Origin of the sequence: Archangium lipolyticum (assembly GCF_024623785.1) — a bacterium.
Lineage (GTDB): Bacteria > Myxococcota > Myxococcia > Myxococcales > Myxococcaceae > Archangium > Archangium lipolyticum.
Map to the genome: position 1 here is coordinate 1 of NZ_JANKBZ010000040.1, position 56,444 is coordinate 56,444.

Genomic DNA, 56,444 nt, shown 5'->3' on the forward strand with positions numbered 1-56,444 from the left:
TGGCAACCTGGTCCAGCAGGCTCTTCTTGGCACCCTCGAAGCCGGACTTGAAGAAGTCGCCGACGACGCTCTTGAGGGCGTCCTTGATGCCGCTGAGGGCGTTGCCGCCGAGGAGCTTACCGATGCCACCGAGGTTGATGTTGGGAAGCTTGAAACCACCGATGTTCAGGCCCATGACGTTCTCCTTCGTGCCGGCGGCGTGAGTGCCGCCCGGCCTACAAACAGATTATCGCAACTGCCCCGCCGGAGTTTCCTGGGGGATTTTTTTTCCGGCTTTTTTCCTCCGGTCCCCCCATGGCCCCCTCGAGCGCCGGGCGCACGAAAAACGAAGGACCGCGGCCGAGGGGGGGTTGGCCGCGGTCCTCGTGCCCCCTCGCCCGGAGAAGAAAGGGGGACTTGGAACCAGGAAATGGAGCCGTGAATCAGGTCAGCACGTCGAGCGCGCGGTTGTAGTACGCCTCGCGGCTGGCGAGCCCGTTGTAGCCGCCGTTGATGCGGCGGGTGACCTCACGGAAGTTGCCCGCGTCCGCGTAGGTGTTGAGGTTGCGCGTGTTCCAGAACCAGGCGGCGGTGCGGAAGCCCACGTCGGGGTCGGCGGCGCGGGTCGGGTTGTTCACCAGGTCGATGCCCAGGGCCTTGCCGGCGGCCGCGTAGTTGGCGCGGCCGGTGAGCTGGATGGGGCCGCGGCCCTTGAAGCGCTTGCCGTCGCCCGGCTGGGTGTTGCCCAGGTCCTTGCGGCCCTCGTAGGCGGCACCGGAGGCGATCTCCTCCATGTAGCGGAACTCGCCGCTCTCGTGGGCCAGCTGCGCGAGGAAGGCGGCCTGGCGCTTGGGGGTGTTGATGCCGGCCTCGGCCATGGCCTTGTTGAGGTGGGGCAGGTACTGCTCGGCCTTGGCCTGCGAGAGGTTGGGCATGATCTTCCGCAGCTGCGCGAGCGACACGCCGCCCTTGGTGCCGGGCTCGGAGGGGCCGGTGACGGGGCCGGGGCCGGTGGAGCCGCCCACCTTGGCGCCGAGCTTCTCGAAGGCGGCGCGCGTCTTGGGCCCGTAGTAGCCGGTGTTGGGCACGCCGTGGGCGGCCTGGAACTCCTTGAGGGCCGCCTCGGTCTTGGGGCCGAAGATGCCGGGGCCGGTGTTCATCTCGGCCTGGGTGAGATTGCCGGCCTTCACCAGGGCCTTCTGGAGCAGTTCCACGTCCTTGCCGCGAGCGCCCTTCTCCAGGTCCCCGGCGGGCAGGGACATGCCCTTCACGGAGCCGCCCGAGGAGTTCTGGCCGGCCACGGGGCCGCTGCTGCTGCCGGCCGGAGCGGTGCCCGGGCGCGGGTTGCCACCGGTGAAGGTGACGAGCTCGCCGGTGCTCTTGTAGTTCTTGGGGCCGCCCACGAGCTTGCCGTTCTGGAGCTTGAGGGCGATCTCCTTCCCGGTGGCGGGATCGTTGGCGTAGTAGGTGTCGCCCTTGCGGTGGGTGACGGTGACCCAGTGGTCGGTGCCGTTGGAGCCGCCGCCGGAGCCGGCCTTGTAGTCCACGCCGATGACGACGGGGCGGCCGGCGTCGATCTGCTTGTTGATGTTGGACATGCTCCAGCCGGGCTTGGTGGCTCCGAGGCCGGCCATCTTGGCGGCCTGGCCCCAGATGAGGCCGTTGCCGGAGTAGCCGCCGTTCTTGTCGAGGTAGGCGTCGAGCTCGCCGGGGTTGATGACCTTGCCGGTGATCTTGCTCATGGCCATGGCGGTGGAGGTCATGGCGCAGCCGGCGGCGGAGATGGAGGAGCTGGTGCCGAGGGTGCGGCCTCCCCACTGGGAATCGCCCTGGCGGTACATGGGGGTACCGTCGGCGGAGGTGGGGAAGGTACGGCCGTTGTCATCGCGCACGGGGCCGGCGGCACGGCCACCCGAGGCGGCCGGCTGCTCGAAGTTGTCGCCGCTCTGGGAGGGGTTGGCGCGAGGCGTCTTGGTGCCAGGAGCGTCGAAGCCGTCGGGGATGGTCAGCTTCTGCCCGACCTTGATGAGATCGGGATCCTTGATGTTGTTGGCCTTGGCCAGCTTGTCGACGGTGGTGTTGAACTTCTGGGCGAGCGTCGTCAGGTTGTCGCCGCGACGAACGGAGTAGGTGGTGCTCACGGTGGGTGCTCCGTGGAGATTGGGTTTGGTGAACAGCGTTGAACCCATTCTCGCAGCTCAATAGGAAAGGTTTCCTGGGAGCCCCAAAAAAGTGGCGATTCCCCCTGCGGAGCACGCGAATGTGACTGGGAACAGGGGTGGGAACGCACTCCGCGTGCGCGAGCACGTCTCGGAGGCAGACAGCGGCCTCACCCCGCCTTCGCGCCCACGTCATCCCGCCCGGCGAGCCGTGCCACCGCTTCGATGAGCACTCCCCGCTCCAGCGGCTTGGACAGGTGCACCTGGAAGCCCGCGCGGTAGGCCTTCCGCGCGTCCTCGGCGCTCGCGTACGCCGTGAGCGCGATCGCCGGCACCCACTGGTCCCTCGCTTCCGCCCAGGCTCGCACCCGCCTCAACAGCGCGTGTCCGTCCTCCCCCGGCAGGCCGATGTCCGACACCAACACGTCCGGCAACGCGGCCGTCAGCCTCTCCATCGCCTCGGCCGCGTTGCTCGCCGTGCTCACCTCCGCGCCCCGCTCGCGCAGCATGAGGGCAATCAGCTCGCGTGCGTCCGCCGCGTCCTCCACCAACAGCACCTTCACCTCGTCCAGCTTCACCGCCGGCGCCGTCTCCGCGCCCGGCAGCACCTCCGTCTGCACCTCGGGCAGCACCGCCGGCACCGGCAGCGTCACCATGAAGGTGGACCCCCTCCCCTCCCCCTCGCTCTCGGCCCGCACCACGCCCCCGTGCAACCCCACCAGGTGGTGGACGATCGCCAACCCCAAGCCCAGTCCACCGTGCTCGCGCGTCGCCGAGCCGTCCGCCTGCCAGAAGCGCTCGAAGAGGTGCGGCAGCGAGTCCGCTCGAATCCCCTTCCCCGTGTCCGTCACCCGAACCCGCAGCTCCCGCTCGCTCCGGTCCACCCGCACCCGCACCTGCCCTCCCGCCGGGGTGAACTTCACCGCGTTCACCAGCAGGTTCCAGCACACCTGCTGCAACCGCCCCGGGTCCCCCACCAGCATCGCCGTGCCGTTGCCGCCCACGTCCACCTCGAGCGACAACGACACTCCCTTCTGCTCCGCGTGCGGCCTCACCACCTCCACCGCCGCCTGCACCACCCCCACCAGCTCCACGCCCCGCCGGTGCAGCATCAGCTTGCCGGTGATGATGCGCGACACGTCCAGCACGTCTTCGATCAGCTGCGCCAGCGTGCGCGCGTTGCGCTCGATGACGGCCAGCCCCTTCTCCACCGCCTTCGCGTCGCTCTGCCGGTTGCGCAGCATCTGCGTCCAACCCAGCACCGCCGTCAGCGGCGTGCGCAGCTCGTGGCTCATCACCGCGAGGAACTCGTCCTTCGCGCGGTTGGCCGCCTGCGTCTCCGCCATCAGCCGCGTGTTCTCGATCGCCACCGAGGCCATGCGCGCCAGTTGCACCAGGATGGCCTCGTCCTCGGCGCTGAAGTCCCCCTCGTGCCGGTCCGACAGCTGGATGAGGCCCAGGTTGCGCCCGTCCCTTCCCACCAGGGGCGCCGCCAGCCAGCCGCGCAGCGGCGGGTGCTTCGCCTTGTACCGGCCGAAGTCCTTCCAGGCCGGGTGCGACTCCAGCTCCACCTGCGTCAGCCTCATGGGCAGGTTCAGCCGGCACACCCACGAGTAGATGCCCGTCCCCTCCGGCGACTCCTTCCAGTCGCGCCACGCCCCATACCGCTCCGACATCGACGTGGCGTGGATGGCCTGCGACCAGCTGCCGTCCACCGTCAGGCTGGTGACGGCCTGATGCGCGCCAATCACCTCGCGCGCCTGCTCCGTCACCGCCCGCAGCACGTGCTCGACCGAGTCCGCCTCGCTGATGACGAGCGCGGCGCTCGCCAGCCCCTGCAACTGCATGGCGTGGCGCTGCTCGCGCGCGAGCAGCCGCTCCAGCTCCGCCTCGCCCTGGCGCTGGCGGGTGATGTCCCGGTGGGCCCCCACCCACTCGCGCACCGTGCCGTCCCTCTCCAGCACCGGCACCGCGCGCGCCAGCACGGAGCGGTACGTCCCGTCGCGGTGCCGCAACCGGTGCTCCATCAGGTAGGGCGTGCGCGTGGAGAGCGCGGACTCCCACGTCCTCGCGGTGCGCTCCCGGTCCTCCGGATGCACCGCATCCAACCAGCCCCAGCCCAGCAGCTCCTCGCGCGTCTGCCCCGTGAAGGCCCGCCAGCCGGGCTGGTCCTCCATGAACTCGCCCGACGTCGGCGTCACCCAGATGATGTCGGAGGTGGCCGTCACCAGCGAGCGGAAGCGCTCCTCGCTGTACCCCAGGTCGCGAGCCAGCGTCTCCGCCGTGCGGCGCGAGCGCACCAGGTCCGTCACGTCGTAGGCGAAGATGGCCACGCCCTCCACCCGTCCGGCGGCGTCGCGCTGCGGGTGGTAGGCGATGTCGAAGAACATCTCCTCCGGCGGTGCGCCCTGGCGAGGCACCCTCACCGGCCGGGCCCGCCCCACGTAGGAGCTGCCGGAGAGGTACACCCGGTCCATCACCTCGAAGACGCCCTGGCCCTCCAGCTCGGGCAGGGCCTCGCGCGCCGGCTGGCCCACCAGGTCCCTGCCCCCGTAGAAGCGGCGGTGCAGCAGGTTGGAGAAGACGAAGCGGTGCTCGGCCCCCCGGGTGATGCTGACGGCGGCGGGCGCCAGCATCAGCATCTCCTGGAAGCGCGTGCGCTCGCTCTCCACCGCCGCGCGCGACGTCTGCTCCGCCGACAGCAGCCGCACCCGCTCGTTCTCCGCCAGGCGCCGCTCCGACACGTCCCGGGTGAAGATGACGAGGCCCTCGCCCGAGGGGAAGGCGCGCGACTCCAGCCACACGCCCGCGGGATGGAAGAAGTCCTCCAGGGACACGAGCGTCCCCGCGTCCATGGCCCGGCGCCAGGCGGGGGCGAAGGCGGTGTCCTCCGCCTCGGGCAGCGCGGTCCACAGCTCCTGTCCCAGCAGTTGCTCGCGCGAGCGGCCCAGCAGCCTCTCCCCCACGGCGTTGAGCCAGAGGAAGCGCCACGCCTTGTCCACCACGAGGATGCCGTCGGTCACGCCGTCGAGCAGCGGATCAAAGCCCGACGGGGCCCGCCTCTCCGGCCCCCCGGTCGGAGTTCTTGACGGCTCGCGCGTTTCCATCATGGTCGCGAGAACTGGCTTACCAGAGCACGGTGACGCGTGCTCGCGAGCGGGGCCCGGATTGTTGGACGGCGACCGGAGGAGCCGGCCCCTCTCGTCCTCGAGTGCAGCCCCAGGTAGGAGTAGCGGACACCCGGGGCAGCGTGAAGCCCGCCCGGGGAGGAAGAGGGCGGCCCCGGGGCCTCCGGCCTTGTGTGTGAGGGAGCCTTCCGTTAGCAGTCGGACCACACGCCATGTCCACCGACGTCACGACTCCCTCCACGCCCGCGGCGCCCGCCGCGAACCGTTTCCTCTGGGTGGCGCTGGCCGCCGCCGTGTGCCTGCTGCTGCTCGGGATGGCGCTGCTGCGCCAGCGCACCGCGACCCTGGAGCGCTACGGCCAGCTCCCGGCCTTCACCTTCACCCGCCAGGACGGCAAGCCCTTCGGCCTGGAACAGCTGAAGGGCCGCCCCTTCGTGGCCAACTTCATCTTCACCCGCTGCCCCACCATCTGCCCCGTCTTCACCCAGAAGATGGCGCGCTTCCAGAAGCAGACGGCGGACATCGGCGGACAGCTGGCGCTCGTCTCCTTCTCGGTGGACCCGCAGTACGACACGCCCGAGCGCCTCACCGCGTACGGCGCGAAGCACGGCGCGGACCCGGCGCGTTGGAGCTTCCTCACGGGCGACTACAACGCGCTCAAGGAGACCGTCGTCGGCGGCTTCAAAATGGCCATGGGCCGCAACGAGCAGGACCCGGATGACATCCCCAACATCTTCCACGGCTCGCACTTCGTGCTGGTGGACCGCACGGGGGAGATTCGCGGCTTCTACAACAGCGAGCACGACGACGCGGTGGAGAAGCTGCTGAGCGACGCGCGCCAGCTGGTGCGCGACGGCGGCCAGTAACCGCTAGGAGGACGCGGGAGCACCGGCGGCGGCGAGCGCCCGCTGGTACACCTCGAGGTCCGAGGCGCTGAAGAGCACCACCGTCACCCGCTCCAACTGGGGCTGGCGCGCGAGGGCGGCCCGAATCTCCCGGAGGGCGATGGGCGCGGCCTCGTCGATGGGGAAGCCATAGGCGCCGGTGGAGATGGACGGGAAGGCCACGGAGCGCAGACCGTGGCGCGCGACGAGGTCCAGGACGCGGCGGTAGCAGCGCGCGAGCGTCTCGCGCTCGCCCTGGGAGCCCCCACGCCAGACGGGGCCCACGGTGTGGATGACATGGCGGGCGGGCAGGCGCCAGGCGCCGGTGATGCGGGCCTCGCCGGTGGGACACCCGTTGAGGGTCCGACACTCGGCGAGCAGTTCGGGACCGGCGGCGCGGTGGATGGCGCCGTCCACGCCCCCGCCGCCGAGCAGGGAGGAGTTGGCCGCGTTCACCAGGGCATCGGCGGACACCTTCGTGAGATCGCCTTGCATCAGCACCAGCCGGTCATCCGAGGGGGAGTGAGTCACCTTGCGCTCCTTCGAGAGGGGGCCGGGCGGACGGGCGGGCGGCGAGGAGTCTGACACCCTTCCCGGGAGGCCGGGTCATGACGCGGTGCTTCCAACCGGAGCCCGCGTGCATACCTTGGCCGGAAAGACGACGCAGAGGGAAGGGACACACATGCTGACGACTGCGACGGACCTGGTGGGGCGGCTGAAGGATGCCGTGACGAGGGTGGGCACCGAGGGTGTGCGGGTGGTGATCGACACGCTGGTCTCGGCTGCGGACGAGGTGGACAAGCTGCAGGAGCTGTGGCCGAAGCAGGGGCGTGGGGCGAAGGTGAAGCGCGAGCCGGCCCGAGGGGCGCGGAGCGCCGAGCAGCAGGCGGCGATGGAGCCCGACCTGTACCGGCCCATCGCGGACCGGCCGGTGAGGAAACGCCCGGAGCGGCAGCAGGTGGCGCCGGAGCAGGTGCAGGCCACGGCGGAGCTGGTGCTGGAGGAGGCGAGGGCGGTGGAGGAGCGCATCAAGAAGGCGCGGCCCGCCCGTAAACCCCTGAAGGTGGCGGGGCTGGAAGAGGAGAAGCCGAAGCGGAGGACGTCGGGACGCAAGGCGACGCCCACGGCGACGGCCGCCGCCCCCAAGCGAGCCAAGGCACCGGAAGGGGGCTTCAAGGCGAAGCGAGGACAAAAACACCGTCACTGAGCCCCACCACCCCTCTCCCTCCGGGAGAGGGACGGGGAGAGGGTATCAAACCACCCAGGTTGAACCCGTGAATGCCCCCTCTCCCTCTGGGAGAGGGCTGGGGTGAGGGTCAATTCCGAGTCCCGAGTCCCGAGTCCCGAGTCCACCCAAGGGGAGAACCCGGCCCGCGTCACCTGCGCGTGACCTTGGGGGCGGTGGCGCGAGGGAGCACCTTGCTGCGCATGCGCGAGGAACTCTTCACGGTGATGCCGGAGGCCTTCAACTGGGCGGCCTTCTCGGCGGCGAGACGTTCGGCCTCGGCCTTGCGAGCGGCCTCCTCGGCGGCGAGCTGGGCGCGGCGCTGGGCGAGCACCTCGCGCATGCCCTCGGCGGTGAGGTCCACCTGGGCGAGGTGGAGCCGATAGAGGAGGTCCTCGCGGAGGGAGCCCTTGGCGCGAGCGGGCTCGATGGAACCGGAGAGCCCGACGACGATCTTGGGACGCTCCTCCTGGGTCTGGAGGCAGCGGACGATGAGGCCCTGGGAGGGGAAATCGAGGCGGGCGACATCGGGGATGAAGACGACGCCGCGACGCTGGCGGAGGGCGTCGACAACCTGGGAGGACTGACGGACCTCCACGAGGGGGCCCTCATGGGCAAAGTGGCGAGCCGAGGCAGCGGCCCACGTGCGCCGCTCGTCCTCGGTGCCCCCGCTCAACAGCACCGAGGCGCGGTTCGTCACGAGCTCTTCTTCGCGGTACCCTCGCGGTGTCAAAGGCAGACCTCCCCCGTCATTGACTGCTTTTGACAAAGCCTAACGCAAATCGGGTTTCCCGTCGAACCCTGCAAGCGCGCGGGGGCCGACAATTCGGCCTCGGATGCGCTCTTTCCCCAATATTTCCACCCAGTTGCAGAAAACCGTTGGAGCCCACACAACCCGTGAGGGGGGATACACGGGGAGGACCCGGGATGACTTGGTGCGTCGGAACGTTCCCAGGAGCCCTGGGAGCGGTCAGACCCGCCACACGACGAAGCCCCCATCACGCGTGGAGGACCATGACGGGCCTGCGGCAGCGCGCCACCAGTGCCCGGGCCACCGCGTCGCTGAGGTAGCTGGCGGGACCTGGGGCATGGGACGTGCCCAGGCACACCAGGTCCACACCCTCGCGCTCGGTGGCCTGGCAGATGGCCCGGGCCACGTCATCACCGGTGACGCCCTCCACGGTCCAGTGCACATCCTGGGCGCCTTCCTCGTGAGGCACCATCGCCCGCAGCCGCGCCAGGACGTCCGAACGCTCCTGGGGAGGCTCGGGCAGCACGCCGTAGTGGTCCATCACCCACGTGCGCTCCGAGGCCTTGAGCCGGTGCACGTGCAGCAGGTGCACGCGGCCGCCGGGGCGCACCAGCGAGCGGGCCTGGGAGATGGCGCGGGTACTGGCCTCGGAGAAGTCCACCGGGACGAGCACGGCGCGCGGCGGCACGGACCTGCGGGCCACCGGATGGGAAGGAGGCACGCACGCCACGGACTGCTCGGCGTGGCGCAGCACGCCCGCGGACACCGAGCCATGCCACAGCCGGGCGAGACCTCCGCGCTGGTGGGTGCCCACCACGACGAGGTCCACGCCGCGCGCATGCGCCACGTGCAGCAGGTGGTCCGAGGGGCGGCCGAAGCCCGGCTCCAGGTGCAGCTCCAACCGCCCTTCTCCGGGCAGCGACCCCACGCGCTCGGCCAGCTCGCGCATCAGCACGCGCTCCACCTCCGGGTCGAGCACCTCGATGCGGCGTACCACCGGGTCGAGCATCTCCAGGTGCACGGGGGTGTGGATGCCCAGACGCTCGCGCTCCTCCACGGGGGAGCACACGGAGGCGGCCACCACGTCACAGGGGCCGACGCGGCGCAGCTCGTGCAGCCACGCCAAGGCGCACTCCGAGGTGGGCGAACCATCCACGCCGACGAGCACCTGCAACCGGCGCCCACCGCGCGCCCAATCCGCGAGGGAGGCACCCTCGCGGCGCACGACGAGCACGGGCACGTGGGCACACTGGACGATGCGCTCGTGGACGGGGGCGCGGCGCCACGAGACAGGCCCCCAGCCCTCGGCGGCGAGGACGAACAACCGGGCATCCCGGGTGAGCTCGTCCTCCAGGAGCACCTTGCCAGGAGGCCCCTCGAGCAGGCGCGGTTCGACCGGGAAACCGGGAGTCCGAAGACGAGCGGCCTCGGCGTCGAGACGCCTCCGGGCGTCATTCAGGGAAGCAGGTCCCTCGGGAATGGGGTGCTCGCCGTCGAAGACGCCGAGGAGCCACAGCGGTTCACCCAGCTTGGCGGCGAGGGCGGCGGCGGCATTGGCGGCACGGACGGAGGACTCCGACAGGTTGGTTGCGCAGAGCACCGGCATGACGGCCTCCCAGAGAGGGCGCGGAATGTCCTCTACGAAGGAAAACCCACGAGGAGAGGATGGCCATCGAGAAGGTGTACGGAAGACCTGCGCGCGGACGCACGCTCCTCCCCTCTCCCTCCGGGAGAGGGACGGGGTGAGGGTACCGAGCCCTCCAGGTTGACTCCGTGTAAGCCCCCTCTCCCCCTGGGAGAGGGCTGGGGTGAGGGTCTACGGGCAGCGCCCCGGACTACCGAGGGGCCAGCACCGAGTGCCCGTCATGATTCGTATGGTCCTGATTGGGCCCATTGCCGCCGCGCAGCCCATCCTGACCCAGGGACTGCAGGAAGGGCCGCTGCCCGTCGCTGGAGTAGACGTAGGGGAGACCCCAGGGGTCCACGGGCTCGGCGGGGAGGTACTTGGGAACGAGGAACGAGAGGCTGCCCTCCTCGGGAAGGGAGCCGTTCGCGGCGCGCCAGGACTCGAGGGCGGCGAGGATGCGGTTGAAGTCGGAGTGCACCTGGACGGCGGCGGGGTCGTGCTTGCCGCGGATGCCGAGCACCACGATGACGCCGATGACCACGAAGGAGATCGGCAGGAAGATGAGCAGGAAGTGGGGGCGGCGGCGCTGACTCACGGAGTCCTCCGGGCTCCGGACTACCACAGGGCGCGGAAGAGGGGCACCGGATGTGGCTTGCCCTTGAGACGTACGGGTGGCAGCTCCTCGAAGCCGGCCTCATGGCCGGTGAGCAGCTCGACGGTGCGCTCGCCGACCAGGATTTCCCCCGGCCCGGCGATGGCGCACAGACGGGCGGCGACATTCACGGAGTCACCGATGCAGGTGTACTCGGTGCGCATGGCGCCGCCGATGTTACCGGCCACGGCCATGCCCGAGTTGATGCCGATGCCCAGCTCGAGGGTGAGGGGGCGGCCCTCGCGGGTGGTGGCCCACTCGGCCTCGGCGCGCTGACGCAGTTCGACCATGAAGGCCATCATCATCTTGGCGGACTGGAGGGCGCGCAGCGCATCATCCGGGCGGAACACGGGGGCGCCGAAGACGGCCATGAGCCCATCGCCGAGGAACTTGTCCAGGGTGCCGCCGCAGGTGAGCACCGCGTCGGACAGCCCACCGAGCACCTGGTTCAACACGCCGACGGTCTGCTCGGGGGGAAGACTGTCGGCGAGCCCGGTGAAGTTGCGGATGTCGGCGAAGAGGATGGTGACCTCGCGCTTCTCGCCGGTGAGCACGACGGAGTCGGGGCTCTTGAGGATCTCCTCCACGACGGCGTCGGAGGTGTAGCGGGCGAAGAGCTTGCGCATCCGCTCCGTCTCGCCGGTGCGGCGCATGACGCTCTCGATGCGCGCGGCGAGCTCGTCCATGGAGGCGGACTTGTTGACGTAGTCATCGGCGCCGGCGCGCAGACCCCTGACACGCTCGGTGTCGTTGTCGTTGGCGGTGAGGATGATGACGGGCATGGCCCGGGTGGGGCCTTCCTTGAGGCGGCGGCACAGCTCCATGCCGTCGATGCCGGGCATGTCGAGGTCGCTCAGGACGATGGCGGGCTGCACCTTGCCCACCTGCTCCAGGGCCTCGTAGGGATCCTGGAAGCAGATGACCTCGTAGCCGAGCGACACGAGCCCGTCCTGGACGAAGGCGCAGGCCAGGGGGCTGTCATCCACCACCACGACGCGGTGATGACCCTCCTGCTGCTGGGTGCGAGGGGCCTCCTGGCGGCCGGAGACGCGGCCCTGGAGGGCGAGGCCCTCATAGAGCTGCTTGTAGGAGCAGTACCCGTTCTCGACGAGGATTTCGCCCAGCTTGCGGCCGGTGCGGCGCTGGAGGGCGAGCGCCTCGTCGAGCTGGGAGACGGAGAGATACTTGAGCCCCACGAGCACTTCGCCGAGGGGGGGCTGGATGGGGGTGATGCCCTGGAGGGGGGTGTGCAGACCGAGCGCCTCGCCGAGGGCGTCCTGAATCTGCTCGCGGGTGACGTAGCCGAGGGAGATGAGGGCCTCGCCGAGCCGTTGCCCGTTGAGGGACTGGAGGGCGAGGGCCTCTTCGATCTGATTGGGCGTGACGATGCCGAGCTTGAGCAGGAGCTCGCCGAAGAGCGGGCTGTCCGCGCGAACCGCGGGGCGGTTGCTGCCATCGGCGCGCTCCTGGGGCGCCATGGGGTCCAGGACCGGACGGGTCAACGGGCTCTCCACCAGTGAGAAGGGTAAGGTCGGGGTCCAACAGTACCCCACCGCACGGGATGGAAACACTCGGGAGGGACGCTCCCCCGGCCGTTCGCCAGGCAGCCGGAAGAAATCCTGATCCCACCCATGTCCCCACCCAGCCTCCCCCCTCCCTTCCCCTCCCTCTCCCTCTGGGAGAGGGTCGGGGTGAGGGTATCTGGACCTGGGGGTGCGACCTGAAATCACCACTCGGAGTCACTACTCGCGAGGAAGCTCCACGGTGAAAGTAGACCCCTCCCCTGGAGCACTGCGTACGGAGATATAGCCGCCGTGGGATTCAATGATCTCCCGTGAAATCCACAGTCCCAGACCGAGCCCGTGGAACTGCCTGCCGGTGGCGGCGCGCTCGAAGCGTTCGAAGATCCGGGCCTGGTCCTCGGGAGCGATGCCAATCCCGGAATCCTTCACCACGAGCCGGGCGCGGCCCGTGTCGCCGGACTCCACGCGAACCTCCACGGGCAGACCCCGCCCATACTTGGCCGCATTGGACAACAAGTTCCCCACCACCTGCTCCAACCGGACGCGGTCCCACCGTCCCAGGACCTGTGCGTCAGCCACGAGCCGCACCTCGCTGCCCACACGGGCGAGCGCCTCGGACATGCGCCCCACGGCGTCGCGAGCCAGCACCGACAGGTCCAGCTCCTCGCGCTCCAGCTTCATCTTCCCCGAGGTGATGCGGCCCGCGTCCATCAGCTCGTCGATGAGCGCCCCCAGCCGCTCGCTGGTGCGCTCGGCCTTCTCCACGCGCTCGGACAGGCCCGGGGTGGTGGCCACGTCGCGCGCCATGCGCGCCAGCAATTGAATCTGGAGCCGCAGCGCGCTCAGGGGCGTCTTCAGCTCATGACCCGCCACCGAGAGGAAATCATCGCGAAGGCGTACGGCCTCGGTGGCCGCGCCGTACAGCCGGGCGTCCTCGATGGCCAGCGCGGCCCGCTCCGCGAGGCTCCGCAGCAGCAGCTGATCCTCCTCGCCATAGGGGCGCCCGCCGGCCACGTCGCGCACCACGCCGAGCGTGCCGAACACCCGCCCCTTCACCGCCAGCGGCACCACCAGCAGGCTCTGCGATCCATACCTTTCCAGGTAGGGCAGGTACTCGGGCAAACCGCCGGACGCACGCGCCTCCTCCACGTCCACGTCCGGCAACAGCATCACACGCCCATGGGCGACGACCCCACCGTGGAGCCCCTCGCCCAGCCGCTGCCGCCGGGCGTGCACCGTGCCGGCCAGCAACCAGCGCGCCTCGGGGTCCGGGTGGTGGATGGTGACGGGCTCCAGGAAGGCGCCGTCCTCGGCCATGAGCTGGAGCACGCACCCGTCGCCCACCACTTCGGACACCTTCCGGGCAATCACATCCAGCACCGCGGGCAGGTCCAACCCCGCCTCGGCCAGCAGCCGGTCCACGTCCACGAGGATGCGCAGGCGGGCGGCGTTGCGGCGGGACTCGGCCTCGGCGGCGCGGGCCTTGCGCAGCAGACGCGCGTTGTCGATGGCGAGCCCCGCGCGGGCGGCCAGGTCCTCCGCGAGTGACAGATCCGCCCCGGTGAAGGGCGTGCGCGCCGGCCCGCGCACGAAGGACATGGAGCCCAGGGTGCGCTGGCGCGCCACCAGGGGGACGATGATGAACGAGCCACCCGCGTCCTGCCGCGAGGGGGAGGAGCCCTCCGCCGGAACCTGCGAGGCGGGCACCACGCCGGTGACGAGCTGCGCGCGTCCGGTGCGCACCACGTCGGCGATGGCCGAGGGCCGGGCGCGATCCGGGGTGAATTCCAGGAGCTTGTCATGCAACAGCGAGCGCTCGGGCTCGGAGTGCTGCACGGTGAGCCGCCGCAAGGCGCCGTGCTCGTCGAGGAAGTCCACGGCGCACCAGTCCGAGAAGACGCCCACCGCGAGCTGCGCCACGCTGGCCACCGTCGACTCCCACTCCAGCGAGCCGGACAGCAGCACGCCCGCGTCCGCCAGCAATTGCAGCCGCTGCCCGGCGGCCTCCGCGAGCAGGCGCGCGGTGCGCTCGTTCTCATAGAGGCGCGCCCGTTCGAGGGCCTGCGCGCACTGGCGGGCCAGGCCCAGCATGAGGGTGCGCTGCAACTCGGTGAAGTGCCGCGCCTGGGCGAAGCCGAAGGCCAGCAACCCCAGACAGCGCTGCTCCACCATGAGCGGAAGGAAGGCGAAGGCCTGACAGGACTGGGTGACCAGGTACACGGAGAAGGCGGGATAGCGGACCCGGGCCTCCTCCAGGGACTCCAGCCACACGGGCATCCCCCGGGCGGCCGCGTCGTAGCCGGGCATCTCGGGCATTGTCCTGGGCAGGGTGCGCAAGGTGGCGAAGGACTCCGGACTGGCGCCCACCGCGGCCACCAGCTCCACCGAGCGCCCATCCGCCGAGACCTGATGCACGGTGCCGCCCACGGCGCCCACGGCGGGCACGCCCAGCTCCAGCACGGCCCGGCCCACGTCCTCACGGGTGAGGGCGCGGCCGAAGGCCTCCGTCACCGCCTGGAAGCTGGTGAGGCGCAGCAGCTCGGCCTGCTCGGCCTCGGCGCGGGCCTGGAGCGCGGCGGTGCGTCCGGAGGCCACCAGCCGGCCCCGCTCGATGGCGAGCCCGGCCAGCTGCGCGTAGAGGGTGAAGCGCCGCGTCTCCTCCGGGGTATAGGCCCGCAACTCGCACGAGGGCCCCAGCAACACGCCCACGCACCCGCCGCTCGAGGTGAGCACGGACAGCGCCAGCAGCGACACGGCTCCCATCCGGGCCATCGCCTCGGCCAGCACCGGCTCCAGCCCCGGCTCTCCCCGGTGGAAGAGCCACGGCGTCCGCTCCAGACGAGGACCATCCAGCAGGCAGCGCCCGCATGCGGCCACCGCATCCGGCGCCAGGCCGGGCGAGGCCTGTGTCAGCAGCAACCCGTCCGTGTCCAACCATGCCACCGCCGCGCGCTCCAGGCCCAGTGAGGCCCCCGCGCAATACACCACCTCCTGCAACACCGCCGAGGCCGACGGCGAGGACGCGAGCTGCTCCAGAGCGCGAGACATGCGCTCCACCGCGACGACGAAGTTGTTTCCGGGCACTTGCATGCCCCTACCCCCCAGCCCGGCCCCCTGTCGCACCGAGCATGGAAAGGCACTCTTCCACGACCGGGAATCACCGCCCACCACCCCCCGTGACGGAGCGTCCGGTTCAAGATGAACGAACTTATCCAGCCTGTCCGGTTTGTCCGGCTGCTCACGCTTTCAATGCTCGTAGACGCGGAGCACGGCGAAGAGGATCTCCATCACGATGAGGAGGACGACGGTGAGCTCCAGGGTGTGGCTGCGGTCGGTATCCACCTCGCCCTTGAGCAGGCCATACGTCTGGGCCAGCAGCTGCTGCTTGCGCGTCACCGAGCCCTGCCACGAGGGGATGCGCATGCGCTTGACGGCGGCCTCGTAGACCTTGGCCAGGTAGAAGTCGCCAATGATCTTGAGACTGTTCTCCACGCGCTCGATGAACTCGTTGAGGTCCACCAGGGTGGCGAGCGTCTCGCGGGCCAGGGCGCGGTAGGGACTGCGGAAGAGGGCCCACCAGCCGTGACGCCGGGCCTGCACCTCGTCATGGATGCGGGCGATGTGGGCATCCAGCAGGTAGTCGTAGTAGCGGAACTCCAGCAGCTGGGCGTTGGCGACCTCCAGCAGGTCCGGAATGTCGCCGGAGCCCGAGGGCTCGTAGACGAAGGCGCTGTTCCAGTCGACGACGACCAGGTCATCCACGGTGTAGCTGAAGCGGGACTGGGTGACGGCCTCGCGCTCGCGGGAGGACAGGGGCTTGGAATCCACCTCGCCCAGCAGCACCCGGGCCAGGTCCGCGTGGGCCAGCAGCTCTTCGGCCGAGGGGTTGCCCTCGATCCGCTCCACGAAGAGGACGGTGTAGCTCTCGTTCTGGTCCCACAGGTGCGCCCCCTGTACGGCGGGGGCAATCATCCTGCGCACCGACTCGATGAGCTCCAGGGCGAGCTCCTCCAGGGCGACGCTGTCATACAGCTCGTCGGCGAGCGCGGTGAGCGATTCGAAGATCGTCCCCGACGCCACCGGCACGCGGAGGATGATGGAGGCGGCGCCGTGGTCGAAGAGGCGCGCCGTCACATCCACGGTGACGGGCCCGTGGCGCAGCGCGAGCGCGCGCCGTCCCAGTTCGAAAGCCAGGGGTGGGTTGGGCAGCTGAAGGTACTGGCTGTTCTCGCGGCCGAGCTTGAGGCGGCGGGCATCCGCGGAGACAACACGGCGGGCGTGCTCAAGGTTGATCTCCTCCGCGATGTCGAAGGTGCGATAGCAGAGTACCTGGGCCTTCTCGAGGATGAACGGAGCCGCGGCCATGAGGGGCCGCAGCTTACCCACTCATTCCGCCCACAGAAGGCGCAATGGAAGCTCCAGCGCACCGAAAGGTTCGGCACGAACGGTGCTTGCGCCCGAGTGCAGAGCCGTCAGGGAGTAGCGGCGGCCGTCGAGCTCGAGCACCTCCAGGGTGCGCACCTCGGGGTCCACGAGCCACACGTGCTGGATGCCCTCGCGGGCGTAGAGGGGCAACAACCGGGCGCGCTCCTCGGGGTGCGAGAGCACCTCACAGACCCAATCCGGGGGGAGGGCGATGCCGGAGGAGCCGCGAGGCAGGCGGGGGATGCGCTCACGGCGCCAGCCGAGCAGATCCGGGGCGATGGGGCTCTGCCCGAGGTGGATTTCGAGACCGGAGAGCAGGAGCCAGGAGCCGGGGGCGCCGCGGCCGGCGCCATAGGTGGCGATGAGCTCGGCGCCGAGCTGGGAGGCGGCGTACGCATGGAGCGTGGCGGCGCGAGGGCTGACGGCGGGGCGCGTGGCCCGGGGGATGGCTCCCGGGCGGCGGGAGGGATAGGGCTCGAGGTGGGCGAGAGGGCTGGAGCTTTCGAGCGTCATGGCGGTCATGGCGCGCCATGATGGGGGAGGGGTCTGACATGCCCTCGGCGGGTCGCTAACCCCCACTCTCGGTACTTGAGAGGGCGTCGGTGAAGTCCATCTGGGCGGAGAGGCTGTCGGAGAAGCGCTGGGCGCAGTCCGGGGTGGGGCTGGGGACGAGGGCGCACTGGCGTTTGGCGAGGGCCTCGGGGCCGGCGGCGGCGCGGTCCAGGCGCTCGTTGTAGGACTTCCAATCCTCCTTGGCGAGCTGGCGCATGGGCAGCTCCGACTCCTCGACGTGGGCGGGGGCGCGGGCGGCGGCCTCCTTCGTCCTGGCGCGGTAGGACTGGAGGGACTCACGCCCCTTGCGGGCCGGCTCGGCGAAGCCCTGGAGGGCCTGCTGGATGGCATTCCAATCCTTGCGAGCCCAAGCATCGGCGTAGAAGCCGCGCCAGGCGAACTGCTGCTGGAGACAACCACTCTCGGTGAAACCATAGCCGGTGCCCATGGAGCGCTCACCGGTGGAGAGGTCCACCCAGTTGGACTCCTCGACAGCGGCGCAGGCGTCGGCCATCCAACGGTTGTAGTCGGCCTGCAAGGACATCCAGTCCTTGAAGGCGGAGGGGTTGGACTTCTTGAGGGGGAGGAGGACCTTGTCGAGCGCCTTGTTCATGGCCTTGCGCAGGCATTCGGCGCGCTTCTGCTCCAGGAACTTCATCTCGACGTTGGAGTCGGGAGTCTGCTTTGGAGGAGGACAGGCCTTCTTGGACCAGGACTCGACGGGAGCGGGGCTGGCGGCGAGCACTGCGGCGAGGGAGAGCGCGAGCATGCCCCCGCTGTAGCACGGGAGGGGAGGGAGCCCCAATGCGCCCTCCCCCCACCCGAAGCGGACTCAGTCCTCCGGCGAATGCGGAGGGAAGACAACGGGCTTGCCGGGGCCGGGAGCGTCATCGGGTAGGTTGCCGATGTGGCCGGGCGTGGGCACCGGCCGGTCTCCCGCCTGGCGTTTGAGATGACCCTCTTCGTCCTCTGGAAGCGGTGGCTCGTGCTTGGGCCTGTCGTGCTCGGCCATGGTGTCTCCTCCTTTTCCTGCTCAAGCTAGGAATGAGACACGCAGTGGACAGCCCAGACAGGCGTCCTACCTGCCGACCGGGGGGGCGAGCGCGGTTCGCACGTCCCAGAGCTCGGGGAAGAAGCGCAAATCCAACGCCTTGCGCAGGAAGCCCACGCCCGAGGACCCTCCCGTGCCCGGCTTGAAGCCGATGACTCGCATCACCGTCATCATGTGGCGGTAGCGCCAGAGCTGGAAACGCTCCTCCACATCCACCAACTTCTCGCACATCTCGTAGGCGTCCCAGTACCGCTCGGTGTTCTCATAGATGTGACGGAACACCTCCATGACCGCATCGCTCTTCTCATACGGCTGGCGCCAGTCGCGTTCGAGGCGGTCCGCCGGCACCCCGAGCCCCTTGCGTCCCAGGTGGCGCAGGAACTCGTCATACACGCTGGGAGACTCCAGGATGCGCTCCAGCTCCGCATGCACCCCGGGCAGGTGCCGGAAGGGCCCGAGCGCATGGGCGTCCTTGTGGCCCAGCAGGAACTCCAACGCGCGGTATTGATGGCTCTGGAAGCCCGAAGCCTGTCCGAGCGCACCGCGGAACTCGAGGTACTCGTTGGGGGTGAGTGTCTCCAACACGCTCCACTGCTCGAAGAGCATGCGTTGGATGTGGCCCACGCGGGAGAAGATCTTGAACGAGGGCTCCAGATTGTCCGACTGGATGTAACGGATGACGGCCGTCAGCTCATGCACGAGCAGCTTCATCCACAGCTCGCTCGTCTGATGCTGGATGATGAAGAGCAGCTCGTCGTGGTGGGGCGGCTGCGAGCGGGGCACCTGCGCGGACAACAGTCTGTCCAACTGCAGATACTCTCCGTACGTCGTCCGTCCGGCCAGGTCGGTGAAGATTCCGGGCTCCAGCTCGCGCTTGTTCATGAAACCAAGAATGACGGGCTCGCCACGAGCCCGCAAGAACCGGACCTTCCTCGCTGGGGGAGAGGGAAGGTCCGGCTCATGTCCGGTTCAACCGGAATGGGACTCAGCCCGCGTTCTTCTGGGACTCGGCCAGCGCCTTGGCGGCGGCGCGACCGCGCGGCAGCTTGAGGTCCTCCACGCTGTTCGGCTCGGCGTAGTCCACCCAGGCCGACGGGCGGCGGTTGGTCTTCTCGAGCATGCGCAGCTTCTGGTAGTGCGCGGCGCAGTACCCCTTGGTGCGGCTGGGCTTGCCGCAGCCGATGATGGCGCAATCACGCGCACCACCCTCGGCGGCCGGCTTGCGGCCGCGCTTCTTGCCACCGGACGAGGCCGCCACGGGAGCCGGCGCCGCGCTCCGGGCGGGACGGCCCGGGCCACGACGGCCCGCGCCGCGGGCAGCAGCAGCACCGCCGCCGCCACCACCGCCAGCCACGCCGAACAGGGGGCCCACGGCGCTGGCCAGGGGCGCCAGCTGCTCCGCCACGCTCCGGAGCTTGTCGAGATCCGCCGTGCCCTCCTCCAGCCGCGACACCAGCTCGCGCAGCGGCTTGAGCTGCGACTCGATCTCGTTACGAACCATCTCCCGGAATGCCTTGTCGACCGACATGCTCGCGTATCCTCTCTGCGATGGGCCCATCTCAATCCCGAGACGGCTCATCTGGGGGTCATCGTAGGAAGCTCATTCACACAACCGCTTCCCAGTCATAACTCCACAGATACACGATTTGTCGATGAAAAAGAAATAAGGTTGTTTCTAAATTTCACGGTCGAGCCTTTCGCACGGCCGTGATCCAAACCCTCGACTGAATGCCTGTTCAGTCTATTGAACAGGCATCTCCAGCTCTGGCACCGCGCGGAACGCACGACGGGTGCGTCGCATTTCCATCCACAATGTCTCGCGTGTGGCCGCCAGCGCCCGGACGAGGTCAGCCTGTTCATGGGCTGCGAGTGCCGAGGCCAGACGAGGAAAGAGCTGTAATTCCAACGAACGCACATGCGCGAGCGCCGCGTCCTCCATGGCCCCGAGCCTGGCGAACCACTCCGGGCTGCCCCGGGGGAAACACTCCAACTCGGCCATCAACTCGTGCAACGTCAGGAGGACCTCCGCCTCCTGGAGGGCCCGCGCGTGGCCCTCGACCCTGACCACCAGGGGCTGCACATGACGCTCCGTGAGCCGGACGTGCAGCCAGAGCGCCTCCAGCATCCTCTCCACCCGCTCCGCTGACGGCACCTCGCCCTCGCCCGACTCCAGCGCCGCGAAGCACTCCAGCAACTCCCACTGCTTCCCAGACAACATCTCGAAAGGCCCCATGGCCCTCCAACCATCGGCACCCCGGCAGGTGTGGACAACCCACCGCCACCGGAGGCCGCCTGGCAACCACCGCCCTCCCGCCTTCCTGACAGGCGTTGAGCCGCGAGCAACCCATTCAACGACATTCTCGGAACCTGGGAGGGGTTGGCAGGCGGACGAGCGGCGGTCTTCTGTCATCCGCGCGGGGCATCTCCATCTTCAGACCCCGTGGATGCCGCACCGAACCCCTTGCGCCGTGCCTTCTTCCGCTTCGCCGAGACGGGCGCGGCGCTCTCGGCGCGCTATCACCGCGCCCGCCTGTTGGGAGCCGAGCACCTGCCCTCCGAGGGCCCGGTGCTGCTCGTGGGCAACCATGGCCTGTGGGGCTACGAGACACCGGCCTTCTTCCACCTCATACACCGTGCAACAGGCCGCTACCCCCTGGGGCTGGCCGAGAAGGGTTTCTTCAAGATACCGCTGGTGCGTACGCTCCTGCCCTGGCTGGGGGGTGTGGAGGGGACACGGGAGAACGCGCTCGCCTCGTTGCAGGAGGGCCACCTCGTCGTCTGCTATCCGGGGGGCGCGTGGGAGACCTTCAAGAAGCCCCGGCACCACTACGTGCTGCGCTGGGAGGGAACGCTTGGCTTCGCGCGGCTCGCGGCCCAGGCCGGGGTGCCCATCGTTCCCTTCGCCGGCTTCGGGGTGGACGACACCTTCCTGTGTCCGGATGACGAGCGGCTGTGCGTGCCCCTCGCGCCCGGAGAGAAGTACCGGGTACCGCTGGGCATCGGCCTGGGTCCGCTGCCACTGCCCGTGAAGATGACCTTCATCGTCGGTGCGCCACTGCGGCCACCACCTCCAGATGCACCCGAGTCCCGGTTGAAACACTTCCGTGACCGCGTCGCCAGCACGGTGCTCCGCCTTCTCATCCGAGCGTGCCATGCGTGAAGCCACCCTTCCCGCCATCCCCCGGCTCGTCCCCGAGCCGGAGGAGATTCAACAGGGGTATGAGCTGTCCTTCGAGCAGCGGATGGTGCGTGGCGCTCCGGTGCGCCTCTTCACCTTCCCCGGCGGCAGCCTGGACGCGTCCCGGACCGTGCTGTGTCTGCCTGGATTGGGAGCCTCTGGACGCTCGTTCGCTCCCATGCGTCCGCTGGCACCCGAGCACCGGTTCCTCCTGTGGACCCCGACGCCGCAGACGCCCCTGACCCATACACCCCTCCAATGGAACATGGCCTCGCTGGAGCACCCGGACGCGGGGCTGCCCGAGCGCTTCGCCCTGGTGGGCTCGTCCTTCGGAAGCCTCATCTCCATCGCCTTCGCGCTGGCCCACCCCGAGCGGTTGAAGGCGCTGGTGCTGGTCTCTCCGGTGGCCAGCGTGCACCGGGTGCGCAGGTGGGCCCTGGCCCTGTCGACGCTCGTGCGCATGCCCAAACCCTTCGCCTATGTCTTCGCCCCCACCGTGGCGCGCATCCTGGGTGGACGCCACCTGCCCCCCGAGGGCCGGGCGGAGATCGTCCGCGAGGCGCGCCGGCTGTCGCCCCTGGAGCTGCTGCGGCGGTTGGAAGACATCCTCGCCGCGGACTACCTGGATGACCTGGAGCGCCTGCGCGTGCCCACGCTCATCCTCCACGGCGCCAGGGATTTGCTGGTGCCCCTCTCGTATGCGCGGGACGTGGCCTCGCGCATCCCCGGCTCGCGGCTGGAGGTCATCCGCGAGGCCAGCCACCTGCCGTACATGAGCCACACGGATTCCTTCAACGCCTTCGTCGGCGACTTCCTCGCCCAGCACGACTCGTGACACATCCATGGACCAGGCCACCCAACTGTCCCGCTCCGCCCTGCTGTTCCTCTCACGCCGTGAGGGATTGAAGGACGTCGCCACCGGCGTACCGGCGCTGCGCCGCATCTCCCGCCGCTTCATCGCGGGCGAGACGCTGGAGGAAGCCGTCGCCGCGGTGAAGGAATTGAACGCGCGCGGGCTGACCGTCTCCTTCGACCACCTCAACGAGGCGGTGCGCAACGCGGACGAGACGCTCGACGAGGTGCGCGAGTACCTCCGTCTCCTGGCGCGCATCGACCAGGTGGGCGTGCGCGGCAACGTGTCCTTGAAGCTCACGCAGTGCGGCCTGCTCTTCGACCCGGAGCTGGCGCTGCGCAACGCGCGCGAGGTGGTGGCGGACGCGAAGCGGCGCGGCACCTTCGTGCGCGTGGACATGGAGCAGAGCGAGGTGACACAGGCCACGCTGGACGTGGTGCGCGCGCTGCACCGCGAGTTCGGCCAGCCGCACGTGGGCGCGGTGCTGCAGAGCTACCTCTACCGCACCGAGGCCGACGCGCGAGCCCTGTGCGCCGAGGGCATCCGCATCCGCCTGTGCAAGGGCGCCTACCTCGAGGGTCCCGAGGTGGCGTACCAGGACAAGAAGGACGTGGATGAGAATTACGTGCGTGCCATGCGCATCCTGCTCGACAGCGGGCTGTACCACGGCATCGCCACGCACGATGAGCGGATGATCGACGAGACGCTGGCCTACGCCCGGAAGAGGGGGCTGGCGCGCGGCGCCTTCGAGTTCCAGATGCTCTATGGCATCCGGAGGGACTTGCAGGAGCGGCTGGTGGGGGAGGGCTACCCGGTGCGCGTCTACGTGCCGTATGGCAGGCACTGGTACCCGTACTTCATGCGCCGGCTCGCGGAACGTCCGGCGAACGTCTGGTTCGTGATGAAGAACCTGCTGAAGGGGTAGGACCCCGGGAGAGGCCCTACCGCTTCTCGTCCTCACGGCTCTTGCGGGAGAACACCTTGCGCACCTTCCCGACGAACCGGAAGGTCAGCTCCTGCACCGAGTGGGTGGCGACCCAGAGGGCCGTCACGCTCACCATCAGGTAGAGCACCCACGTCGGCGCTCCGGCGGCGGCCACCCTGTCGAGCCGCTCCAGGGCATCGCCAATCTCCTCGTTGGAGACGCGCCGGGTGGTGCCCACGCTCACCAGGTCCAGGAAACGCCCCGCGCGCCGGACCGCCGGGAAGCGCGACTCCTGGCGCGCCTGCTCCTCCGCCGGCACCCCACGCGCCACCCACGCCATGCTGAACGGATCCGTCACGGGCTCCGGATCCAACAGCATGGGAGGCGGGAGCGGCTCGGGCCGCTGGGGCTCGCAGGGGACCGCGCGGAACACCGTCCGGCGCGAGTCCGTGAGGCCGTCCTCGATCTCCCCCTGCATATCGAACGCGCTCAGCAACGGCATCCGCGCCCTGCGCTCGCGCTCATATAGGTCTCGGACATCCATCAGAATGCCTCCGCGGGTTGCAACAGGTTGAGCAGGGCCATGCGTTGCTCCCTGGCCACTCGCCGCCCGTCCCCTGTCAGCTCGTAGTACCGCCTCGGACGTCCACCACGCTCGGGCATGGGCTCCCCATCGAAGCTGCGCAGCAACCCCTCCCGCTCGAGCGCCTTGAGCGCCGGATACACCGACCCCTCGTTCAGACTGATCTTCCCGTTCGTCTTCTCCCGAACCCGCTCGATTATCTCCAACCCGAACCCCTTCTCGCCGATCAGTGACATCAGGATGGCAGTCCTAGCGGAGATCGGGGTGTCCATAGTAGGGCAGAGTAACCGGAAATTCACGGAACGCAACCTAGATTCTTGAGGTTGCGCCTACTTCTTTCCAACACAACTGAAAATCTCGACTTCCGAGAACAAACATTCTCAGGCGCAGAGAGCCTCGGGGCCCGAGGGCCTGGACGTCTCGGACTGGGAGTTCGCGGGTGCCGGTGAGGTGCTCTCGAGAGCCACGGTGCTCCGCGGCTCCACGGCCAGCACGGGCTGGCGCGACGAACGGCTGATGCCGTCGTCCAGGCCACTCCACCATTCCACCCACTGCGCCCCCATCCGCCTCTCATTCAGGAGGGACACCGGTGCGTGCTCGAACATCGAAACACCTCCCTGGGCCGAAGGGTTGACGTTCGAAACCCTATCCTCAATCTTTGAGGATTGCAACTTTTCACTTGAGCTGTTCTTCACCACGGCATTCCCCGTTGCCACGAACGAACCGGAACGCCGCGCGGGTCTACGGTGCCACCGGGCCGATCGCTCCGATGGCACCACGGACCCGCTGTGGTGCCACCGGCGCCGGCCTGGACGGTAGATACCGTGACGCTCTGACACAGGGGGGGCGGCCCCCCCACCGGGGACTCCCGCCTGCCCCGGACTGAATTGACAACTATCGGACAGGGAGGCCCGTCCCCTCACGGACTAGCGGAGGCAGTAGCACCTGAACGAGGAGCAGTCGCCGCTGCCGGGACCATCACAGCGGGCGTCGCAATCGGAATCCTTCGCACACTCGATGATGATTTCGCGGGTCGGCTCCTGCGACTCCGGCCGGGCTCCGGCCGAGAAGCCCACGCCCAGACCCAGCACCAGCGCCGCCATCGTCCAGAGACCCTTGACCTGCTTGCTCATGTGTCGCTCTCCTTTGGGTAGAATCCGGCGAAGCCGGACAGCTCATTATTCAACAGGAACTCTCCCGAAGGAGAAAGAGAAGAGAACCGGGACGAGGAGGACTCAGTGTTGGCGGGCGTCGTGGCCGAGCTCCCGGGCGGCGTCCTCCTCGGGGTCCGGACGCTTGTCGCGCATGGTCACGAACTCCTCGGCGGCCGTGGGGTGGATGCCCACCGTCGAGTCGAGCTGCTTCTTGGTGACGCCACACTTGAGCGCCACCGCCAGGCCCTGGATGATTTCGGGAGCGTCGGCGCCCACCATGTGGAAGCCCAGGACGCGCCCGCTGTCACGCTCGACGACGAGCTTCATCATCGAGCGCTCGTCGCGCCCGCTCAGCGTGTGCTTCATGGGCCGGAAGTTGGACACGTAGACGTCCACCTTGCCGTGACGCTCACGGGCCTCGCGCTCGGTGCACCCCACGGTGCCCACGGGGGGCTGGCTGAACACGGCGGAGGCCACCCCCGTGTGGTCCATCTTCGTGGGGTTGTCGTGGAAGAGCGTCTCGGCCAGCGCGCGCCCCTCGGCGATGGCCACCGGCGTGAGGTTGATGCGGTCCGTCACGTCGCCCACGGCGTAGACATTGTCCACGCTGGTGCGAGACCACTCGTCCACCTCGACCGCGCCGCGCTCGTCCAGCCGCACGCCCACCTCCGCCAGGCCGATCCCCTGGGTGTTGGGCACGCGCCCCGTGGCGTACAGCACCGCGTCCGCCTCGAGCGTGTCCCCCATCCGCGTCAGCAGGCTCAGCGTGCCGTCCGCCCGCTTCTCGATGTCACGGACGAAGGTCTCCGGCCGCAGGTCGATGCCCTTCTTGCGCATCTCCTGGGTGAGCATCGCGCGGATGTCGTTGTCGAAACCGCGCAGCACGGTGTCGCCCCGGATGAGCATCGTCACCTTGGCGCCCAACGCGTTGAAGATGCCCGCGAACTCCACCCCGATGTAGCCCCCGCCCACGATGGCGATGCGGCGCGGCAGCTCCGGCAGGCCCAGCGCTCCGTCCGAGGAGATGACGTGCTCGATGCCCGGCACCTCGGGGAGGAACGGACGCGAGCCCGTGGCCACCAGGATGCGCTCCGCCGTGTAGCGCTGGCCGCTCACCTCGACCGTGTGCGCGTCCACCAGCCGGCCCCGACCCTCGATGAGCTTCACCCCCGAGTCCCGGAGCAACCGCCTGTACACACCATCGAGCCGCTCCAACTCCTTGTCCTTGGCCTCCTGGAGCTTCTTCCAATCGAAGCCGGGCTCGGAGAGGGACCAGCCGTAGCCCGCCGCGTCCTCGAAGTCATGACGGAAGTGGGCCCCGTAGACGAGCAGCTTCTTGGGCACACAACCGCGGTGCACACACGTGCCACCGATGCGGTTGTCCTCGCAGATGGCGACGCGAGCACCGTACGAGCCCGCGCGGCGGCTCGCCGCCACACCGCCCGAGCCCGCGCCGAGGGTGAACAGATCAAAGTCGTACTGGGGCATCGCGTCTCCGCTCTCTCTCCCCTCTCCCTCCGGGAGAGGGCCGGGGTGAGGGTATCCGTCACCGTCTCCCACACCGTGAACGAGAAGAATCGACCTGATCCGCTGCTCCGTGAAGCAAGTTCCACGCTGCCCACGAGCCCATTCGGTGAGAAGCAGACGATCTGTCGCCACTGGCCGGCGCTCGGTCGCACGGTCTCGGGGCGGGGAAAGACCCTCACCCCAGCCCTCTCCCAGAGGGAGAGGGGGCATACACGGGTCCACCGTCGGGAAACCCCTACCTTCACCTCGAAGTGGCTCCTGAATGCGGAGGTGGGTGTGGAACGTGGAGAAGTCAGACGTCCGCCGCGAGGACTCGGCGCGGGAGTCCTCGGAACCCTGGCCCTGACCGCCTGGGAACCCCTGCGCGACTCCCTGCTCGGGCACCCGCCTCCATATTCGGTGCCCTCCATCGCCAGGAGGGGCGCGCGACGGTGGCTCGGAATCCGGCTCGGCCGGCGCGAAGCTCGACGGTGGGGCCTCTTCATGCGCTGGGTTTATGGCCCGGCCCTGGGCGTGCTCTATGCGTGGCTCCGGCCCTCGCTGCTCTACCCCGCGCGCCTCCACGGGCTCACGCTCGGCGCGGGAATCTGGCTGTTCGAGCGGCTCGTCTTTCCGCGCCTGCGGGTCACTCCGCCGCCACGCGACTGGTCCTCCGCCGAGCGACGGTTGCTCGCGCTCCAGACCTCGGTCTTCGGACTCGTCACGGAGGCGGTGCTTTCACGGTGACGGATACCCTCACCCCGACCCTCTCCCGGAGGGAGAGGGAGGGAGGGGGCCAGCCCCTGGTTGCGGATGGGACTCCTCTCTCCCCAATTTGAGTCGGTGAACGCTGCAAGCGTCCGGAGGAGCGGCGAATGTGGGCTCGCTGGTTGAACGTCATCCTGGGCTTCTGGTTGATTTCGAGTCCCTTCGTGCTCGGCTATCGCATCCAGGAGGCACAGCTCAATGATCTGTGCGTGGGCCTGGGCGTCATCCTCCTGGAGCTCGCGGCCATCGCCATCCCCAAGCTGCGCTACGCCAACACCGTGCTCGCCCTGTGGCTCATCGTCTCGCCTTTCGTCCTGGGCTTCGGCGGCTATCGCACCGCGACCCTCAATGACGTCATCGTGGGCCTGCTCGTCGGCGCGCTGTCGCTCGTCTGGGACCACCGGGTGTGGACTCCCCATCGCAGGCCCCTGACCGAGGCCTGACGCTTCGTCCGTTGCACGACTGCGGCGCGAAGGACTCCGGCACCCGCGAGCCGCTCGGGTGTACTGCATGGCGGCCCGCGTCTCCCCAGGAGGGCCTCATGCGGACACTCTCGAAGCTCTACCTCGCCACGGGCGCCGTCGCGCTGAGCGCGTGCACCGTGCTCTCGAAGGAGCAGACCCCCGTCTCCAGGCAGACCTGTGCGCCCGAGACCGTCGCGCTCATGAAGAAGTTGAGCGTGGAGTCTGGCCAGCGGGGCACCCTGACGCTCGAGTCCTCACAGCCGGGAGGTGCCGAGGACTACGGCGTCTACCGCCAGGGCCCCATCACGAGCCAACTGGCGAGCGACGTGGGCGGGCTGCCCGCGGGGACGCTCGTCGAAGGCGTGCTGTGGATCGACACGGGCAAGGTCCAGGTGCACTACACCCAGGCCCGCCTGCCGGATGGACAGGTCCATCCGGTGTGCCTGGTGCTCGGCTCCTCGGCCCCGGGAGGCATCTACGCCGAGGCGGGCACCACCCCCAGCGCCATCACCCTGCCCAAGACGGCCCCCGTCACCGTGGTCGACAAGTTCGAGTGACCTACTCCACGAGCGGCCGGGATTCGGCTCTATATGGGGTGATGACGCGCATGGACGACGCCGAGAACTCCGCCCAGGAGGAAACCACGCAAGAGCAACTCGCCGAACTCGACAGGCGGCTCGCAGAGCTGGATGAGCACCCCGAGGCGGGTGAATCCTGGGATACGGTCAGGGCACGCATCCTCGACTCGTTGTGAAACGCCCGCTCGAACACCGGAATCCCGAGGACTCGAATCCAGGATGGAAGAAAAACGCTACCTCGTCCCGGCACGGCTCCATCGGGTGGAGCAGGAGATCCAGCGCAGCCGCTTCATCACCACGGTTGCCCCAGCTCCGACCGTGGAGGAGGCCAAGGCGTTCATCGCCCGCGTCCGCGAGGAGTTCGCCGATGCCAACCACAACTGCTGGGCGTACGTGGTGGGACCCCCCGGCTCGACTGGAATGGCGGGCATGAGCGATGACGGAGAGCCGCACGGCACTGCGGGCCGGCCCATGCTGACTGCACTACTCCACGGCAGCGTGGGGGATGTGGCTGTCGTCGTCACCCGCTACTTCGGCGGGACGCTCCTGGGCAAGGGCGGATTGGTGCGGGCCTACACTGGCTGCGTCCAGCAGGGGCTCGAGAACCTCCCCACCACCGAGCGCGTGCGTAAGGCCCGCCTGCGCATCGAGCTCGAGTACGCGAGCGTTGATGGTGTCCGCCGGATGCTCGCCACCCATGAGGCCGAGATCCTCTCGGAGGAGTACGCCGCTACCGTGGGGTATCAGCTCGAGCTTCCCGTCACCCGGCTCGAGGCGTTCCAGACCGCGCTGCTCGACCTGACGAACGGACAGGTGCTGCTCGAAGTACTCGACCCCGAGAAGTGACGTGGCTCACTTCTCAGGTGGGCTCCGAGGAGCCGGCGGTGGCTTGTAGACTTCCCGGGAGATGTACGCCTTGGGTCGGTCAACGGAGTCCAGCTCGCCATAGCGGGCAACCACCCTCACCATGGCAACGTTGTCCTGGATGATGGCAACACTCGGGGGAGACACCGGGTCCTTCACCTGCCCACCGCTGTCATCGACCTCAGCGCAGAAAGGCACCCGGCGCCCTCCAGGAACCTGCGCCGCGTCATAACGAACGATGACATTCTCTCCCGCCGTCCAGACCTGCCCGAACAGCCGAGTCCTCTCAGGCAGTTGCTTGTAGGGCATGTCGACGTAGCCCACGACAGGACCTTCCTCCAGCCGCGTTGGGCCCCTCTCTCCCAACCGCTCATCCATGATGATGGGCAAGATGTCTCCTGGCGCGATGCCCAGTTCCGCCATTGCGGCGAGAGACGCCCGAGGGCAATCCTGGAGTCCGGGTGTTCCATCAGGCCGTAAGCGGACACCAGAGCACCCGGCGACCAGCGCCGCCAGGGCGAGCAGGTGGAGCCATCTTCTCGAAAACGGGTCTGGATTTCTCGACGTGGGCATGTAGCGGAAGCGTGGCAGGAAACAGGGCGGGGCGCCAATGTGCCGGGCCCAAGGTGAGCGACCTGGGCTTCAGAGCTTCATGTCCAAGTAGCGGATCTGCCACTCGGGACCATCAGGAGCCACGAGATGAAAGGAGTAGAGGTCCTTGTCCGCCGATGATGGCGTCCGGGTGACGAGCACGACGCGCCCGCTTCCTCCGGGTGGGATGGTGGACGGACGAGCACGGACGACGACAGGCAACAGTTCCTGGGTCCTGCTGTTGAGAAGCAGCAACTGTTTCAGTGTCCAGCTCTTCTTGCGGTGACGGTTCGTCACGAGGATGACGCAGGCCGAACGCCCGGCGAGACGCACGCACCAGGCCTGAGCCAGAACATCCTCGCTCCCGGCCAGGACGGGACTACCTCGCACCAGATATCGGGAGGCCTCGTCGTCGAGCAGCAGCACCGCGATGGAGACATCGGGGTTGAACTCGTCGTCGCGGTAGCGTTCGAGCTCGGCCTGTGACCGCGCGTGCTCGAGCTTGAGCGCCTCGTACTCGGCGCTCACTTTCTCGAGCGTGACCCGCAGCGCCCCAGGTGTAGCCGGGTGGAGGAACACGTCCACCTGCACGTCCGCCAGTGCGGGAGGGCTCGGAACGAGAGCGAAGGACAGGGACGTACCGTCCGCCAGCCGGACCCGCAGAGGCAAGCGGGGCCATAACCACGTGCTCGTCGGGGGATGAAGCAGCAACAACCGGCCGGAGACCACCAACCACTCGAAGGGAGACGGGCCCTGCGCCTGAAGTCGTGTCCCTGCCGGATCCAGCTCGGACTCGAAGCGCACCACCGTGGGAACGTCGGCGGCGATCCGGATCTCCGCCTCACGGCCCGAGGGCAGTTCGGAGATCACAAGATGGCGCTGTGGCGTGGGCTCCGCCCGCGTGACTCGCGGCAACAAGAGAACCAGCAGCAGAGCGGCACTGGACATCCAGGAGCGGGCAGGGAGATGCATGCCCGGTGGATTCTATTCCACGCCCCACTCCGCAGGTAGAGCCTCGAATCCAACTTCTTGAAGCAGGTACTCTCACCCCTCGTGCACCTGAGCCCCCTGCACAGCAGGGGCATGCGCACGCGGAGGCTCGTCACGGCGTGCTACTTGGAGGCGGCGCGCTGGAGTTCCTCCAGGAAGGCCGGGAGTTGCGCGTGGTCACTGTAGGAGATGACCCGCACGTTGTACTCGCGCTCGTAACGGTCGCGGTCGTTGTCGCTCGGGTCCTTCAACAGTGCGTAGTGGCTGCGGGCCGCGGACTTGAACGCATCTGCGTTCCACTTGAGTACGAGGTCAAGATCCAGCGGGTCATTCATCCCGTAACCGATGAACAAGAACGTGTACTGCTGGAGCAGGTGGCTCAGGACCGCCCGGTAGGACGGGTTGGAGCGAACCTCGTGGTATTCGCGCTCGGTCATGACCACGGTGTCGTGGCGCTCCGCCGTCCCGTGGACCTTGAGCAGGACATGGCGGCCTGACTCCAAGTCGTTGAGAGCCAAGTCGGACTCCCTCCAGGTGTAGACCTGCCTGTGCTGCGTCTCCTGGACCCGTTCGAGGAGCGAATCATAGTTGGTGGTCAGGATCGCTCGGGCACCGAGCCGCGCCACGGACTGGTGCGCCATCCCCGGGGCTGCATCCGCAGGACGGAAGATGTCGTTGAGGGCCTTCTGGTAGTCGCGAGCCAGGGCGGAGCGCAGGGAGCCAAGATCCGCGAGCATGACCTCGAGACGCATGCGTCCCTTGAACAGAGCACGCCTGGCTTGGATGCTCTGCTCGTCCATGGCGCCCCATCGCGCACAGGCATCGAGCAACCGCTGGGGAAGCTGCTGCCACGTGGGGAAGCCGCCCTTGACGTCACGGCCGAGCGAAAGGCCAGAGCCAATGAACAAGGCGAGCGTATTCGAGCGATGCGCCTCAAGAACAGGTTCCGGAAATTGGATGCTCATGCGGGGTTCGGGTGGAACCACGTTCACAGGAGTCAGACCCTCCTTGGAGCTAGATGACTCCATTTCGAGAATCCAGATGTTTCCGATCTCATCCCCTGCACAGATGACATCGGATGTGGATGCAACCGAGAGAAAGGCCCCAACTCCGTAGAGCGTATGAAGGCATCGGCCCGAGTCGATGTCCCACAACGACAACGTCCCATCTTCGGATGCGGATACTACACGGCGCCCATCCGGTGTCACCGTGCAACCTCGCACGCTTCCCGTGTGCCCCTCCAAGGTGACCAGTTCTCGCCCCGTCTCTACCTCCCAGACCTTCAGCCCTCCGAAAAGGGACGCCGAGACCACACGCCGCCCATCCGGTGTCACCGCATAGCTCCACACCGTAGACCAGTCACCCTGCAACGTGGCCAACTCCTGCCCCGTCTTCACCTCCCACACCTTCAGCGTCCTATCGGAGGATGCGGACACCATGCGCTGACCATCTGGAGTCACCGCACAGCCCCACACTCCAATCCAGTCGCAATCCGGCAGGGTCAACTCCCGTCCTGTCCCCACCTCCCGCACCTTCAAAGTCCCATCGTGGGATGCCAACAGCACGTGCTTCCCGTCCGGCGACACAGCACAGCCCCACGCACTCCCGAGCCCCTCCAGTCTGGCCAACTCCCGTCCTGTCTCCACCTCCCACACCTTGAATGATCCATCGTCGGATGCTGCCACCACGAGCCTGCCGTCGGGCGTCACCGCGCACCCCAACGTCCTCCCGTGCCCCTCCAGCGTAACCAACCTCCGCCCGGTCTCCGCTTCCCATACCTGCAGCGTCCCATCATCGGATGCTGACACCACACGTCTCCCGTCCGGGGTCACCGCACAGGCCAGGACCTCGCCCCTATGCTCTCCTTGAGTGGCCAGTTCCCGCCCCGTTCCGACATCCCACACCTTCAGCGTCCCATCATCGGACGCCGACACCACGCGCCTGCCATCCGGCATCACCGCGCAGCCCCGCACCGGGAACCGATGGCCCTTCAAGGTAGCCAGTTCCCGCCCCGTTCCGACATCCCACACCATCAACGTCCCATCGTCGGACGCCGACACCACGCGCCTGCCGTCCGGCATCACCGCACAGCCCCACAGATTCCTCCCACGACCATTGAGGGTGGCCAGCGCTCGCCCTGTCCTTACCTCCCATACTTTCAGCGTCCCATCGGTGGATGCCGACACCACGCGCCTGCCGTCTGGCATCACCGCGCAGCCCCACACTGGGGCTTTGTGCCCCTCAAGGGTGGCCACCTCTCGCCCCGTCTCCACCTCCCATACCTTCAGTGTCCCATCGGTGGACGCGGACACCACTCGGCTCCCATCCGGCATCACCGCACAATGGTTTACCGTATTCCCATGACCTGCCAGGGTGGCCACCTCTCGCCCCGTCTCCACCTCCCACACTTTCAGCAACCCATCAGTAGACGCTGACACCACGCGTCTCCCATCCGGCGTCACTGCGCAGGCCCACAGCTTCCCCCCGTGCCCTTTCAGGGTGGCCAGTTTCAGCCCCGTCTCCACCTCCCACACCATCAACGTCCCATCGTCGGACGCCGACACCACACGTCTCCCGTCCGGCATCACCGCGCAGCCCCACACCCGCCCCTCATGGCCTTCCAGGGTGGCCAACTCCCGCCCCGTCTCTACTTCCCAGACTCTCAGCGTCCCATCAGCGCACGCCGACACGACTCGGCTCCCGTCCGGCGTCACCGCGCAACCCCGCACCTCCCCTCCCTGACCCGCCAGGGTGCGCTCACTGCCTCCTGTCCTCACGGGATGGCGCAAGCGCAGCGCAGGCGCTCCTTCCGGAAAGCGCAGCGTCTTTTCAATCCGCGCTGCCGTCCATCCTGAAGAGCGCAGCCGGTTGTAAACGAGCAGGGCCAGTGCTTTCGGGTCCTTCCTCAACCAATGCGACTCGGCCCGAATAGCTCCATGGAGGATCCTCGAACACTCGGGCTCACGTCCTCCTCCCGCCTCAGCAGCACTCCGCAAGTCCTCCTCGACAGCAAGTACACCCGCCACGTGGCACTTCGCCTCGAGGTAGCCCAGGTCCGTGTAGAGCCTGCGAGCCAGTTCCCACTCCCCCACCCTCAACCAATGCGTCACGCCATGGCGCAATGCATAATTCCAGCGAAAACCCCGCTCGGACGTCTCGACCGGCCACCGGCACAGATACTCCGCCAACCTTCGGTGCTCCGTCCTCTCTCGTCCTTCACCAAGCTTCGACAGGATGAAGCTCCGAAAGGATTCGTGAAAGAGTCGCCAAGCTTTTTCGCTCTTCCCGTGCCCCAACTCCTCCAGGAGGAATGACCGCGACACTCGCAAGAATCGCTCGCCATCATCCAGATCCTTCCACCCGGCCACCGCCGCCAGGCTCGACAGTGGCAGCGCCTCGCGGGCTACAGCCACCACACCTAGCCCCTCGATTGCCACCCTACGAAGCTCAGCGGGCAACCGCTGGATGCGCTCCCAGCTCTCATCGAGCAGCGCCTCCAAGCCTCGCGGCAACAACTCGGTCCGCCGCTTCTCGACGGGCTGCTCCCGCAGCCACTCCGCCAGCTTCATGGCGTAGAGCACATTGCCTTCGGCTCGTCGCACCACCTCATCCACGAAGGCCGACGTCAGCGGTGGCGCGAAACCGGGCGCCATGTGCTCCCAGTACTGACGCACCACCTTCTTGTTCGATCCCGCCCACCGCTCGCCATTCAGATCGATGGTGCGAAGGCTCTCCCGCGCCTCCAGCCAGCTCAGGTACGGATACGTAGGCCGCGAAGCACACAGCACCTTCACCCCAGGTGGCAACACGTGCGGCAAGAAGCGCGGCAGCGGATTGGTGCCCTCGGAGTCCTCCTCGACTTCATCGAGCCCATCCACCACCAACACAAGCCGCTCCTGGCGTGGCACTAGCACCTTGGCCGATATTCGCTGCAGCAGTTCCCGCAGACGCGACTCGGGCCGTGCATCTGGAGTGGCGAGTTCGGGGTACAGCATCTCTACCTGCGCCGCCAGGTTGCGCTTCACCACCTCGGGCCGGTCCCAGTCATCCACGCCACGCCGCAGGAAGTGGTGCGGCGGCACCGGAAGTCCCGCCTGCTCACGTCGCTTGATCCACTCGGCCAGCAGCGCGCTCTTGCCTATCCCTGGCCCGCCCTTGACCAGCACCCACCCGCGCGACTGAGTACCCAGCAGGATTGCATCCAGCTCGGTCATCACGTCCTCTCTCCCGAGCAGCGCTTCGTGGCGTCCCCGTTCCTCCTGGAAGTCGATGATGTCGCTCGCCATACCCGCCCAGTATGTTAACAGAGCACGCGTCCCCCCTTCGTTACCCATGCCGCACCGCAATGAGCACCGAGCTGGAAAAGGTCCTGAATTCACTTGGAGCATTGGCCGGGCAGCACTCCAGTAAGCAGGAAACAGTGTTCACCCTCGAGACGGCGGCCAAGGCGCTCCACTTCATCCGGCACATCGGCAGGATGAATGACTTCTGGGAGTACGCCAGGGTCTTCAACACCGAGGAAGCCTGGCCGAAGCCCCTGCACTCCTTCGCCACTCGGGATGAGGCCCTGACCTGGTTGCGCACCCAGTCGAATCTTCCCTATGAGGCTGTGCTGGAAGTATCGGGTGCGCTCTACAACGCCGCACGTAGAAGCGACGGTGAGTGGACCCTCATCCGATTCCCCTCGCTCGAGGAGTTGGAGGACTGAATCCCAGGTTGGGGCATCAGGGCCCGGGTGCCTGTGTGGACCTGGGAGCCCAGAGACGTCCAAGGTCGAGCGGCTCGGCGTCGAAGGGCTCGGCACGCACCACGTCCTCTCCTCCGTGGTGCGCCGCAAGCTGCCAGCCCTGCGATCCTCGATGGTAGATCTCCAACGTGTGAGCTCGCGGGTCCAACAACCACGCGTGGCTCACACCCTCCTGATGATAGAGGGACAGCTTGCGCCCCCGATCCAGCGCGACCGTGGAGGGAGACAACACCTCACAGACCCAATCGGGCGCCAGCTCGATGAAGGGCTCATCCCGTTCGAACAACCCGGGTGCCCTCTCTCGGCGCCAGCCCGCCAGGTCAGGCACCAGCACCTGCCGACTGAAGTGCCACTCGGGCTCCCTCACGATCCACCAGCCGCCCGGTCCTCGCGTCCCTAAGCAGAAGGCGTCCCCCAGCTTCGACAGGAGCACCGAGACGGCCCACAAGTTCCACGCGGATGGCCGGGGAAAGGCGTACAGCTCGTCGTCGATGATCTCCCCCACCCACCCCGGCGGTAACGCCTCGATGTCCTCGTAGGTGGCTGGACGCTTTCCCCGACCCATCTCCGCTCCTCCCGCGGGCCTTCCTGCCCGACCGCTCGCATTCTACAGGAAGGTCTGACGGGAGAGGTAGTGCCGCCCTCCGCTCAGCGCGCCGCGCGCGCCAGCCCGGTCACTCCCAACACCACACCGCCCGCCAGCGCCGCGAGGCCCGCCGCCAGCGAGTAGCGCTTCCACTTCGGCGTGGGCGGCACCGGGCCATAGGGGCCCACGCTCCTCGCCATCGGATGGAAGAGATTGCCCTCGGGCCGCTCGACGGGCTCGTCACGCATCTGCATCCGCGCGCCCCACCGCCCCATGATGAACCTACCCACCGCCGGGGCGACCCCGTTCAGCCACAGTATCAGCCTGCCCTGCAGGAACACCGGCACCGACGTCTTCCCCGGGTTCCTCGCGCACCGCACCACCGCTCGCGCCACCACGTCCGGGTCATACGTCGGCGGCACCGGCTTGGGCGCCAATCCAAACATCGTTGGCGCGTGCGCGAACATGTTCGTCGCCACCGAGGGCACCAGCACGTTCGACACCTGGATGCCCGAACCCACCAGCTCCATCTCCAGGCTCTTCGCCCACCCCAGCGTCGCGTGCTTGCTCGCGGAGTACGCCGACAACAACGGCGCCGAGCCCTTCGACAACATCGACTGGATGTTGAGGATGTGCCCACTGCCCTGCTGCCGGAAATGGGGCAGCACCGCCCGCGCGAAGCGCATGAAGCCAAAACAGTTGATGTCGAAGATGCGGGTGATGTGCTCCCACGGCAGCTCGTCGAAGAGGCCGTAGGACTGCACCCCCGCGTCATTCACCAGGATGTCCACCCGGCCGTAATGCGCCAGGCATTCGCGCACCACCTGGTCCACGTCCCCCTGCACCGTCACGTCCCCGGGCACCGCGATGCACTCCACGCCCTTCTCCCGCATCAGGTGGCGCAGCTTCTCCAGCGCCTCCACCCGGCGCGCGGTGATGCACAGCCTCACCCCCGCCTCTCCCAGCCGCACCGCCGCCTGCCAACCCACCCCGCTCGATGCCCCCGTCACGATGGCGACCTTGCCCCTCAGGTCCTGGCGAGCCATGTCCTCTCCTCTGTATCCCGGTTCCCGCCGCCAGCCCTCGGGCCCGCTCGGCGGCCCCACGTGGCACTCCGCCGGGGAAGGATGGGAATTCCCGCCCCCTCCCGGCATCCTGCCCTCCCCTCCTCCCACGCCCGCCCGCCCGGATTCCGTGGCACCGGCCGACCCCTGACGTCCACTGATGAACGCAAGCCATTGGCATCTTCCTCGCGTACCCATCAGGTCGGGTGAAGCTAGAGGACATGAGCTCGGTGCTCGATGCGGTCGTCGTGGGCGCGGGCCCCAACGGGCTCGCGGCCGCCGTCTCCCTGGCCCGCGCGGGCCGCTCGGTGCGGGTGCTCGAGGCAGCCCCCACACCCGGCGGGGGTGCGCGCTCCGCCGAGCTCACCCTCCCCGGCTTCGTCCACGACGTCTGCTCCGCCATCCATCCCCTCGCCGCCGCCTCCCCCTTCTTCCGCCAACTCCCCCTCGGTGCCCATGGGCTCGAGTGGGTCCACCCCGATGCCCCCCTCGCCCACCCGCTCGAGAACGGCACCGCCGCCCTCCTCGAGCGCGGCCTCGAGGCCACCGCCCAGGGGCTCGGCCCCGACGCCGACACGTATGTGAGATGGATGCGCCCCATGGTGCGCGCCTTCGACGACGTGATGGCCCAGATGGCCGACCCCCTGCGCCTCCCCCGCCGCCCCCTCCGCCTCGCCCGCTTCGGCCTGCGCGCCCTCCGCCCCGCGCACTCGCTCGCCAGGAACGCCTTCCGCGGCCCCCTCGCCCGCGCCCTCTTCGCCGGCTCCGCCGCACACTCCTTCTCCGCCCTCGAACGCCCCTTCACCTCCGCCTTCGGCATCCTCCTCCTCGCCTCCGGCCATGCCGTCGGCTGGCCCTTTCCCCGTGGCGGCACCCAGAAGCTCGTCGACGCGCTCGTCAGCTACCTGCGCGCGCTCGGCGGCGAGGTCGTCACCGGCCACCGCGTGTACAACGTGGATGAGCTGCCCCGCGCCCGCGCCGTGCTGCTCGACGTGACGCCCGCGCAGCTCGTGAAGCTCGCCGGCCACCGGCTTCCTCCTCACTACGTCGAGGCGCTCAAGCGCTTCCGCTACGGGCCCGGTGTCTTCAAGGTGGACTGGGCCCTCTCCGGTCCCATTCCCTGGCGCGCCGCCGCGTGCGCACGCGCGGGCACCGTGCACCTCGGCGGTACGTTGGAGGAGATCTCCGCCAGCGAGGCCGCCGTCGCACGCGGCGAGGTCCCCGAGTCCCCCTATGTGCTCGTGGCCCAGCACACCCTGTTCGATGGCAGCCGCGCCCCCTCGGGCCAGCACACCGGCTGGGCCTACTGCCACGTACCCCATGGCTGCACCGAGGACATGACCGGGCGCATCGAGGCCCAGATGGAGCGCTTCGCCCCCGGCTTCCGCGACCGCATCCTCGCCCGGCACACGCGCTCGCCCGCGCAGTACGAGGCCTACAACGCCAACTTCATCGGCGGCGACATCTCCGGCGGCGCCATGGAGGGAATGCAGTTGTTCGCCCGGCCCATGGCCCGCCTCGTCCCCTACGCCACGCCCGACCCGCGCCTCTACCTGTGCTCGTCCTCCACCCCGCCCGGCCCCGGTGTTCACGGGCTGTGTGGCTTCCTCGCCGCGCGGGCGCTGCTCGCCAGCGAGGTGTGGCGCAAGGGCTGACAGGCACTCCCTCGGCCCATAAACACCTGGAATCCCAGCCTTTTCCTGGCCGGAGATGACGGTGGGGTCTGTTTTTTCTTTTTTCCTGGGACGAACGGGATTTCGGGCCCTCCTCCTCATTGGAACCCGACCCCATGACTCCAGAATCCCTCCATCGCTCCGCTTCCCCTCCGGTGAATGACCCGGCCCGCCGTGGGTCGAAGATCGCGATCGCGCTCGGAGCCGTGGCCCTGCTCGCGGCCGTGGCGCTGCTCTCCCGCGGTTCTTCCGAGGACAGCGGCACGCCCGAGGCGCGCCAGGCCCAGACGCCCGGTGCCCAGCCCTCGGGCCCCGCTCCTTCCATGGCCGCCGCGCCCACCGGACAGGGCAAGCGGGCCGAGGAGAAGCCCCCCCGGTTCAACAGCACCCTCTGCTGGGAGGACCTGGAGCAGTTCAACGACAACGTGACCCTGGAGACGTTCCGCGAGTGGGCCCGGCCCCTGCTCGCCGTGAAGGATCCGCTCGTCCTCGAGTACCTCAAGGGCCGTCTGGCCGAGCTCATCGGCAATGACGAGGGCCGCGCCAGTGAGGTTCTCGGCTGGGCTCGCGAGGCCTCGCCCGCGGAGTTCAAGCTGCTCATGGGCGGCATCCGGGGCTCCGAGGCCCTGCCCAGGCTCGCCGCGCAGCTCACGTCCCTGGGGCTCGACGAGAGCCTCGACCTGGGGCGGCGCGCGGGCTTCCTGGACGAGCTCCAGCGCATGCCCCGGCTCGAGCCGGCGGCGCTCGACAAGCTCGCCGCCTTCGCCCAGGACGCCTCCTCCGGCGAGGCCGGCTGGGTCACCACGCGCGCCATCGGCCGGGTGATGCAGGAGGACTACAAGAAGACCGGCAACGCCAAACCCTACCTCGACAAGCTCCTCACCATCGGCACCCAGTCCATGGATGAGCAGGTCCGCTACCTCGCGCTCGAGATGGAGATGCACGCCGAGGCGCCGCTCGACACGCAGGCCACCGGGCGGCTGGCGAAGCTCCTCTCCACCGAGGGCAGCGAGGACGTCCGCATGGTGGCCGCGCACGACCTGTCCCTGTCCGAGGACAAGACCCAGGCCCTGGAGATCTTCTCCAAGAACTTCGAGACCGAGAAGGACCTCTGCGTGCGCTGGTCCCTGTTCCGCTTCGCCGCCCGCACCGCGGGGAAGGACGCGCTCCCCGTCATGGCGAACATGGCCCTGAGCGACCCGCGCTTCCAGGCCCAGTACCAGCACTTCGAGCGGCTCTACGCCAGCGGCATCGTCGACTTCGGGCGCATCTGGTTCTCCCTGCCCACGGACGATCCCTTCGGCTGTCTGGACCGCCACGAGGAATGAAGTCCGGAGCCCACCCCATGACACGCCCCTTCCTCCGCATGAACGTGCTTCCCACCCTGACGCTCGCCGTCAGCCTCCTCGCCCCGGCGCTGGCGCTGGCGCACCAGCCGGCCCCCTCGTCCGAGGCCCCCGCCCTCAAGGCCGGAACCTGCTCGGTCCAGGGCCTCATGGACTCCATCCGCCGCGGGCTCCACTCGAAGTCCGAGGCCTACAAGCTCTACCTGCGCACGCTGCTGCGCGAGTCCGCCGTCAACCTGCCCCTCGCCGAGCTCCAGGCCGCCTTCGACCGCGAGTACGACCCGGTCATGGTCGAGCACCTCGCGGCCGCCCTGGTCGCGCGCACCGAGCGCGGCCTGGAGGACGAGTCATTCCAGCGCGTCGCGAAGCGCGCCCTGGAGGACAGGGACCCGAGCCTCCGCGCCGCCACCGTCCGTGCCATGCGCCGCACCGGCGCGCTGGAGCGCACGGGGGACATGTACGAGCGCCTGGTCCGCGACCCCTCGCCCGAGGTGCGCATGGAGGCCGCGACCAACCTGGTCGAGGACAACCTGGAGGTCTACGGCGGTCACCATGGCCCCGCCGCCGACTCCGCCGTGGCCGCGGCCGCCGCCTCGACGGATCCCAAGGTGACGGCGAAGGTCCTCGGCCAGCTCATGACCGGAGACATCAGCGCCGGGTCGGCCCGCAAGCTCGAGCAGCTGCTCGGCAGCGACTCCGCCGAGGTCCGCGCCGCGGCGTCCACCGCGCTGGGAGGCGTGCCCGTGGCGGAGATGGCCAGCGCCCGGCAGGCGCTCACCGGCATGTACCGCGGCGAGAAGGACCCCACCGTGCGCAAGGCCATCCTCCAGAGCGTCGCCCGGCTCGGCTTCTCCAGCGCCGTCCCCGAGCTCCAGCGGCTGCGCGGCGTCGACCCCAGCCTCGCGCCGGAGATCGACACCTGGATTCGAGTCCTCGAGATGAACCACCAGGATTGGAGCCTGATCCTGAGGGAGAAGCAGAGGCTGCAACAGGCTCGGTAGCAGATCCCCCCGGGGGCCGGTCCACCGGCCCGAGAGGAACCACGATGCGTAAGGCAATGAAGACCACCCTGGCTGTCCTGGCACTCATCCCCGCCGCCGCCACCGCCGCCTACCGGGTCGGCTCGCCCTTCCCGGGCGACGTGACGGCCACCACCTACTACTCGAGCGGCACCTTCCACGGCGCCGTCGACATCTCCAGCCGCAACGCCTGCGGCTACTGGGGCGTCGAGACCGGCGTGGTCGGCTCCATGTACTGGAACGTCACCATCCGCACCACCGCCGACGTCTGCTACGGCAACGGCAGCGGCAACCAGAACGAGGTGAAGCACACCTTCGCCAACGACTTCGTCATCCGCCAGTGGCACTTCCTCCAGGAGCCCACCTCGGTCGACAAGACCTGCGACCGCTGCCAGATCGGCGACGAGGGCGGCACCGGCAACGTCACCGGCCCCCACACCCATATGCAGTACGACCGCTACGGCACCAACAACACCTCCTGGTACTCGAGTTACACCTCCAAAGGTGAGTTCCTCGACCGCGGCGAGACCGTCGGCTACATCCAGTAGTTGGAGCGCGCGGCTTCGACGCTCATGAGCGGCGGGGAGGCTTGCCTCCCGGCCTGTTCGTGAGCGCTCGGCCGCCCTCCTCTTCCTGGATTCTCCCAGGGCAGGCAGGCGAGCTCCGAGACCCTGGACGGGAAGTTCCGCCGCGCGACGTTGCACGGGGCCCGGCCTGCGTTACCTCTGATCAATGACCGAAGTTCAGAGAACACCCCGTGACTACATGATTCCCGAGGGCTGCCCCGTCTGCGCGGCGGATCTGCCGGTGCGTGTCACCGCCTCGGGGCCCAACGGCGTCTGCAAGCACTGCGGGTGGTTCGGCCGTCCTCTCGTCACGGTGACCCACCAGGGCCTGCGCATCTCCTTCCAGGGCGCACAGGCGTGAGGCACTGAGGCGAATACCCTCACCCCGTCCCTCTCCCAGAGGGAGAGGGGTTGTTGTCTCCTGGCTCTCCCATGTCCAGATTGGGTCCTGAAGCGCGTCCTCCGGAGGCTTGCCTTGGGACTCCTCGACCTGTTCTCCCGCTGGCCCCTCATCCGTCAGCTCCAGGAGAAGGACTCCACCGCCCTCGGTGACACGGCCATGAGCGAGCGCAGCCGCCACCTCGCGCCGCGCACCCTCCACGCCGACAAGGTCGTCCCCTCCATCTGCCCCTACTGCGCCGTCGGCTGCGGCCAGAAGGTCTACGTCCAGGGCGACAGGATTCTCGACATCGAGGGCGATGAGGACTCGCCCATCTCCCGCGGCCGGCTCTGCCCCAAGGGCGCCGCCACCTTCCAGCTCGTCACCGGCAGTCATCGGCTCGACACCGTCCTCTACCGCCGCCCCGGTGGCACGCAGTGGGAACGCATCCCCCTCCACCAGGCCCTGGACATGGTCGCCGAGCGCGTGAAGAAGACGCGCGACGCCACCTGGGAGGACACGAACGACAAGGGCGAGGCCGTCCACCGCACCCTCGGCATCGCCCACCTCGGCGGCGCCACGCTCGACAACGAGGAGAACTACCTCATCAAGAAGCTCTTCACCGCCGGACTCGGCATCGTCCAGGTGGAGAACCAGGCTCGAATATGACACTCCTCCACGGTGCCCGGTCTGGGCATCTCGTTCGGCCGAGGCGGTGCCACCACGTTCCAGCAGGACCTGGCGAACGCGGACTGCATCCTCATCATGGGCAGCAACATGGCCGAGTGTCACCCCGTGGGCTTCCAGTGGGTGATGGAGGCCCGTGAGCGCGGCGCCACCCTCATCCACGTGGACCCGCGCTTCACCCGCACCAGCGCCATGGCGGACACATACGTGCCCCTGCGCGCGGGCTCGGACATCGCGTTCCTCGGCGGCCTCGTCCACTACATCCTGGAGAACGAGCGCTACTTCCACGACTACGTCGTGAATTACACCAACGCCCCCGCCATCCTCCGCGAGGACTTCCAGGACACCGAGGACCTCGACGGCCTCTTCAGCGGCTACGACCCGGACAAGGGCTCGTACTCTCCGCACACCTGGCAGTACGAGAACATGGACGGCGTCGTGCCCGCCGCGGGCCACAAGGAGCTCTTCGCCGAGCCCGGCGCCGGCGGCCACGGCAAGGTGCGCGGCAAGCACATCACCGAGGTGCCGAGCGACAAGACGCTCCAGCACCCGCGCTGCGTCTTCCAGGTGCTCAAGCGCCACTACGCGCGCTACACGCCGGCCGTCGTCTCGCGCATCTGCGGCGTCCCCCAGGAGCTCTTCCTCCAGGTGGCCCGCACGCTCTGCGACAACTCGGGCCGCGAGCGCACCAGCGCCTTCTGCTACGCCGTGGGTTGGACGCAGCACTCGGTGGGCGTGCAGAACATCCGCACCGCCGCCATCATCCAGCTGCTGCTCGGCAACATCGGCCGGCCCGGCGGCGGCATCATGGCCCTGCGCGGCCACGCCTCCATCCAGGGCTCCTCCGACATCCCCACCCTCTACAACCTGCTGCCCGGCTACATCCCCATGCCGCACGCGCCGGACGCGCAGCGCTTCGACCAGTACCTCCACAACAACGAGTCCGCCAGCGGCTGGTGGAGCAACTTCCCCAAGTACGTCGTCTCCCTGCTCAAGGCGTACTACGGCGACGCCGCGACGAAGGACAACGACTGGGGCTTCCACTGGATACCCAAGCTCACCGGCGACCACTCGCACATGACGACCGTCGCCGACATGGCCGATGGCAAGGTGAAGGGCTACTTCGTCCTCGGCGAGAACCCCGTCGTGGGCTCCATGAACGGCGCCCTGCAGCGCAAGGCTCTGGGCAAGCTCGACTGGCTCGTGGTCAGCGACCTGTCCCTCACCGAGACGGCCGAGTTCTGGCGCACCGCCCCCGAGGTCGTCCGCGGCGACGTGCGCCCCGAGGACATCCAGACCGAGGTCTTCTTCTTCCCGTGCGCCGCGCACACCGAGAAGGACGGCTCCTTCACCAACACCCAGCGCCTGCTCCAGTGGCACCACAAGGCAGTCGAGTCACCCGGTGAGGCGCGAAGTGATCTGCACTTCATCTTCCACCTCGGGCGCCGGCTGAAGGAGCTCTACGCGGACTCCACCGAGGAGAAGGACAGGCCTCTCCAGGCCCTCACCTGGGACTACCCGACGAAGGGCCCTCGCGAGGAGCCCGACGCCGAGGCCGTGTTGAAGGAGATCAGCGGCTATACCGTGGCGGACGGCGCCCCGGTGCCTGGTTTCTCGGAGCTGAAGGACGACGGCTCCACCGCGTGCGGCTGTTGGATTTATTCGGGCAGCTACGCGGACGGGGTGAACCAGCCGGCGCGCAGGAAGCCCGGACGGGAACAGACGTGGGTGGCATCCGAGTGGGGTTGGGCCTGGCCCGCCAACCGGCGGCTCCTCTACAACCGCGCCTCAGCGGACCCCGAGGGCCGCCCCTGGAGCGAGCGCAAGAAGTACGTCTGGTGGGACGCCCAGCAGGGCAGGTGGACGGGCGAGGACGTGCCGGACTTCATCGTGGACCGGCCGCCCTCGTACCGGCCCCTGCCGGAGACCCATGGCGTGGACACGCTCTCGGGCACGGACCCGTTCATCATGCAGGCGGACGGGAAGGGCTGGCTCTTCGCGCCGAGCGGGATGATGGACGGTCCGCTGCCCACGCACTACGAGCCGCTGGAGTCGCCCGTCCGCAACTTCCTCTACGCGCAGCAGTGCAACCCGGCGCGCTACGAGTACCGGCGCCGGGACAATCCCCTGCACCGCGCCTGGGCGGACCCGCGCTACCCGTATGTCCTCACCACGTACCGCCTCACCGAGCACCACACCGCGGGCGGCATGTCGCGCTGGCTGTCGTGGTTGAGCGAGCTGCAGCCGGAGATGTTCGTCGAGGTGTCTCCGGAGCTGGCCGCCGAGGCGGAGTTGGAGAACGGCGGCTGGTGCACGCTGTACACGGCACGTGGAGAGATTGAATGCCGGGTGCTGGTGACGGAGCGCATCCGCCCGCTGCAACTGGACGGGAAGCGGGTGCACCAGGTGGGCCTGCCGTACCACTGGGGCTACACGGGACGCGTGCGGGGAGAGAGCGCCAACGACCTGCTCGGCTTCACCGCGGATCCGAACGTCTCCATCCAGGAGTCCAAGGCGCTCACCTGCAACCTCCTCCCCGGGAGGCGCAGCCGGTACCGGCGCGCGGCCATGGGCTGGGAGCCGTGGCCCCTGCCTCCGGGCGTGGTGGACGTCCCGAGGGACCTGGAGGGCGTGGGCCCGCACGCGGAACAACCTCCGCAGGAGAAGGAGTAGCGCTCCATGGGACAGAAGGGCTTCTTCACCGACACCACGCTCTGCATCGGCTGCAAGGCCTGCGAGGTGGCCTGCAAACAGTGGAACCAGTTGCCGGATGACGGCTTCCAGTTCACCGGCATGTCCTACGACAACTCGGGGCACCTGGGCTCGTCCACCTGGCGGCACGTGGCCTTCGTCGAGCGTCCAGTGCCGAGCCCCACGCAGAACACCGCGGGGATGGCCTTCTCGTGGCTGATGGCCTCGGACGTGTGCAAGCACTGCCAGCGCGCGGGGTGCCTGGAGGCGTGCCCCACCGGCGCCATCATCCGCACGGAGTTCGACACCGTGTACGTGCAGCCGGACGTGTGCAACGGCTGCGGCTACTGCGTGACGGCGTGCCCCTTCGGCGTCATCGACCGGCGCCAGGACGACGGGCGCGCATGGAAGTGCACCCTCTGCTACGACCGGCTCGGCGAGGACATGACCCCCGCCTGCGCCAAGGCGTGCCCCACCGCCTCCATCCAGTTCGGGGATGTGGATGAATTGCGCGAGCGGGCCCACCGGCGCGTGGAGCAACTGCACGACAAGGGATTGGACGCGGCGTACCTGTACGGCGCGGACGCGGAGAACCAGCCAGGGACTGGCGGGCTGAATGCGTTCTTCCTGCTCGTGGACAAGCCCGAGGTCTACAACCTCCCGCCGGACCCGGTGGTGCCGACGATGAAGGGGAAGGATGCCTGGACCTCGATGGGGTGGGGGGCGCTGGGCATGGCCGTGGTGGCCATTGGCGCGGTGCTCCTGGGACGCGAGGTGGCGCGGTGAGTGACGACATCCGGCCCGAGGATCTGGAGAAGCGGCAGGACGGGCGCAACATCGACTCGCGGCTGGGAGTGCTGGCCGGAGAGGGCGCACAGCAGCGGGTGAGAGGCATCGACGAGGCCAATCCCTCGCGCGACCTGCTGCGGACACGGCCCTCGCAGTCGGGCGTGAACGCGGAGTCACCGAGCTACTACGGGCAGCCAGCCATCAAGGAGCCCGTGTGGATCTGGAGCATCCCGCTCTACTTCTACGTGGGCGGTGTGGCGGGCGCGGCGAGCGTGCTGGGCGCGGCGGCGGATATCTTCGGTGGGAAGCGGATGGAGGGACTCGGGCGCCGGTGCCGGTGGGTGGGCACGGCGGGCGACATCGTGAGCTCGGGGCTGCTCATCTACGACCTGGGACGGCCCGAGCGCTTCCTGAACATGCTTCGGGTGTTCCGCCCCACATCGCCCATGAGCGTGGGCTCCTGGGTGCTGGTGGGCTCGGGGGCGATGAACACCGCGTCCCTGCTGTTCGCCGGCCGGCGCGGCTGGCTGGGGCGCGCGGGAGAGGGAGCGGCCATCGCGGCGGGCTTCCTGGGATTGCCGCTCGCCGGGTACACGGCGGTGCTCATCGCCAACACGGCGGTGCCCGTGTGGCAGGCCACGCGCAAGTCGCTGCCACTGCTGTTCATGTCCTCGGCGATGGCGGGCGCCGCGAGCCTCCTGGAGCTGCTGCCACATCCGCGAAGAGAGGAGAGGGTGCTCCACCTGTTCGGCTCGGTGGGCAAGGTGGGCGAGTTGCTGGCCGGAGTCGCGGTGCAGCACGAGGCCTCGCGAATGGAGGTGCTCGAACGGCCGCTGAAGCACGGACCCTCGGGGACACTGTGGAAGGCGGCCAAGGTGTGCACCGCGGCGTCACTGGCGCTGGGCGTGTGGCCGGGCCAGCGCAAGTGGATGAAGGTAGCGGGGGCACTGCTGGGCTCGGCGGGGGCACTGCTGACACGCTTCTCGGTGTTCCGCGCGGGCAAGGCATCGGCGGCCGACCCACAGGCCACGTTCCAGCCGCAGCGCCAGGGAATGGGCGCCGCGGAGGTGACGGGGCACACGCACGCATCGGACGGGAAGCCGTTCAAGTTCCCGCTGCCGGTGTTGCATGAACAGCCGGTGCTGCCTCGAAGGGGGCTATCGGCAGCGTGGCATCAGGAGTCGGAGCAGGAGCCAGAACCTTCCTCGGGTCCTTCGCCCTGAGCCGGACTCGATGGCGGATTCTCGTGGGCGAGATGCGTCTCCAGGGAGCACTCTCCTCTTCATCGTTCTGATGATGTCCCGGGCGTGATGAGGCCATCAAGGGTCGCGTACTGCTTCGTCGTGAGCACCTCGAGCATGAGCGGCGTGTAGTCCGGGAACAATCTCTCCGCCAGCTCACCGAGCTTCAGCGCCTTTTCCAGGGTCTCCCTCGTGCGCTCGTCGTTCCAGTAGCGAATCAACCCCCGCCAGGAGTCCCTGACCGTCTCCAGTGCCTTGGCGCCGGCCTCTTCATAGAGCCTGGCGGCCTCATGAGGAGCGTTGCGGTAGGTGTCGAGGAAGTAGCCGAGCTCCACGACGGCGGGAGCACTCCGGTACGAGCTCAGGACGGCCAGCTCCAGCAGACGCTGGATTTCGGAAAGCCTGTCCTCGAGTTCCCGCCCGGGCTCCTCGAACTTCAGCAGCCGCCAGGCCAGGAAGAGGAGGTTCTGTGTGAACGCGGGGCACGCCTCGGCCAGCTCCCTGTGCGACCTCAATTGGTCAGGGTTTCCCATATCGGCCTCGGCATCCCGCCGAGCCTCCCGGAATCTCGCGACCAGCTCGTCGAGCTCCACGTGCGACATGGCTCACCTCACCGTGCCCGTCTTCTCCATGACCCGCGCTGGATCCTCGAGCAGCTTCTTGACCATCTTCAGTTGGGCCTCCGTCGCGAGGCTGAAATCCTTCTTCTCCAACATCTGCTTGATCTCGAACAGGGTGTAGTCCTTGAGCTGCGAAGGGAAGTCCTTCGCACGTTGGAGGGAGGCCTGAAGCTGCCCCACCCGGGTGTTCAACAGTGAGATCTTCTGCAGCTTCTCCGCTACCTGCGGCTTGGAGAGCAGTCCCGAAGAACTGCCCATTCGCAATCAGCATGTTGATGCGCGTGCTGACGGTCCCGCCTTTGATGCGAACTCCAGCCTCGGGCTCGTCGAATGAAACACGTGCCGCCTGCCGAGGAGTGGATGTGTCTCGAGTGCCGCCAGTGGCATGACCACACGCATGGGCGAGGAGAATGAGGACACCACAAAAAGCCCTCCAGAGCGGCATGACCCCCCTCCCTCTTCGGCACCAGGAGTTTGGGTGCATTGTACCCTGACGCCCCCAGAGCCGGCACCTCCAGGAGGTCGAGGGCATCGGCCTCGGAGTAGGCTCGCGTCCATGAGCACTCGCGCAACGAGCATCTGGGGCTGGGGCTACGCGGACAAGTTCCCCGATGCCGAGGCACGCCGCGCCCTCGGGGAGCAGGTCTCCGCGCTCCTCGGTGCACCCCCGCTGGAGCCCCGTGAGCCCGCTGCTGCCGACGCCCTGCGCCTCCCGCGTCCCCGCATTGCTCCGCCCGAGGCGTTGACGGCGCTCTGCTCGTCCGAGGATTCCGACCGCGCCGCGCATACCTACGGCAAGGGCTATGGGGATCTCGTGCGGGGCTTCCACGGGGACTTCTCCTCCGCTCCCGACTTCGTCGCCCGCCCCCGCACCGAGGAGGACGTGCGCGCCATCATGGACTGGTGCGGCGACCACCGCGTGGCCCTCATTCCCTTCGGCGGAGGCACCAGCGTCGTGCGCGGCGTCGAGGCCGCCATCGGTGACGGCTTCCGCGGCGCCGTGTCCCTCGACATGCGCGCCATGGACCGCGTCGTCGAGGTGGACCCCGTCTCCCGCGCCGCTCGCATCCAGGCCGGTGCCACCGGCCCCGTGCTCGAGGCGCAGCTCGCCTCCCACGGCTTCACCCTTCGCCACTTCCCCCAGTCCTTCGAGTTCTCCACCCTCGGCGGGTGGATCGCCACGCGCGCCGGGGGTCACTTCGCCACGCTCTACACGCACATCGACGACCTGGTGCAGTCCACCCGCATGCTCACCCCGCGCGGCCTCTACGAAACGCGCCGCCTCCCAGCCTCCGGCGCCGGCCCTGCTCCGGACAGGTTCGTGCTCGGCTCCGAGGGCACGCTCGGGGTCATCACCGAGGCCTGGGTGCGCGTCCAGCTCCGCCCCCGCTTCCGCGCCAGCGCCAGTGTCCACTTCTCAGACTTCACCTCCGGCGCTCGCGCCGTCCGTGAGATCTCCCAGTCCGGCCTCCATCCCTCCAACTGCCGCCTCCTCGATGCGCGAGAGTCCTTCCTCAATGGCGTGACGGGTGATGGCTCCTGTGTGCTCGTGCTCGCCTTCGAGTCCGCCGATCATCCGCAGCAGGCGAAGATGGAGCGCGCGCTCGCCATCACCGCCGCACACGGGGGCGAGTGCCGGGAGGGAGCCCGCTATCGCTCCGAGGAGACGGGCTCGCAGGCGCGTGCCGGTGGTGCGGCCGACAGCTGGCGCTCGGCCTTCATCGAGGCGCCGTATCTGCAGAACGTCATGGTGAGCCTCGGCGTCATCGCCGACACCTTCGAGACCGCGTGCACGTGGGACCGGTTCGATGACCTCCACGGTGCCATCCTGGAGTCCATGCGCGGTGCCTTGGAGCGCATCTGCGGCGGTGGCTCGGTGAGTTGCCGCTTCACTCACGTCTATCCGGACGGGCCCGCGCCCTATTACACGTTCATCGGCCCGGCGAAGCCCGGCGGTGAGTTGCAGCAGTGGCTGGAGCTCAAGCACGCGGCGAGCGAGGCCGTGATGGCTCACGGAGGCACCATCACCCACCACCACTCCGTGGGACGATTACACCGCCCCTGGTACGACCGCGAGCGCCCCGAACCCTTCGCCCTCGCACTGAAGGCCGTGAAGGGGGCACTGGATCCTCAGGGGATTCTCAACCCGGGTGTCCTCGTGGGGCCCTGACGGAAGACCCTCACCCCGACCCTCTCCCAGAGGGAGAGGGAGAGGGGATGGACGTGTCGCTCACAGGCCCGCCATCATCCCTCCGTCCACCGTCATCACACAGCCATTCACGTACGACGCGTCCTCCGACAGCAGCCACGCGATCGCCTTGCCCGCCTCCTCCGGCCTTCCAATCCGGCCCATCGGAATCCTCGGCAGGTAGAACTGTGTCTCCGCCTTCTCCGGCGCCCCAGGCGAAATCCTCTCGAATACCCCCTCCAGCATCGGCGTGCGGTGCGCCCCGGGGCACACCACGTTCACCCTCACCCCCTCCTTCGCGAACTCCAACGCCGCCGTCTTGCTCAGCCCGTGCATCCCGTGCTTCGCCGCCACGTAGGCCGACCCCATCGCCGTCCCCGTCAGCCCGTTCACCGATGACACGTTCACGATCGCCCCTCCCCCCGCCTTCACCATCGCCGGTATCTCGTACTTCATGCACAGCCACACGCCCCTCAGATCCACCCCCATCACCCGGTCGAACTCCTCCTCGCTCAGCTCCGTCAGCGGCACCAGCTGCATGTCCCCCAACGCCGCGTTGTTCACCGCCAGGTCCAGCCGGTCCCACTTCCCCAGCACCGTCTCCACCATCCGCTTGATGTCCTCGCCCTTCGCCATGTCCGCCTGCACGTAGAGCGCCTCCACCCCCTCCTCCCTCAACGCCCGCTCCGCCGCCTCGCCCCGCTCCCGCGTCCTCGCCACCAGCGCCACCTTCGCCCCCGCCTTCCCCAACTCCCGCGCCGCCGCCAGCCCGATCCCCGAGCTCCCCCCCGTCACCACCGCTACCTTTCCCGCGATTCCCTTCATGTTCCGCCCCCTGTTCCTCGTGTGTGGGCCGCGAACATACCCGGCCCCTCTCCCATTCCTTCGTGGACCCCCGGTAGCGGCCACGACTCCCCACCAGGAAAAGGGTCCGCTCCCCCGAGCACGCGCGAGCGGTTCGTGACAAACTGTCCACCATCGCTCAACTCCACCGTGAGTCGAGAGCTCCCGGGGGGGACACCTCGCCCATTGGGCCTTTCATGTCCGCATCGAGTGCCTTCAGCCTCAAGCCTGGAGACGCAGGCCGTGGTGAGCTCGCGGAGACCCGCGAGACGCTCGAACCTTCCACTCGCATCCGCGAGCCAGACGCGGATGCGCTGCTGGGGACGTGTCTCGGCAGCTTCCAGCTGACGCGCAAGCTGGGCCAGGGTGGCATGGGCTCCGTCTACCTCGGCCAGCACGTGGACATCGGCAGCCGCGTGGCCATCAAGGTGCTCCACGGCCGGCTGGCCAGCTCGCCCCAGGTGCTGCGCCGCTTCCACATGGAGGCGCGCGCCGTCAACCTCATCGGCCACGAGAACATCGTCAACATCATCGACATCCAGCCCGCGCCGCCCCGGCCCTACCTCGTCATGGAGTACCTGGAGGGCGAGCCCCTCTCCGCGCTGCTCGCTCGCGGGCCCGTGCCCGCCCCCGTCGCCGTCGCCCTGCTCTCCCAGGTGTGCGACGCCCTCCACGCCACGCACGCGCGCGGCATCGTCCACAGAGATCTCAAGCCCGAGAACCTCTTCCTCCTCCAGCGCGGCCACGGGCCCGCCTTCGTCAAGGTGCTCGACTTCGGCATCGCCAAGCTGCTCGACGAGGAGCACCGCGGCCCCGACACCGGCGAGGGCGCCCTCATCGGCTCGGTGGACTACATGGCCCCGGAGCAGTCGCGCGGTGACTCCGTGGACGGGCGCGCCGACCTCTACGCCCTGGGTGTCATCGCCTACCAGCTCCTCACCGGCCGCCTGCCCTTCGTCGAGAAGTCCCTCACCGCGCTGCTGCTCGCCCACCAGACCCGGCAGCCTCCCTCACCCACCTCGCTCCGCCCCGAAGTGCCTCCCGCCCTCTCCAGCGTCATCCTGCGCGCGCTCGCCAAGAGTCCCGAGGAGCGCTTCCAGAACGCCTCGACGATGCGCGGCGCGCTCCAGGTGGCGCTCGACATGGCGCGCTCCCCGGCGGGCCCTACCCGGACGCCTCCACCCATGGAGGCCCTCGGGCCGCGTCCGGCGCTCGCCCTCCCCGTGCTCGTGACGCGGGGGCCCGGCATCACCCCCGAGCAGCTCACCTGCACGGAGCTCACGCGCGGGGGCCTGTTCCTGTGCTCCGGGCAGCCCCTGCCTCCGCTGCTCTCGCGGCTCACGGTGGGCCTGGAGCATCCGGACGGGGAGATGACATGCACCGCCGAGGTGGTGCGGCACGTGCACCCCGAGGAGGCCCGCGCCTGGGGCATGGCTCCGGGTTTCGGCGTACAGTTCGTGGAGCCCTCCGTCACCTTCAAGGCCGCGGTGGCGCACCTGCTGCTGGGGCAGCCGCTGAGCACCCTGCGCCCGCCCACCGACCCGGCCGCGGACGCCGAGGCGGAGCGGATGCTCGCCCCCTACCACGCGCGCAGCACCGAGGACCTCTATGTCTTCCTCGCGCTGCCGCCGGACACGGGCTGCGAGGAGGTGCGGTTGCGCGCGCGCCGGGCCCTGCATGCACTGGGGCGGCTGCGCGAGCGCACCATCTCCGCCACCCTGCGCACCCGGGTGGACACGGTGCTCGAGCGCATCCACAAGGCCGCCGAGACACTCGGGGAGCCCCGGCGCCGGGCCAGCTACGACGCCGAGCGGGGCAACTTCCACGGCGTGGCGCGCTGTCTCTCGGCGGGGCTCACCCTCACCCAGTTGGAGGAGCTGCGGCGCGACTTCCTCGCCCACCGCCCCTACGCGGAGGGGCCCCTGCGCGTGCACCTCGCCACCGCCCGCGCGCACCAGGAAGTGGGGTTGCTCGCCCAGGCCCGTGACGCCTACGAGCGCGCCCTCATCCTGGATCCGCTGTCCCTGGAGCTGCACCGGCAGTACCGCGTCGTGTGCCGCGCACTGACGGCCCCGGGCACGCCGTAGCCCGAACCAGGAGGGAAATGCCCGAGGCGTGACATCCCGATTTCTCGGAGGGTGAACGAGTCTCACGGCTCCCCACCCGTCCGTGCTAACTCCCCGCCGACAACCTATGTCCTCCCAGGCATCACCTTCCTCTCCGTCGGCCGTGCCCCCGCGCGTGCAGCGCGTGGCCTTTCACGCCGTGGTCTCCGGCCTCACCCCCCTCATCCCCGTTCCCTTCCTCGATGAGTACGCGCTGCGCCGCGTTCGCGAGCAGATGGTGCGCGCAATCCTCCGCGAGCGCGCCCTCTCCGCGCCGGATCGCACCGTGACGGTGCTCGCCGGCCTCTACCCGCGTCAGGGCAGCCGTCTCCAACAGTTCGCCAGCAAGGCGGCCCTCTTCTCGCTGCGGCTCGCCTGGCGCAAGGCCTACAGGCGTCTGGCCACCGCCCTGTGGGTGAAGGACTGCGTGGACATGGCCTCCATCTCCCTGCACCACGGCTATCTGCTTCAGCACGCGCTCGAGCGGGGTGACCTCGACGCGCTCAACCTCGCCACCGAGGACACCGCGCGCCGCGTCCACTCCGCCATCGACGCCGCCTGCAAGGAGCTGGACGCGCGCCCCGTCAACCAGATCCTGCGCCGCCTCTTCGACGGCAGCCGGCTGCTCGTCGACGAGCTCTCCAAGGCCCTCGAGAACTGGAACGGCGCTCCCCGCACGCCCAAGCAGGACGAGGACCAGGAAGTGGCCTCGCTCGCCGAGCGCCTCGCCGCCGCCATGTGGGAGGAGCGCGGCTACTTCCAGTCGCTCGAGTCCCTCTACGTGAAGCACCTCCAGTCCCGCTGAGCACCGCGCATCCGGGCTGTCCCATCCCTCCGGCCAGCGTAGACTGCGACCCGACACCACGGGTCACCCCACCCTGGAGGATACTTCATGGCCGACCTGTTCGACGCCGTGCGCCGCGGAGACATCGCCACGGTGGAGGCCCTGTTGGAGAAGAATCCGCGGGCCATCGCCCGGGGAGATACCCTGGGTATGACGGCGCTGATGTGGGCCGCCTGGCGGGGAGATGCGCCCCTGCTCCGCCTGCTGCTGGCACGCGGCGCGAACCCCTCCGTGAAGGACATCCGGGGCACCACCGCGCTGATGCTGGCGGCCGAGCAGGGCCGCACCGAGGCGGCGCGTGTCCTCGTGCCCCTGGCGGGGGAGGACGAGCGCGGCGAGGCGCTGCGGCACGCGGCGGGCACCGGCCACATCGAGGTGGCGTGCTTCCTGTTGGACGAGGCGGGCGCGGCGCTCGAGTACGGCGGCACCGACGGAAAGACACCCCTCACCTGCGCCGTCCTCGGAGGCCACGCCGCGCTGGCCGAGGAGTTGCTGCGCCGGGGCGCCAACCTGGAGGCGCGCAGCTCCACCGTCCTGCCCCTCGAGGACCGGAACGACTCCGGCTGGCACCCGCTGCACTACGCGGCGGACCGGCGGCACCCGCTGCTGGTGCAGTTGCTCCTCACGGCCGGGGCCCAGGTGGATCCGCAGACCACCGAGGGCACCACGCCGTTGATGCTGGCGGCCCGGCGGGGAGACGAGGACTGCCTCCACCTGCTGCTTCGGGCCGGGGCGGATCCCCTCCGCCAGAACGCGCACGCCAGCTCCGCCCTGTCACTGGCGCGCAAGCATGGCAAGCCGGGCCTCCTTCAGCTCTTCGGGCCCGTGGGCGAGGACCGGCCCGGTGGCGGCCGGAACTGAGCGCCAGCGCCCGCGTCACTGCGTCATGTAGAAGAGCCCGAGGCACATCTCGTCCCCGGTGCCCTCGCCCCAGTTGACCTCCCGGGCACCCGGAGTGCTGTTGTCCCAGTGGCACTCGAGGTGGATGGAGTCACCCGGGTTCACCACCTTCGACTGGGTGAGGGCATAGGAGCCCTGCCAGTGGAAATCCCACCGGGGAATGTCGAGCAGGCACTCGCTTCCACCCGCGCCGCGGCGGATCTCCATCCGCGTGCGCGTGCCCAGCGTGTGCATGTGCAGGGCGACGTTGTGCACGGTGATGGGCTTGCCCTTCTCGAAGACGCCCCCCGTGAGCTGGTCGAGCACGGACGTCGGGTCCGCTCCCCACGCGTGGACGACGTCCGCCTGGCCCGCGGGGATGTTCATGGTCTTCTTGAGCACCCAATCGATGTTGGCCCAGGGCTGCACGAAGGCCACCTTGTCCACCGCCGTGTCCACCTTCATGGAGACCGAGGTGCGATCCGGACCGGCCTGCCCACCGTGCAGACCGTGGCCCGTGTTGTAGTGCACCTGGAGGATGACCTTGGAGCCGGCCGCCACGCGCATGCCAGTGCCCGCCGGGTAGTCCATGCCCAGGCTGCCCGGCGCCCACGAGCCGAGCCACGCCATCTGCCCTCCATTCAGGCCCGGTCCGCCGAAGCAGGTGTAGCCCGGCCCCGGCTCGTTGTCGTCGAGCGCCTGGGCCGCGGCCACCTGGTTGGGCTCGGCCAGGTACGCGATGACGTGGTGGACGATGCTCGCGTTGCCCGGGTTGGCGCGGAAGCCGGTGACGTAGCGCTGGTCGCCGTACGGCCAGTCGATGAGGAAGCAGCGGTAGTCGTCCGGGCTCTGCTGGGGCGTGTACTCGACCGGCATCGACAGCGTGGCGTCCACGCGTGACAGCCCTCCGCCCGGCTGCGGCCGGGGATTCCTCGGTGCGTCGGCCGGGTTGCCCTCGGGGCCGCCCTCGTCCGCCCAGCGGGTGATGAGCGCCACCTCCTCGCTGCCCAGCGAGCGGTCATCCAGGTACTGCGCGCACTCCCTCGACGGAGGCCAGGGCGGCATGTGGCCCGACTGCACCGAGGCCTTGATGGCGTCGCGCTGCGCCTGGGCCTGCGCGTACGTCTGGAGCGCGAAGGGCGCGATGCCTCCTTCCACGTGGCAGCTCCCGCACTTCTGTTGAATCAGCGGTCCCACGTTCTTGTGCCACGTGGCCGGTACCGGCTGGGGCGTGGGGTCCTTCGGCTCATCACACGAAGAGAGGACGGCGGCCGCGACCAGGAGCGCACCAGCTCCAATGACTCGACGCATGCGGAGACTCCTCCTTGGGGGAGCGTGCATTCTCTCCGCGCACGTCCCTCCCAACCCTCCTCATGTGGCGAGAATCACCAGAAGTGGACGACAGCCCGCGAGCCAGTGACGCGGAGCGAGCACGCTCAGTGAAGCAAGCCGCCCGCGCCGCCCTCGCTGGAGCCCGAGCGCCCCTGGATGCGCGACACCGCCTCCTTGAAGCTCGCCATGTACCGGCGCAGCCGCGCGTCCATCTCCACCGAGGGGCTGTCGTAGCGCGCCAGGCACAGCGTCACCGCCCGGCCTCGCAGCGGCATCTCGCCCGGGAGCGTCGTCTCGCGTGCATCACCGAACACCAGCCAGTCCAGCCCCCACAGCGACTCCAGCAACTTGCCGAAGTGCTCCGCCATCTCCTCGCGCAGCGGCTCGGGCAGCCCGGGCACGTCCCCGTACTCCGCGCAGTCACGCAGGAAGCGC

The 56,444-nt window shown here is 68.8% G+C and carries 53 protein-coding genes and 1 pseudogene (1 of these 54 running past the window's edge); 23 read left to right on the plus strand and 31 right to left on the minus strand.

Going from position 1 to position 56,444, the window contains the following annotated elements; genetic code table 11:
* Nucleotides 1-422 precede the first annotated feature (422 nt).
* The 3 genes and pseudogenes from NR810_RS52955 to NR810_RS45620 all read right to left on the minus strand — a co-directional run bounded on the left by NR810_RS52955 (nucleotide 423) and on the right by NR810_RS45620 (nucleotide 5,161).
* Nucleotides 423-1,241, minus strand: a complete 819-nt coding sequence (locus NR810_RS52955; protein WP_407653899.1) for a glycoside hydrolase family 19 protein — start codon at nucleotides 1,239-1,241, stop codon at nucleotides 423-425.
* Nucleotides 1,242-1,436: 195 nt separating this feature from the next.
* Nucleotides 1,437-2,168, minus strand: a pseudogene (locus NR810_RS52960) (LysM peptidoglycan-binding domain-containing protein); the annotation flags it as partial.
* Nucleotides 2,169-2,308: 140 nt separating this feature from the next.
* The gene (locus NR810_RS45620) at nucleotides 2,309-5,161 is read right to left on the minus strand and encodes a PAS domain-containing protein (RefSeq protein ID WP_257461942.1); all 2,853 of its coding nucleotides are present in this window, start codon (nucleotides 5,159-5,161) and stop codon (nucleotides 2,309-2,311) included.
* A gap of 317 nt (nucleotides 5,162-5,478) precedes the next feature.
* On the opposite strand from NR810_RS45620, the gene NR810_RS45625 reads away from it, so the two are divergent.
* On the plus strand, nucleotides 5,479-6,132 hold the full coding sequence (locus NR810_RS45625; RefSeq protein ID WP_257461943.1) for an SCO family protein: 654 nt from the start codon (nucleotides 5,479-5,481) through the stop codon (nucleotides 6,130-6,132).
* Between the two features lie 3 nt (nucleotides 6,133-6,135).
* Here NR810_RS45625 and NR810_RS45630 read toward each other — a convergent pair whose 3' ends face one another.
* The gene (locus tag NR810_RS45630) at nucleotides 6,136-6,645 is read right to left on the minus strand and encodes an O-acetyl-ADP-ribose deacetylase (protein WP_257462063.1); all 510 of its coding nucleotides are present in this window, start codon (nucleotides 6,643-6,645) and stop codon (nucleotides 6,136-6,138) included.
* Nucleotides 6,646-6,832: 187 nt separating this feature from the next.
* Between NR810_RS45630 and NR810_RS45635 the strand changes: the two genes are divergently transcribed.
* The gene (locus NR810_RS45635; RefSeq protein ID WP_257461945.1) at nucleotides 6,833-7,357 is read left to right on the plus strand and encodes a hypothetical protein; all 525 of its coding nucleotides are present in this window, start codon (nucleotides 6,833-6,835) and stop codon (nucleotides 7,355-7,357) included.
* 169 nt (nucleotides 7,358-7,526) lie between these two features.
* Here NR810_RS45635 and NR810_RS45640 read toward each other — a convergent pair whose 3' ends face one another.
* From NR810_RS45640 to NR810_RS45695, 12 genes are all read right to left on the minus strand, one after another.
* Nucleotides 7,527-8,075 (minus strand): Fis family transcriptional regulator, encoded by a 549-nt coding sequence (locus NR810_RS45640; protein ID WP_257461946.1) that lies wholly within the window; start codon nucleotides 8,073-8,075, stop codon nucleotides 7,527-7,529.
* Between the two features lie 298 nt (nucleotides 8,076-8,373).
* Complete coding sequence (locus NR810_RS45645) at nucleotides 8,374-9,732, minus strand: universal stress protein (RefSeq protein WP_257461948.1); 1,359 nt, start codon at nucleotides 9,730-9,732, stop codon at nucleotides 8,374-8,376.
* A gap of 229 nt (nucleotides 9,733-9,961) precedes the next feature.
* Nucleotides 9,962-10,348, minus strand: a complete 387-nt coding sequence (locus NR810_RS45650) for a type II secretion system protein GspG (protein WP_326522551.1) — start codon at nucleotides 10,346-10,348, stop codon at nucleotides 9,962-9,964.
* 20 nt (nucleotides 10,349-10,368) lie between these two features.
* Entirely contained in the window at nucleotides 10,369-11,883 is a 1,515-nt protein-coding gene (locus tag NR810_RS45655; protein ID WP_257462064.1) for an adenylate/guanylate cyclase domain-containing protein, read from the minus strand.
* 264 nt (nucleotides 11,884-12,147) lie between these two features.
* On the minus strand, nucleotides 12,148-15,018 hold the full coding sequence (locus NR810_RS45660; protein ID WP_257461949.1) for a sensor histidine kinase: 2,871 nt from the start codon (nucleotides 15,016-15,018) through the stop codon (nucleotides 12,148-12,150).
* A 156-nt stretch (nucleotides 15,019-15,174) separates the two neighbouring features.
* Nucleotides 15,175-16,293 carry a hypothetical protein gene (locus NR810_RS45665; RefSeq protein ID WP_257461951.1) on the minus strand — a complete coding sequence of 373 codons (1,119 nt, stop codon included), beginning with the start codon at nucleotides 16,291-16,293 and terminating at the stop codon, nucleotides 15,175-15,177.
* 21 nt (nucleotides 16,294-16,314) lie between these two features.
* Nucleotides 16,315-16,875 carry a Uma2 family endonuclease gene (locus tag NR810_RS45670; RefSeq protein ID WP_257461953.1) on the minus strand — a complete coding sequence of 187 codons (561 nt, stop codon included), beginning with the start codon at nucleotides 16,873-16,875 and terminating at the stop codon, nucleotides 16,315-16,317.
* A gap of 46 nt (nucleotides 16,876-16,921) precedes the next feature.
* A complete protein-coding gene (locus NR810_RS45675; protein WP_257461954.1) occupies nucleotides 16,922-17,674 on the minus strand; it encodes a hypothetical protein in 753 nt (250 codons plus the stop codon).
* Between the two features lie 63 nt (nucleotides 17,675-17,737).
* Nucleotides 17,738-17,917, minus strand: coding sequence for a hypothetical protein (locus NR810_RS45680; RefSeq protein WP_257461956.1), 180 nt, complete (start codon nucleotides 17,915-17,917; stop codon nucleotides 17,738-17,740).
* Between the two features lie 66 nt (nucleotides 17,918-17,983).
* Nucleotides 17,984-18,850: a tryptophan 2,3-dioxygenase gene (locus NR810_RS45685; RefSeq protein ID WP_257462066.1), complete on the minus strand. Its 867-nt coding sequence runs from the start codon at nucleotides 18,848-18,850 to the stop codon at nucleotides 17,984-17,986.
* A gap of 91 nt (nucleotides 18,851-18,941) precedes the next feature.
* Entirely contained in the window at nucleotides 18,942-19,484 is a 543-nt protein-coding gene (locus NR810_RS45690; RefSeq protein ID WP_257461957.1) for a cell wall protein, read from the minus strand.
* A 213-nt stretch (nucleotides 19,485-19,697) separates the two neighbouring features.
* Entirely contained in the window at nucleotides 19,698-20,189 is a 492-nt protein-coding gene (locus NR810_RS45695) for a hemerythrin domain-containing protein (protein ID WP_257461959.1), read from the minus strand.
* A 228-nt stretch (nucleotides 20,190-20,417) separates the two neighbouring features.
* On the opposite strand from NR810_RS45695, the gene NR810_RS45700 reads away from it, so the two are divergent.
* The 3 genes from NR810_RS45700 to NR810_RS45710 are packed head-to-tail and all read left to right on the plus strand — an operon-like array spanning nucleotide 20,418 to nucleotide 22,912.
* Nucleotides 20,418-21,116, plus strand: coding sequence for a lysophospholipid acyltransferase family protein (locus NR810_RS45700; protein ID WP_257461960.1), 699 nt, complete (start codon nucleotides 20,418-20,420; stop codon nucleotides 21,114-21,116).
* Nucleotides 21,109-21,969 carry an alpha/beta fold hydrolase gene (locus NR810_RS45705; protein WP_257461961.1) on the plus strand — a complete coding sequence of 287 codons (861 nt, stop codon included), beginning with the start codon at nucleotides 21,109-21,111 and terminating at the stop codon, nucleotides 21,967-21,969. Before NR810_RS45700 ends, NR810_RS45705 begins: the two co-directional genes overlap by 8 nt.
* Before the next feature lie 7 nt (nucleotides 21,970-21,976).
* The gene (locus NR810_RS45710) at nucleotides 21,977-22,912 is read left to right on the plus strand and encodes a proline dehydrogenase family protein (RefSeq protein ID WP_257461962.1); all 936 of its coding nucleotides are present in this window, start codon (nucleotides 21,977-21,979) and stop codon (nucleotides 22,910-22,912) included.
* A 16-nt stretch (nucleotides 22,913-22,928) separates the two neighbouring features.
* On the opposite strand, the gene NR810_RS45715 is transcribed toward NR810_RS45710, so the two are convergent.
* The 5 genes from NR810_RS45715 to gor form a co-directional block, all read right to left on the minus strand.
* The gene (locus NR810_RS45715) at nucleotides 22,929-23,456 is read right to left on the minus strand and encodes a hypothetical protein (protein WP_257461963.1); all 528 of its coding nucleotides are present in this window, start codon (nucleotides 23,454-23,456) and stop codon (nucleotides 22,929-22,931) included.
* Entirely contained in the window at nucleotides 23,456-23,731 is a 276-nt protein-coding gene (locus NR810_RS45720; RefSeq protein WP_257461964.1) for a PadR family transcriptional regulator, read from the minus strand. Before NR810_RS45720 ends, NR810_RS45715 begins: the two co-directional genes overlap by 1 nt.
* A 144-nt stretch (nucleotides 23,732-23,875) precedes the next feature.
* A complete protein-coding gene (locus NR810_RS45725; protein ID WP_257461965.1) occupies nucleotides 23,876-24,100 on the minus strand; it encodes a hypothetical protein in 225 nt (74 codons plus the stop codon).
* Between the two features lie 321 nt (nucleotides 24,101-24,421).
* Entirely contained in the window at nucleotides 24,422-24,628 is a 207-nt protein-coding gene (locus NR810_RS45730) for a hypothetical protein (RefSeq protein WP_257461967.1), read from the minus strand.
* A gap of 102 nt (nucleotides 24,629-24,730) precedes the next feature.
* Nucleotides 24,731-26,137, minus strand: coding sequence for a glutathione-disulfide reductase (gene gor, locus NR810_RS45735; RefSeq protein WP_257461968.1), 1,407 nt, complete (start codon nucleotides 26,135-26,137; stop codon nucleotides 24,731-24,733).
* 522 nt (nucleotides 26,138-26,659) lie between these two features.
* Here gor and NR810_RS45740 point away from each other — a divergent pair.
* The 5 genes from NR810_RS45740 to NR810_RS45760 all read left to right on the plus strand — a co-directional run bounded on the left by NR810_RS45740 (nucleotide 26,660) and on the right by NR810_RS45760 (nucleotide 28,811).
* Entirely contained in the window at nucleotides 26,660-26,902 is a 243-nt protein-coding gene (locus NR810_RS45740; RefSeq protein ID WP_257461969.1) for a hypothetical protein, read from the plus strand.
* Between the two features lie 128 nt (nucleotides 26,903-27,030).
* Complete coding sequence (locus tag NR810_RS45745; RefSeq protein WP_257461971.1) at nucleotides 27,031-27,366, plus strand: SPW repeat protein; 336 nt, start codon at nucleotides 27,031-27,033, stop codon at nucleotides 27,364-27,366.
* 98 nt (nucleotides 27,367-27,464) lie between these two features.
* Nucleotides 27,465-27,944, plus strand: coding sequence for a hypothetical protein (locus tag NR810_RS45750; protein ID WP_257461972.1), 480 nt, complete (start codon nucleotides 27,465-27,467; stop codon nucleotides 27,942-27,944).
* 50 nt (nucleotides 27,945-27,994) lie between these two features.
* On the plus strand, nucleotides 27,995-28,141 hold the full coding sequence (locus NR810_RS45755) for an addiction module protein (protein WP_257461973.1): 147 nt from the start codon (nucleotides 27,995-27,997) through the stop codon (nucleotides 28,139-28,141).
* A gap of 43 nt (nucleotides 28,142-28,184) precedes the next feature.
* On the plus strand, nucleotides 28,185-28,811 hold the full coding sequence (locus tag NR810_RS45760) for a YigZ family protein (RefSeq protein ID WP_257461974.1): 627 nt from the start codon (nucleotides 28,185-28,187) through the stop codon (nucleotides 28,809-28,811).
* 6 nt (nucleotides 28,812-28,817) lie between these two features.
* On the opposite strand, the gene NR810_RS45765 is transcribed toward NR810_RS45760, so the two are convergent.
* From NR810_RS45765 to NR810_RS45775, 3 genes are all read right to left on the minus strand, one after another.
* Nucleotides 28,818-29,219, minus strand: coding sequence for a hypothetical protein (locus tag NR810_RS45765; protein WP_257461975.1), 402 nt, complete (start codon nucleotides 29,217-29,219; stop codon nucleotides 28,818-28,820).
* A gap of 252 nt (nucleotides 29,220-29,471) precedes the next feature.
* Nucleotides 29,472-30,392: a DUF2381 family protein gene (locus NR810_RS45770; protein WP_257461976.1), complete on the minus strand. Its 921-nt coding sequence runs from the start codon at nucleotides 30,390-30,392 to the stop codon at nucleotides 29,472-29,474.
* A 140-nt stretch (nucleotides 30,393-30,532) separates the two neighbouring features.
* A complete protein-coding gene (locus NR810_RS45775) occupies nucleotides 30,533-34,744 on the minus strand; it encodes an SIR2 family protein (protein ID WP_257461977.1) in 4,212 nt (1,403 codons plus the stop codon).
* 86 nt (nucleotides 34,745-34,830) lie between these two features.
* On the opposite strand from NR810_RS45775, the gene NR810_RS45780 reads away from it, so the two are divergent.
* Complete coding sequence (locus NR810_RS45780; RefSeq protein WP_257461978.1) at nucleotides 34,831-35,118, plus strand: hypothetical protein; 288 nt, start codon at nucleotides 34,831-34,833, stop codon at nucleotides 35,116-35,118.
* 16 nt (nucleotides 35,119-35,134) lie between these two features.
* Here the strand turns inward: NR810_RS45780 and NR810_RS45785 are convergent, their stop codons facing one another.
* Both NR810_RS45785 and NR810_RS45790 read right to left on the minus strand, forming a co-directional pair.
* The gene (locus tag NR810_RS45785; protein ID WP_257461979.1) at nucleotides 35,135-35,722 is read right to left on the minus strand and encodes a Uma2 family endonuclease; all 588 of its coding nucleotides are present in this window, start codon (nucleotides 35,720-35,722) and stop codon (nucleotides 35,135-35,137) included.
* A gap of 83 nt (nucleotides 35,723-35,805) precedes the next feature.
* Nucleotides 35,806-36,789, minus strand: coding sequence for an SDR family NAD(P)-dependent oxidoreductase (locus NR810_RS45790; RefSeq protein WP_257461980.1), 984 nt, complete (start codon nucleotides 36,787-36,789; stop codon nucleotides 35,806-35,808).
* 239 nt (nucleotides 36,790-37,028) lie between these two features.
* Between NR810_RS45790 and NR810_RS45795 the strand changes: the two genes are divergently transcribed.
* The 8 genes from NR810_RS45795 to nrfD all read left to right on the plus strand — a co-directional run bounded on the left by NR810_RS45795 (nucleotide 37,029) and on the right by nrfD (nucleotide 47,180).
* The gene (locus NR810_RS45795) at nucleotides 37,029-38,462 is read left to right on the plus strand and encodes a phytoene desaturase family protein (protein ID WP_257461982.1); all 1,434 of its coding nucleotides are present in this window, start codon (nucleotides 37,029-37,031) and stop codon (nucleotides 38,460-38,462) included.
* A 134-nt stretch (nucleotides 38,463-38,596) separates the two neighbouring features.
* Complete coding sequence (locus tag NR810_RS45800) at nucleotides 38,597-39,808, plus strand: hypothetical protein (protein WP_257461984.1); 1,212 nt, start codon at nucleotides 38,597-38,599, stop codon at nucleotides 39,806-39,808.
* Between the two features lie 17 nt (nucleotides 39,809-39,825).
* On the plus strand, nucleotides 39,826-40,827 hold the full coding sequence (locus NR810_RS45805; RefSeq protein WP_257461985.1) for a HEAT repeat domain-containing protein: 1,002 nt from the start codon (nucleotides 39,826-39,828) through the stop codon (nucleotides 40,825-40,827).
* Nucleotides 40,828-40,871: 44 nt separating this feature from the next.
* On the plus strand, nucleotides 40,872-41,393 hold the full coding sequence (locus tag NR810_RS45810) for a hypothetical protein (RefSeq protein ID WP_257461987.1): 522 nt from the start codon (nucleotides 40,872-40,874) through the stop codon (nucleotides 41,391-41,393).
* Nucleotides 41,394-41,577: 184 nt separating this feature from the next.
* A complete protein-coding gene (locus NR810_RS45815; RefSeq protein ID WP_257461989.1) occupies nucleotides 41,578-41,772 on the plus strand; it encodes a hypothetical protein in 195 nt (64 codons plus the stop codon).
* A gap of 114 nt (nucleotides 41,773-41,886) precedes the next feature.
* The gene (gene fdh / locus NR810_RS45820) at nucleotides 41,887-45,150 is read left to right on the plus strand and encodes a formate dehydrogenase (RefSeq protein ID WP_257461990.1); all 3,264 of its coding nucleotides are present in this window, start codon (nucleotides 41,887-41,889) and stop codon (nucleotides 45,148-45,150) included.
* A gap of 6 nt (nucleotides 45,151-45,156) precedes the next feature.
* Nucleotides 45,157-45,954 (plus strand): 4Fe-4S dicluster domain-containing protein, encoded by a 798-nt coding sequence (locus tag NR810_RS45825; protein ID WP_257461992.1) that lies wholly within the window; start codon nucleotides 45,157-45,159, stop codon nucleotides 45,952-45,954.
* The gene (nrfD, locus tag NR810_RS45830) at nucleotides 45,951-47,180 is read left to right on the plus strand and encodes an NrfD/PsrC family molybdoenzyme membrane anchor subunit (protein ID WP_257461994.1); all 1,230 of its coding nucleotides are present in this window, start codon (nucleotides 45,951-45,953) and stop codon (nucleotides 47,178-47,180) included. The genes NR810_RS45825 and nrfD overlap by 4 nt, the downstream gene beginning before the upstream one ends.
* A 59-nt stretch (nucleotides 47,181-47,239) precedes the next feature.
* On the opposite strand, the gene NR810_RS45835 is transcribed toward nrfD, so the two are convergent.
* A complete protein-coding gene (locus NR810_RS45835) occupies nucleotides 47,240-47,713 on the minus strand; it encodes a hypothetical protein (RefSeq protein ID WP_257461996.1) in 474 nt (157 codons plus the stop codon).
* A 90-nt stretch (nucleotides 47,714-47,803) separates the two neighbouring features.
* A complete protein-coding gene (locus NR810_RS45840) occupies nucleotides 47,804-48,076 on the minus strand; it encodes a hypothetical protein (RefSeq protein ID WP_257461998.1) in 273 nt (90 codons plus the stop codon).
* A gap of 298 nt (nucleotides 48,077-48,374) precedes the next feature.
* On the opposite strand from NR810_RS45840, the gene NR810_RS45845 reads away from it, so the two are divergent.
* Nucleotides 48,375-49,988 (plus strand): FAD-binding oxidoreductase, encoded by a 1,614-nt coding sequence (locus NR810_RS45845; RefSeq protein WP_257462000.1) that lies wholly within the window; start codon nucleotides 48,375-48,377, stop codon nucleotides 49,986-49,988.
* A 60-nt stretch (nucleotides 49,989-50,048) separates the two neighbouring features.
* On the opposite strand, the gene NR810_RS45850 is transcribed toward NR810_RS45845, so the two are convergent.
* Nucleotides 50,049-50,831, minus strand: a complete 783-nt coding sequence (locus NR810_RS45850) for an SDR family NAD(P)-dependent oxidoreductase (RefSeq protein WP_257462001.1) — start codon at nucleotides 50,829-50,831, stop codon at nucleotides 50,049-50,051.
* A gap of 215 nt (nucleotides 50,832-51,046) precedes the next feature.
* Between NR810_RS45850 and NR810_RS45855 the strand changes: the two genes are divergently transcribed.
* The 3 genes from NR810_RS45855 to NR810_RS45865 all read left to right on the plus strand — a co-directional run bounded on the left by NR810_RS45855 (nucleotide 51,047) and on the right by NR810_RS45865 (nucleotide 54,659).
* Nucleotides 51,047-52,936, plus strand: coding sequence for a serine/threonine-protein kinase (locus tag NR810_RS45855; protein ID WP_257462002.1), 1,890 nt, complete (start codon nucleotides 51,047-51,049; stop codon nucleotides 52,934-52,936).
* 163 nt (nucleotides 52,937-53,099) lie between these two features.
* Entirely contained in the window at nucleotides 53,100-53,759 is a 660-nt protein-coding gene (locus NR810_RS45860; RefSeq protein WP_257462003.1) for a hypothetical protein, read from the plus strand.
* A gap of 87 nt (nucleotides 53,760-53,846) precedes the next feature.
* Nucleotides 53,847-54,659 (plus strand): ankyrin repeat domain-containing protein, encoded by an 813-nt coding sequence (locus NR810_RS45865; RefSeq protein WP_257462005.1) that lies wholly within the window; start codon nucleotides 53,847-53,849, stop codon nucleotides 54,657-54,659.
* A gap of 15 nt (nucleotides 54,660-54,674) precedes the next feature.
* Here NR810_RS45865 and NR810_RS45870 read toward each other — a convergent pair whose 3' ends face one another.
* Nucleotides 54,675-55,988 carry a monooxygenase gene (locus NR810_RS45870; RefSeq protein ID WP_257462006.1) on the minus strand — a complete coding sequence of 438 codons (1,314 nt, stop codon included), beginning with the start codon at nucleotides 55,986-55,988 and terminating at the stop codon, nucleotides 54,675-54,677.
* A 125-nt stretch (nucleotides 55,989-56,113) separates the two neighbouring features.
* Nucleotides 56,114-56,444: the 3' portion of a hypothetical protein gene (locus NR810_RS45875; protein WP_257462008.1), read on the minus strand. 185 nt of this gene lie beyond the right edge of the window; 331 of the gene's 516 nt are visible here — the last part of the coding sequence; its start codon lies beyond the right edge, outside the window; its stop codon occupies nucleotides 56,114-56,116.

Coding starts and splice junctions, on each gene's coding strand:
- NR810_RS45825 (WP_257461992.1), top strand. CDS start 45,157: ATGGGACAGAAGGGCTTCTTCACCGACACCACGCTCTGCATCGGCTGC.
- NR810_RS45840 (WP_257461998.1), bottom strand. CDS start 48,076: ATGGGCAGTTCTTCGGGACTGCTCTCCAAGCCGCAGGTAGCGGAGAAG.
- NR810_RS45705 (WP_257461961.1), top strand. CDS start 21,109: ATGCGTGAAGCCACCCTTCCCGCCATCCCCCGGCTCGTCCCCGAGCCG.
- NR810_RS45870 (WP_257462006.1), bottom strand. CDS start 55,988: ATGCGTCGAGTCATTGGAGCTGGTGCGCTCCTGGTCGCGGCCGCCGTC.
- NR810_RS45680 (WP_257461956.1), bottom strand. CDS start 17,917: ATGGCCGAGCACGACAGGCCCAAGCACGAGCCACCGCTTCCAGAGGAC.
- NR810_RS45730 (WP_257461967.1), bottom strand. CDS start 24,628: ATGAGCAAGCAGGTCAAGGGTCTCTGGACGATGGCGGCGCTGGTGCTG.
- NR810_RS45750 (WP_257461972.1), top strand. CDS start 27,465: ATGCGGACACTCTCGAAGCTCTACCTCGCCACGGGCGCCGTCGCGCTG.
- NR810_RS45675 (WP_257461954.1), bottom strand. CDS start 17,674: ATGCTCGCGCTCTCCCTCGCCGCAGTGCTCGCCGCCAGCCCCGCTCCC.
- NR810_RS45800 (WP_257461984.1), top strand. CDS start 38,597: ATGACTCCAGAATCCCTCCATCGCTCCGCTTCCCCTCCGGTGAATGAC.
- NR810_RS52955 (WP_407653899.1), bottom strand. CDS start 1,241: ATGTCCCTGCCCGCCGGGGACCTGGAGAAGGGCGCTCGCGGCAAGGAC.
- NR810_RS45795 (WP_257461982.1), top strand. CDS start 37,029: ATGAGCTCGGTGCTCGATGCGGTCGTCGTGGGCGCGGGCCCCAACGGG.
- NR810_RS45740 (WP_257461969.1), top strand. CDS start 26,660: ATGCGCTGGGTTTATGGCCCGGCCCTGGGCGTGCTCTATGCGTGGCTC.
- NR810_RS45670 (WP_257461953.1), bottom strand. CDS start 16,875: ATGACCGCCATGACGCTCGAAAGCTCCAGCCCTCTCGCCCACCTCGAG.
- NR810_RS45790 (WP_257461980.1), bottom strand. CDS start 36,789: ATGGCTCGCCAGGACCTGAGGGGCAAGGTCGCCATCGTGACGGGGGCA.
- NR810_RS45815 (WP_257461989.1), top strand. CDS start 41,578: ATGACCGAAGTTCAGAGAACACCCCGTGACTACATGATTCCCGAGGGC.
- NR810_RS45635 (WP_257461945.1), top strand. CDS start 6,833: ATGCTGACGACTGCGACGGACCTGGTGGGGCGGCTGAAGGATGCCGTG.
- NR810_RS45690 (WP_257461957.1), bottom strand. CDS start 19,484: ATGTCGGTCGACAAGGCATTCCGGGAGATGGTTCGTAACGAGATCGAG.
- NR810_RS45665 (WP_257461951.1), bottom strand. CDS start 16,293: ATGGCCGCGGCTCCGTTCATCCTCGAGAAGGCCCAGGTACTCTGCTAT.
- NR810_RS45720 (WP_257461964.1), bottom strand. CDS start 23,731: ATGTCACTGATCGGCGAGAAGGGGTTCGGGTTGGAGATAATCGAGCGG.
- NR810_RS45755 (WP_257461973.1), top strand. CDS start 27,995: ATGGACGACGCCGAGAACTCCGCCCAGGAGGAAACCACGCAAGAGCAA.
- NR810_RS45805 (WP_257461985.1), top strand. CDS start 39,826: ATGACACGCCCCTTCCTCCGCATGAACGTGCTTCCCACCCTGACGCTC.
- NR810_RS45770 (WP_257461976.1), bottom strand. CDS start 30,392: ATGCATCTCCCTGCCCGCTCCTGGATGTCCAGTGCCGCTCTGCTGCTG.
- NR810_RS45810 (WP_257461987.1), top strand. CDS start 40,872: ATGCGTAAGGCAATGAAGACCACCCTGGCTGTCCTGGCACTCATCCCC.
- NR810_RS45655 (WP_257462064.1), bottom strand. CDS start 11,883: ATGGCGCCCCAGGAGCGCGCCGATGGCAGCAACCGCCCCGCGGTTCGC.
- NR810_RS45625 (WP_257461943.1), top strand. CDS start 5,479: ATGTCCACCGACGTCACGACTCCCTCCACGCCCGCGGCGCCCGCCGCG.
- NR810_RS45710 (WP_257461962.1), top strand. CDS start 21,977: ATGGACCAGGCCACCCAACTGTCCCGCTCCGCCCTGCTGTTCCTCTCA.
- NR810_RS45745 (WP_257461971.1), top strand. CDS start 27,031: ATGTGGGCTCGCTGGTTGAACGTCATCCTGGGCTTCTGGTTGATTTCG.
- NR810_RS45865 (WP_257462005.1), top strand. CDS start 53,847: ATGGCCGACCTGTTCGACGCCGTGCGCCGCGGAGACATCGCCACGGTG.
- NR810_RS45785 (WP_257461979.1), bottom strand. CDS start 35,722: ATGGGTCGGGGAAAGCGTCCAGCCACCTACGAGGACATCGAGGCGTTA.
- NR810_RS45855 (WP_257462002.1), top strand. CDS start 51,047: ATGTCCGCATCGAGTGCCTTCAGCCTCAAGCCTGGAGACGCAGGCCGT.
- NR810_RS45725 (WP_257461965.1), bottom strand. CDS start 24,100: ATGTTCGAGCACGCACCGGTGTCCCTCCTGAATGAGAGGCGGATGGGG.
- NR810_RS45715 (WP_257461963.1), bottom strand. CDS start 23,456: ATGGATGTCCGAGACCTATATGAGCGCGAGCGCAGGGCGCGGATGCCG.
- NR810_RS45775 (WP_257461977.1), bottom strand. CDS start 34,744: ATGGGTAACGAAGGGGGGACGCGTGCTCTGTTAACATACTGGGCGGGT.
- NR810_RS45695 (WP_257461959.1), bottom strand. CDS start 20,189: ATGGGGCCTTTCGAGATGTTGTCTGGGAAGCAGTGGGAGTTGCTGGAG.
- NR810_RS45660 (WP_257461949.1), bottom strand. CDS start 15,018: ATGCAAGTGCCCGGAAACAACTTCGTCGTCGCGGTGGAGCGCATGTCT.
- gor (WP_257461968.1), bottom strand. CDS start 26,137: ATGCCCCAGTACGACTTTGATCTGTTCACCCTCGGCGCGGGCTCGGGC.
- NR810_RS45850 (WP_257462001.1), bottom strand. CDS start 50,831: ATGAAGGGAATCGCGGGAAAGGTAGCGGTGGTGACGGGGGGGAGCTCG.
- NR810_RS45630 (WP_257462063.1), bottom strand. CDS start 6,645: ATGCAAGGCGATCTCACGAAGGTGTCCGCCGATGCCCTGGTGAACGCG.
- NR810_RS45760 (WP_257461974.1), top strand. CDS start 28,185: ATGGAAGAAAAACGCTACCTCGTCCCGGCACGGCTCCATCGGGTGGAG.
- NR810_RS45845 (WP_257462000.1), top strand. CDS start 48,375: ATGAGCACTCGCGCAACGAGCATCTGGGGCTGGGGCTACGCGGACAAG.
- NR810_RS45645 (WP_257461948.1), bottom strand. CDS start 9,732: ATGCCGGTGCTCTGCGCAACCAACCTGTCGGAGTCCTCCGTCCGTGCC.